The organism is Arthrobacter dokdonellae (assembly GCF_003268655.1).
GTDB lineage: Bacteria > Actinomycetota > Actinomycetes > Actinomycetales > Micrococcaceae > Specibacter > Specibacter dokdonellae.
The window spans coordinates 1,313,117-1,370,787 of sequence record NZ_CP029642.1 but is presented as its reverse complement, the minus strand read 5'-3'; the positions used below and the strand labels follow the sequence as shown (position 1 = coordinate 1,370,787).

General features: G+C 63.3%; 48 protein-coding genes and 5 pseudogenes (2 of these 53 running past the window's edge). 30 read left to right on the top strand and 23 right to left on the bottom strand.

The genetic code is table 11. From position 1 onward, the window contains the following. Window positions 1–838: the 5' portion of a cation:dicarboxylate symporter family transporter gene (locus DMB86_RS06095; RefSeq protein ID WP_227878621.1), read on the bottom strand. Its footprint begins 461 nt before the window's first position; only the first 838 of its 1,299 coding nucleotides appear in the window; the start codon lies at window positions 836–838; the stop codon falls past the left edge of the window. 194 nt (window positions 839–1,032) lie between these two features. Then, window positions 1,033–1,803, bottom strand: coding sequence for a GntR family transcriptional regulator (locus tag DMB86_RS06090; protein WP_113716999.1), 771 nt, complete (start codon window positions 1,801–1,803; stop codon window positions 1,033–1,035). Between the two features lie 384 nt (window positions 1,804–2,187). Between DMB86_RS06090 and DMB86_RS06085 the strand changes: the two genes are divergently transcribed. From DMB86_RS06085 to DMB86_RS06070, 4 genes are all read left to right on the top strand, one after another. Beyond that, entirely contained in the window at window positions 2,188–3,546 is a 1,359-nt protein-coding gene (locus DMB86_RS06085) for an MFS transporter (RefSeq protein WP_227878620.1), read from the top strand. 86 nt (window positions 3,547–3,632) lie between these two features. Next, window positions 3,633–4,298, top strand: coding sequence for a response regulator transcription factor (locus DMB86_RS06080; RefSeq protein WP_113716997.1), 666 nt, complete (start codon window positions 3,633–3,635; stop codon window positions 4,296–4,298). Further along, window positions 4,295–5,767 (top strand): HAMP domain-containing sensor histidine kinase, encoded by a 1,473-nt coding sequence (locus DMB86_RS06075; protein WP_113716996.1) that lies wholly within the window; start codon window positions 4,295–4,297, stop codon window positions 5,765–5,767. Before DMB86_RS06080 ends, DMB86_RS06075 begins: the two co-directional genes overlap by 4 nt. Then, window positions 5,764–6,744: a TAXI family TRAP transporter solute-binding subunit gene (locus tag DMB86_RS06070; RefSeq protein WP_113716995.1), complete on the top strand. Its 981-nt coding sequence runs from the start codon at window positions 5,764–5,766 to the stop codon at window positions 6,742–6,744. Before DMB86_RS06075 ends, DMB86_RS06070 begins: the two co-directional genes overlap by 4 nt. Before the next feature lie 154 nt (window positions 6,745–6,898). Here DMB86_RS06070 and DMB86_RS06065 read toward each other — a convergent pair whose 3' ends face one another. Then, a complete protein-coding gene (locus tag DMB86_RS06065) occupies window positions 6,899–7,723 on the bottom strand; it encodes a pullulanase X25 domain-containing protein (RefSeq protein ID WP_335645031.1) in 825 nt (274 codons plus the stop codon). 327 nt (window positions 7,724–8,050) lie between these two features. Here DMB86_RS06065 and dcm point away from each other — a divergent pair, with 327 nt between their 5' ends. The 11 genes and pseudogenes from dcm to DMB86_RS06000 all read left to right on the top strand — a co-directional run bounded on the left by dcm (window position 8,051) and on the right by DMB86_RS06000 (window position 24,389). Then, complete coding sequence (gene dcm, locus DMB86_RS06060) at window positions 8,051–9,364, top strand: DNA (cytosine-5-)-methyltransferase (protein ID WP_269467412.1); 1,314 nt, start codon at window positions 8,051–8,053, stop codon at window positions 9,362–9,364. A 275-nt stretch (window positions 9,365–9,639) separates the two neighbouring features. Next, complete coding sequence (locus tag DMB86_RS06055; RefSeq protein ID WP_113716993.1) at window positions 9,640–11,877, top strand: putative transposase; 2,238 nt, start codon at window positions 9,640–9,642, stop codon at window positions 11,875–11,877. A gap of 554 nt (window positions 11,878–12,431) precedes the next feature. Then, window positions 12,432–12,920, top strand: coding sequence for a transposase (locus DMB86_RS06045; RefSeq protein WP_171814391.1), 489 nt, complete (start codon window positions 12,432–12,434; stop codon window positions 12,918–12,920). Between the two features lie 681 nt (window positions 12,921–13,601). Then, window positions 13,602–14,654, top strand: a complete 1,053-nt coding sequence (locus DMB86_RS06040) for an ISL3 family transposase (RefSeq protein ID WP_171814390.1) — start codon at window positions 13,602–13,604, stop codon at window positions 14,652–14,654. A 69-nt stretch (window positions 14,655–14,723) separates the two neighbouring features. After that, window positions 14,724–16,154, top strand: a complete 1,431-nt coding sequence (locus tag DMB86_RS06035) for an integrase core domain-containing protein (RefSeq protein ID WP_113716836.1) — start codon at window positions 14,724–14,726, stop codon at window positions 16,152–16,154. 107 nt (window positions 16,155–16,261) lie between these two features. Then, a pseudogene (locus DMB86_RS06030) lies at window positions 16,262–16,586 on the top strand (ISL3 family transposase); the annotation flags it as partial. Between the two features lie 563 nt (window positions 16,587–17,149). Further along, on the top strand, window positions 17,150–18,970 hold the full coding sequence (locus DMB86_RS06025; RefSeq protein WP_129545478.1) for a DEAD/DEAH box helicase: 1,821 nt from the start codon (window positions 17,150–17,152) through the stop codon (window positions 18,968–18,970). Continuing rightward, window positions 18,967–19,422, top strand: coding sequence for an EcoRII N-terminal effector-binding domain-containing protein (locus DMB86_RS06020; RefSeq protein WP_171814389.1), 456 nt, complete (start codon window positions 18,967–18,969; stop codon window positions 19,420–19,422). The genes DMB86_RS06025 and DMB86_RS06020 overlap by 4 nt, the downstream gene beginning before the upstream one ends. Then, window positions 19,419–20,999 (top strand): ATP-binding protein, encoded by a 1,581-nt coding sequence (locus tag DMB86_RS06015; RefSeq protein ID WP_171814388.1) that lies wholly within the window; start codon window positions 19,419–19,421, stop codon window positions 20,997–20,999. The genes DMB86_RS06020 and DMB86_RS06015 overlap by 4 nt, the downstream gene beginning before the upstream one ends. Window positions 21,000–22,059: 1,060 nt before the next feature. Further along, the gene (locus DMB86_RS06005; RefSeq protein ID WP_113716985.1) at window positions 22,060–23,724 is read left to right on the top strand and encodes an NERD domain-containing protein; all 1,665 of its coding nucleotides are present in this window, start codon (window positions 22,060–22,062) and stop codon (window positions 23,722–23,724) included. Window positions 23,725–23,906: 182 nt separating this feature from the next. Continuing rightward, window positions 23,907–24,389: a DUF6941 family protein gene (locus DMB86_RS06000; protein ID WP_113716984.1), complete on the top strand. Its 483-nt coding sequence runs from the start codon at window positions 23,907–23,909 to the stop codon at window positions 24,387–24,389. 51 nt (window positions 24,390–24,440) lie between these two features. On the opposite strand, the gene DMB86_RS05995 is transcribed toward DMB86_RS06000, so the two are convergent. Continuing rightward, window positions 24,441–25,649 (bottom strand): Fic family protein, encoded by a 1,209-nt coding sequence (locus DMB86_RS05995; RefSeq protein ID WP_227878619.1) that lies wholly within the window; start codon window positions 25,647–25,649, stop codon window positions 24,441–24,443. 344 nt (window positions 25,650–25,993) lie between these two features. Here DMB86_RS05995 and DMB86_RS05990 point away from each other — a divergent pair, with 344 nt between their 5' ends. Further along, a complete protein-coding gene (locus DMB86_RS05990) occupies window positions 25,994–26,644 on the top strand; it encodes a transmembrane-type terpene cyclase (protein WP_113716982.1) in 651 nt (216 codons plus the stop codon). Window positions 26,645–26,688: 44 nt separating this feature from the next. On the opposite strand, the gene DMB86_RS05985 is transcribed toward DMB86_RS05990, so the two are convergent. The 4 genes from DMB86_RS05985 to DMB86_RS05970 all read right to left on the bottom strand — a co-directional run bounded on the left by DMB86_RS05985 (window position 26,689) and on the right by DMB86_RS05970 (window position 29,287). Continuing rightward, window positions 26,689–26,946, bottom strand: coding sequence for a Txe/YoeB family addiction module toxin (locus DMB86_RS05985; protein WP_113716981.1), 258 nt, complete (start codon window positions 26,944–26,946; stop codon window positions 26,689–26,691). Then, on the bottom strand, window positions 26,943–27,194 hold the full coding sequence (locus tag DMB86_RS05980; protein ID WP_113716980.1) for a type II toxin-antitoxin system Phd/YefM family antitoxin: 252 nt from the start codon (window positions 27,192–27,194) through the stop codon (window positions 26,943–26,945). Before DMB86_RS05980 ends, DMB86_RS05985 begins: the two co-directional genes overlap by 4 nt. A gap of 102 nt (window positions 27,195–27,296) precedes the next feature. Next, window positions 27,297–27,734, bottom strand: coding sequence for a VOC family protein (locus DMB86_RS05975; protein WP_113716979.1), 438 nt, complete (start codon window positions 27,732–27,734; stop codon window positions 27,297–27,299). 86 nt (window positions 27,735–27,820) lie between these two features. Further along, the gene (locus tag DMB86_RS05970; RefSeq protein WP_113716978.1) at window positions 27,821–29,287 is read right to left on the bottom strand and encodes a family 20 glycosylhydrolase; all 1,467 of its coding nucleotides are present in this window, start codon (window positions 29,285–29,287) and stop codon (window positions 27,821–27,823) included. 877 nt (window positions 29,288–30,164) lie between these two features. On the opposite strand from DMB86_RS05970, the gene DMB86_RS05965 reads away from it, so the two are divergent. The 6 genes from DMB86_RS05965 to DMB86_RS05940 all read left to right on the top strand — a co-directional run bounded on the left by DMB86_RS05965 (window position 30,165) and on the right by DMB86_RS05940 (window position 35,696). Next, window positions 30,165–30,548 carry a hypothetical protein gene (locus tag DMB86_RS05965; RefSeq protein ID WP_113716977.1) on the top strand — a complete coding sequence of 128 codons (384 nt, stop codon included), beginning with the start codon at window positions 30,165–30,167 and terminating at the stop codon, window positions 30,546–30,548. Window positions 30,549–30,831: 283 nt separating this feature from the next. Continuing rightward, a complete protein-coding gene (locus DMB86_RS05960; RefSeq protein ID WP_193926266.1) occupies window positions 30,832–31,029 on the top strand; it encodes a hypothetical protein in 198 nt (65 codons plus the stop codon). Window positions 31,030–31,565: 536 nt separating this feature from the next. Next, window positions 31,566–32,621 (top strand): alpha/beta fold hydrolase, encoded by a 1,056-nt coding sequence (locus tag DMB86_RS05955; protein WP_113719365.1) that lies wholly within the window; start codon window positions 31,566–31,568, stop codon window positions 32,619–32,621. Between the two features lie 247 nt (window positions 32,622–32,868). After that, entirely contained in the window at window positions 32,869–33,978 is a 1,110-nt protein-coding gene (locus tag DMB86_RS05950; protein WP_113716976.1) for a pyridoxal-phosphate-dependent aminotransferase family protein, read from the top strand. A gap of 414 nt (window positions 33,979–34,392) precedes the next feature. Continuing rightward, entirely contained in the window at window positions 34,393–35,079 is a 687-nt protein-coding gene (locus tag DMB86_RS05945; RefSeq protein WP_113716975.1) for a hypothetical protein, read from the top strand. Then, window positions 35,073–35,696 (top strand): RES family NAD+ phosphorylase, encoded by a 624-nt coding sequence (locus DMB86_RS05940; protein WP_113716974.1) that lies wholly within the window; start codon window positions 35,073–35,075, stop codon window positions 35,694–35,696. The genes DMB86_RS05945 and DMB86_RS05940 overlap by 7 nt, the downstream gene beginning before the upstream one ends. A 114-nt stretch (window positions 35,697–35,810) precedes the next feature. On the opposite strand, the pseudogene DMB86_RS20875 reads toward DMB86_RS05940, so the two are convergent. Then, window positions 35,811–35,954, bottom strand: a pseudogene (locus DMB86_RS20875) (IS630 family transposase); the annotation flags it as partial. Between the two features lie 143 nt (window positions 35,955–36,097). Here DMB86_RS20875 and DMB86_RS20520 point away from each other — a divergent pair. After that, entirely contained in the window at window positions 36,098–36,265 is a 168-nt protein-coding gene (locus DMB86_RS20520) for a hypothetical protein (RefSeq protein WP_171814386.1), read from the top strand. A 32-nt stretch (window positions 36,266–36,297) separates the two neighbouring features. Here the strand turns inward: DMB86_RS20520 and DMB86_RS05935 are convergent, their stop codons facing one another. After that, window positions 36,298–36,765: a hypothetical protein gene (locus DMB86_RS05935; RefSeq protein WP_129545477.1), complete on the bottom strand. Its 468-nt coding sequence runs from the start codon at window positions 36,763–36,765 to the stop codon at window positions 36,298–36,300. A gap of 174 nt (window positions 36,766–36,939) precedes the next feature. On the opposite strand from DMB86_RS05935, the pseudogene DMB86_RS21605 reads away from it, so the two are divergent. The 4 genes and pseudogenes from DMB86_RS21605 to idi form a co-directional block, all read left to right on the top strand. Next, window positions 36,940–38,181 (top strand): annotated as a pseudogene (locus DMB86_RS21605) (DEAD/DEAH box helicase); the annotation flags it as partial. A 387-nt stretch (window positions 38,182–38,568) separates the two neighbouring features. Beyond that, window positions 38,569–39,483 (top strand): annotated as a pseudogene (locus DMB86_RS21600) (sigma-70 family RNA polymerase sigma factor); the annotation flags it as partial. Window positions 39,484–40,163: 680 nt separating this feature from the next. After that, entirely contained in the window at window positions 40,164–42,035 is a 1,872-nt protein-coding gene (locus tag DMB86_RS05925; protein WP_113716971.1) for a S1 domain-containing protein, read from the top strand. Window positions 42,036–42,079: 44 nt separating this feature from the next. Beyond that, window positions 42,080–42,622, top strand: a complete 543-nt coding sequence (idi, locus tag DMB86_RS05920) for an isopentenyl-diphosphate Delta-isomerase (protein ID WP_113716970.1) — start codon at window positions 42,080–42,082, stop codon at window positions 42,620–42,622. On the opposite strand, the gene DMB86_RS05915 is transcribed toward idi, so the two are convergent. The 4 genes from DMB86_RS05915 to DMB86_RS05900 form a co-directional block, all read right to left on the bottom strand. Then, the gene (locus DMB86_RS05915) at window positions 42,619–43,437 is read right to left on the bottom strand and encodes an SDR family NAD(P)-dependent oxidoreductase (RefSeq protein ID WP_113716969.1); all 819 of its coding nucleotides are present in this window, start codon (window positions 43,435–43,437) and stop codon (window positions 42,619–42,621) included. The genes idi and DMB86_RS05915 overlap by 4 nt on opposite strands. A 97-nt stretch (window positions 43,438–43,534) precedes the next feature. Next, window positions 43,535–44,236, bottom strand: a complete 702-nt coding sequence (locus DMB86_RS05910) for a hypothetical protein (RefSeq protein ID WP_113716968.1) — start codon at window positions 44,234–44,236, stop codon at window positions 43,535–43,537. A 91-nt stretch (window positions 44,237–44,327) separates the two neighbouring features. Next, on the bottom strand, window positions 44,328–44,525 hold the full coding sequence (locus DMB86_RS05905; protein ID WP_113716967.1) for a DUF6186 family protein: 198 nt from the start codon (window positions 44,523–44,525) through the stop codon (window positions 44,328–44,330). Beyond that, on the bottom strand, window positions 44,522–45,229 hold the full coding sequence (locus tag DMB86_RS05900; protein ID WP_113716966.1) for a hypothetical protein: 708 nt from the start codon (window positions 45,227–45,229) through the stop codon (window positions 44,522–44,524). Before DMB86_RS05900 ends, DMB86_RS05905 begins: the two co-directional genes overlap by 4 nt. 431 nt (window positions 45,230–45,660) lie before the next feature. On the opposite strand from DMB86_RS05900, the pseudogene DMB86_RS05895 reads away from it, so the two are divergent. After that, window positions 45,661–46,230, top strand: a pseudogene (locus tag DMB86_RS05895) (NADPH-dependent FMN reductase). On the opposite strand, the gene DMB86_RS05890 reads toward DMB86_RS05895, so the two are convergent. Next, entirely contained in the window at window positions 46,220–46,930 is a 711-nt protein-coding gene (locus tag DMB86_RS05890; protein WP_113719364.1) for a FadR/GntR family transcriptional regulator, read from the bottom strand. The pseudogene DMB86_RS05895 and the gene DMB86_RS05890 sit on opposite strands and share 11 nt — an antisense overlap. A gap of 157 nt (window positions 46,931–47,087) precedes the next feature. Here DMB86_RS05890 and DMB86_RS05885 point away from each other — a divergent pair, with 157 nt between their 5' ends. Both DMB86_RS05885 and DMB86_RS05880 read left to right on the top strand, forming a co-directional pair. Next, window positions 47,088–48,554 (top strand): four-carbon acid sugar kinase family protein, encoded by a 1,467-nt coding sequence (locus tag DMB86_RS05885; RefSeq protein ID WP_113716965.1) that lies wholly within the window; start codon window positions 47,088–47,090, stop codon window positions 48,552–48,554. A gap of 33 nt (window positions 48,555–48,587) precedes the next feature. After that, window positions 48,588–49,490, top strand: a complete 903-nt coding sequence (locus tag DMB86_RS05880; protein ID WP_113716964.1) for an NAD(P)-dependent oxidoreductase — start codon at window positions 48,588–48,590, stop codon at window positions 49,488–49,490. A gap of 47 nt (window positions 49,491–49,537) precedes the next feature. Here DMB86_RS05880 and DMB86_RS05875 read toward each other — a convergent pair whose 3' ends face one another. The 8 genes from DMB86_RS05875 to dhaL all read right to left on the bottom strand — a co-directional run. After that, window positions 49,538–50,299 carry a triose-phosphate isomerase family protein gene (locus DMB86_RS05875; protein WP_113716963.1) on the bottom strand — a complete coding sequence of 254 codons (762 nt, stop codon included), beginning with the start codon at window positions 50,297–50,299 and terminating at the stop codon, window positions 49,538–49,540. A gap of 21 nt (window positions 50,300–50,320) precedes the next feature. Further along, window positions 50,321–51,670: an MFS transporter gene (locus DMB86_RS05870; protein WP_113716962.1), complete on the bottom strand. Its 1,350-nt coding sequence runs from the start codon at window positions 51,668–51,670 to the stop codon at window positions 50,321–50,323. A 223-nt stretch (window positions 51,671–51,893) separates the two neighbouring features. Next, complete coding sequence (locus DMB86_RS05865; RefSeq protein WP_113716961.1) at window positions 51,894–52,946, bottom strand: 2-hydroxyacid dehydrogenase; 1,053 nt, start codon at window positions 52,944–52,946, stop codon at window positions 51,894–51,896. Between the two features lie 43 nt (window positions 52,947–52,989). Then, on the bottom strand, window positions 52,990–54,312 hold the full coding sequence (locus DMB86_RS05860) for an MFS transporter (RefSeq protein WP_113716960.1): 1,323 nt from the start codon (window positions 54,310–54,312) through the stop codon (window positions 52,990–52,992). Between the two features lie 129 nt (window positions 54,313–54,441). Then, window positions 54,442–55,221 (bottom strand): SDR family NAD(P)-dependent oxidoreductase, encoded by a 780-nt coding sequence (locus DMB86_RS05855; protein ID WP_113716959.1) that lies wholly within the window; start codon window positions 55,219–55,221, stop codon window positions 54,442–54,444. A 34-nt stretch (window positions 55,222–55,255) separates the two neighbouring features. Beyond that, entirely contained in the window at window positions 55,256–56,227 is a 972-nt protein-coding gene (locus tag DMB86_RS05850; protein WP_113716958.1) for a 3-hydroxyacyl-CoA dehydrogenase family protein, read from the bottom strand. Between the two features lie 3 nt (window positions 56,228–56,230). Then, on the bottom strand, window positions 56,231–56,713 hold the full coding sequence (locus DMB86_RS05845; protein ID WP_113719363.1) for a ribose-5-phosphate isomerase: 483 nt from the start codon (window positions 56,711–56,713) through the stop codon (window positions 56,231–56,233). Further along, window positions 56,713–57,671 carry the 3' portion of a dihydroxyacetone kinase subunit DhaL gene (gene dhaL / locus DMB86_RS05840; RefSeq protein WP_113716957.1) on the bottom strand. 784 nt of this gene lie beyond the right edge of the window, so only the last 959 of its 1,743 coding nucleotides appear in the window; the start codon falls outside the window, past its right edge; the stop codon is at window positions 56,713–56,715. The genes DMB86_RS05845 and dhaL overlap by 1 nt, the downstream gene beginning before the upstream one ends.

Genomic DNA, 57,671 nt, shown 5'->3' with positions numbered 1-57,671 from the left:
TGGAGGCGGTGCCCAGGACCAGGGACATCTCGATGCGCACGTACCGCAGGATGCGGAAGATGTTGAAGCCGGAGAGCAGGCACACCAGCCCGAGCACGCCGAAAACGAAGAACGCAATCACGGCCCAGTACTGGAGCACGAGTTCGGCCAGGGCAAGCAGCATGGCGCTGCCGTTCGTGCCCACGGCATAGGCGATGGCGCCGAAGGCTCCGATGGGCGCGAGCTTCATGATGACGTTGATGAAGCCGAACATGGCCTCGGAGATGGTTTCCAGCCCGCCGGTGACCTTGGCGCGCATGTGCGGTTTGAGGGTGAGCAGTCCGGCGCCGAAGATGATGGCGAGGATGAGCACCTGCAGCAGTTGGCCTGAACTGAAGGCGCCGATGAAGTTGTCCGGGAAGATGCCCTTGAGGAAGGCCGTGAAACCGGGCTCGCCGGCGCCAGCCGGGGCGGCCCCGGCGCTGGACTGCAGGGCGTGGGCGCCCTTGCCAACGCCGAAGAGGTTTCCAGCCACGAGCCCGAGGAGCAGGGCGACGGTGGAGAGCACCTCGAAGTAGATCAGGGCGAAGAACCCGATGCGGCTCGCCTTTTTCAGGTCGCCCGCGGCGCCGATGCCGAGCACCACCGTCAGGAACACGAGCGGGGCCACGCCGGCCTTGATGAGAGAGAGGAAGAGGTCGCCGACGATCTTGAACTGGCTCGCGACGCCGGGAAGGGCGAACCCAAACACGATACCCACGGCCATGGCGATCATCACCTGGGCACCGAGTCCGCGGTACCACTTCTTCCGGGCTGCAGACGCGCTCGGCGCTGAGCTCAGCTGCTGGAGAGTTTTCATTTTGCCTCTTACCTGTCTAGACAACTTATCTGTCTAGACAAATATGAGACATGGCTCACGGAATGTCAAGGGGCCCGGTGAAAGTAGCCGGCGGCGACGGCGGGCAGGGAGCGGCGTGGTAGCCCGCCACCGTGCGTCGAAGTGCCGCGCGAAGGCACGGAACTTTTGGATTTGGAGGGTTTTGCGAAGCCGCGTCAGCGGGGCTCGAGAATGGTTTCGTAAACGAATGTGTCGCCGGGGTGCAGGCTGACCACAACGACGAAGAGGCCGTCGTTGCGGTCCATGTATTGGCGGGTGAATTCCAGCGCCAGCGCGCCGATGGGACGGTCGAGGGCCGCCGCGGCGTCGGCCGGCACGGTCGTGGCGCGGACGCGCTGGACTACACGGTCAATCGTGCGGTCAGTCTTGGCGCAGATGAGGTCCGCGACGAGGCGTTCGCTTCCCTGGATCTCGTCTTTAATGAGCACCCAATCTTCGGTGGACACGTAGACGCGCGACCACGATTCAACCCGCATGGCGTCTATTTCGCTTTGCCGGGTGGTGGTGACCCTGATGAAAACGGCGCCGGCAGGCAGGCCCGTGAGCCGGGCGGTTTGGGCGTCCAGGTTGACTTCCTCCACGCGCAGGACGCTGCGCACGGCGGTCTGGCCGTAGCTGACCAGGTCATCGATGGAGGCCAGCCGTGAGGAGAACTCGGTGACGGGCGTGGGGCGGATGACGCGGGTCCCCTGCCCCTTGCGCCGGCCGACCAATCCCTGGGCCTCGACCTGCCGCAGCGCGCTGCGCAGCGTTTCCCGGGAGACGCCGTACGCGGCGGCCAGGTCCGGTTCCGAAGGCAGGAAACCGCCCACCAGCCACTCGCCGGCCGCGATGCGGCGCGCCAGGTCGGCGGCGATGACCTGGTACCGGGCCTGGCCCCGTGGCGGCTCGGTCGTCTGCAGTTGTTGCCGGCTAAGTGGTCCCATGGTGGTTCCATTGTTCCATCAGTTACCTCGATCCGGCGGTAGGGCAATTCCGAAGGGCACCTGTTCTTAGGCCGGCCGAAACTAGGGCCTCCGCCCGCGCGGCCGTCGGGGCGGAAGAACCGCTTTGGCCCAGGATGCCGAAACGGAGAAATGATCCTGATTTAGCAGCCTCAATAGTCCGTTTCGGCATCCGCGGCCATAGGAAGGACCGAATGGGTGGTCCACATTCTCAACCCGCTTCCCAACAGAGAGGCGGCCAGCTCCCGCAATCCTAAGAAACCGTTAGGAAAACCCGCCCAGCCTTTGATGTGCCCTGAATCACGAATAGCTTGGCTTGTGCCCCCGCAACACCAAGGGGCGAATCCCAAACTTGAAGGAGCAGCCGTGGACAAGGCAAAGGCCGGTGAGCGCGCAACGTCGCGACGCATCACGGGCAACATATTCAAGGGTTCAGTGGGGAACCTCATCGAGTGGTACGACTGGTACGTGTACGCAGCCTTTGCCGTGTACTTTTCATCCGCGTTCTTCCCGTCGGGCGACCCCACCTCGCGGCTGCTGAACACGGCGGCCATCTTCGCCGTCGGCTTCCTGATGCGCCCGCTGGGCAGCCTGATCCTGGGCCGGTACGCGGACCGCCACGGCCGCCGCGCCGCGCTGACACTGTCCATCACGGTCATGGCCGCCGGCTCGCTGATCATTGCGTGCACCCCCGGCTATGACACCATCGGCGTGTGGGCGCCCATCATCCTCGTGGTCGCACGCCTGGTCCAGGGCCTTTCCCTCGGCGGCGAGTACGGCACCTCGGCCACGTATCTGTCGGAAATGGCCAGCAGCGGCCGCCGCGGCTTCTACTCCAGCTTCCAGTACGTCACGCTCATCGCCGGGCAGCTGATCGCGCTGGGCGTCCAGATCGTCTTGCAACAGGTCCTCAGCGAGGCGGACATGAAGTCCTGGGGCTGGCGGATCCCGTTCGTGCTGGGTGCCATCTTCGCCCTGACCGTCCTGTGGCTGCGCCGCACCATGGACGAATCGGAGCAGTTCACCAAGTTGAGCCAGGAATCGAGCGCCAAGGCCGGCACCCTCCGGATCCTGATGCAGCACCCCAAGGCGGTCATGACCGTCGTCGGGCTCACCATGGGCGGCACCGTCGCGTTCTACACGTACACCACGTACATGCAGAAGTTCATGGTGAACACCGTGGGCATCGAAAAGTCCACGGTCAGCTGGATCAACTTCTTCGCGCTGCTGGCGTTCGTGGTCCTGCAGCCCGTGGCCGGCGGGCGTTCGGACAGGGTGGGCCGCCGCCCGCTGCTGCTGGGCTTCGGCATCCTCGGCACCCTTCTGACGGTCCCGCTGTTCCTGCTCATGCAGGGGATGAAGAATCCCGTGGGCGCGTTCCTGCTCATGATGGTGGGGCTGGTCATCGTCACCGGTTACACGTCCATCAACGCCATCGTGAAGGCCGAGCTCTTCCCGACGGAAATCCGCGCCCTTGGCGTGGGCCTGCCGTACTCGCTCACCGTGGCGGTCTTTGGCGGCACCGCCGAGTTCATTGCCCTAGGCCTGAAGAACATCGGGCTCGAGCAGGTCTTCTACTACTACGTGGCCGCCTGCATCGCCGTCAGCTTCATCGTCTACTGGCGCATGGGCGAGTCCTCCAAGACCTCCCACATCGAGGCCGAACTGCTGGATTCCACGGACGACGCCGGCACCCCCGCCCTGGACGACGTCGCCTCCCGGTAACCTGTAAATAGTTCGAAACGGGCGCCTGTCGTACGCAGACAGGCCCCCGTCACCGCCCCCGGGGCACTGCCGAAGAGGACCGTAGCGTGGACTTGCTCATCGTTGAAGACGACGACGCCGTTGCTTCGGCCCTGCTGGCGGCCGTCAGTTCCGCCGGGCACCGGGCGTCCCGGGTGTTCCGCGGCAGCGACGCCCTGCTGCAGCACCGCGGGGCGGAGATGGTCCTGCTGGATTTGGGCCTGCCGGACATGGACGGCCTGGACGTGCTGCGCAAGCTGCGCCAGGTGACCCTGGCCCCCGTCATCATCCTCACGGCCCGGGACGATGAACGCAGCGTGGTCCGCGGCCTGCGGCTGGGCGCGGACGACTACCTGGTCAAGCCGGTCAAGCTCACGGAGCTGCTGGCCCGGATCGAGGCCGTCGGGCGGCGGATCGGGCGCGCGGCACCCAAAACCAGCCAGCTGACGGCGGGGCCGGTGGCCATCAACCTGGACCGCCGCACGGCCGAACTGGAAGGCAAACCCCTCGGCTTGACGCCGACCGAGTTTGACCTGCTGGCCCTGCTGGTCCAGCACGGCGGGTCCATCGCCACGCGCGAACAGATTATGGACGTCCTTTGGGGCGACGCGTTCGTGGCCGCCTCCCGTTCGCTCGACGTCCACCTGACCGGCCTGCGCGCCAAGCTGGACCGCCCCGGCTACATCGTCAACGTCCGCGGCGTGGGTTACCGCTTCGAAGCGAACCCGGAGTGAGGGTTCGTGTCCTGGGCGTGCTTGGACTGCTGTCCGTGTTGCTTGTTCTGGGCCTGGCGTTTTCCATCCTGAGCGCCGGCAGCCGGGCCCTGACCCAGGACCTGGAGATCAACCGGGTGGCCTCGCTCAACCGCTTTTCGCAGGTGGCGGCGGACGCGGCGTCGAGCAACGACTGGGAGGGGCTGCAGACGGCCATGGACGCATACTCCGGCCTGTACGGCGAGGGCGTCCTGGTCCGCGCCCGGGACCGCACGCTGGTGTCCGGCCGGCTGGATCCGAACAGCGCGGAGGTCAAGGACGCCCTGTTCAACGCCAGCCTGAACCTGAGCCTGACCAAGCTGGCGCCGCTGCGCCCCTTCGGCCCGAACGCCATGCTCGTGGCCCGGTCGTTCGGCAGCGCCAACCAGGTCATGGGTGAGGTGGTCCTGGAGACCGACGCCGGCACGGCGCAGGGCAAGCTGCGGGCACTGTGGCTGGGGGTGCTGGCGGCCGCCACAGTTCTTGAGGTGGCCCTGCTGTTCGGCGCGGCCAGGTTGACCCGGTGGGTGCTGCGGCCCATCCACCGGCTCAATTCGGCGGTGGTCGAGCTGGAGGAAACCGGCTCCATGCGGCGCCTGCCCCAGGACGGCCCGCCGGAGCTGCGTGAGCTCAGCCGCTCGCTGACCACCATGGCCGCGGCGGTCCAGGGCAGCCTGGACCAGCAGCGCCAGCTGATCGCGGACACCTCCCACCAGTTGCGCAATCCCGTGGCCGCCCTGCGGCTGCGGGTGGACCTTTTGCAGCTCCAGCTCAAGGATTCCTCGGATCCTGGCACCATCTCCGCCGTCACGGCCGAGCTGGACCGCGTGGAGGAACTGCTGGACGACGTGCTGATGCTGGCCACGGCGGAAAACCGGGCCTTTGAGGGTGCGGCCAGGAAGGCCGTGGGGCCGGCCGGCGGACCTGACCACGGACGCGCCAACCTGTACCTCGCCGTCCAGGAGGAACTGGAGCGCGCCTCGGCCGCTGCCGGCCGCAACGGGACCGCACTGGCGCTCGGCCCACCGCCGGAGGCCGACGTTTATGTGGACTGCAGCCCCTTCGAACTGTCCCAAATGGTAGGCGAGCTGCTGGAGAACGCCATCAAGTACGCTGCCGGCGGCCACGTCCAAGTCTCCGTGACAGACCATGCCGGCACCGTTGACATTGACGTGTCCGACGACGGCCCGGGCATGTCCCCCGAGGAACTCACCTTGAGCACCACGCGGTTTTGGCGGTCCCCCGACCACCGTGACATCCGGGGCACCGGCCTCGGGCTGACCATTGTGGACACGCTGGCCGAGGCAAACGGCGGACGGCTCCTGCTGGGCACCCGCGAGCCGCACGGCCTGCGGGCCACCCTGGTGTTCCCGCTGGTCGAGCCTGTCGGCACCCAACCGGTGGTCCAGCAGGGAGCCCCGCGAGCGCGTCGAGACCCAGGCGCCCGATGACCGACCCAGAGTCCCGGGCGCCCACCCGCCGCCAGCTCTTCAAATTCGCCGCCGGCGCCGGCCTGTCCACAGCGCTCCTCCCGGTGCTCTCGGCGTGCGCCCCCCGACCACCGCTGGATCACGCCGTCGTGGCTGGCGGCGAACCCGGCGGTTTCTATCTTGAATTTGCCGCGCTGTTGGCCGCATCCCTGCAGCGCAACGGCGTGGCACGAACGGCCACCACCCTGTCCACGGGCGGCAGCGCGGACAACTTCCAGCGCATCCTCTCCGGGGCGGCAACGCTGGGTCCCGTCCTGGCCGACACCGCCGCGGAACTTATGAATGCGAGCCCCGGGCGCGTCCTCGCCGTCGGCAAGGTCTACGAGAACTACCTGCACTGCATCGTGCGCAAGGACAGCCGCATCCGCAGGGTCGCGGACCTGGCCGGCAAAACTGTGGGGACGGGCGCCGTCGGCTCCGGTACAGCGCTCACGGCAGGCCGTGTCCTCGCCACCGCCGGTCTTGGACCGGATTCAAGGAATCCCGCAGGGCAGCACGAGCTCGGGCTGAACGACGGCCTGGCTGCCCTTCTGCGGGGCGCCATTGATGCGCTGATGTGGTCGGGCGGGCTGCCCACGGCGGCCATCACCGCCCCCAACCAGAAGGTGGGCCTGCGGTTCCTGGACCTGGCCGGACTCCTACCGCGGTTGGCAGCGAGCTATGGGGACTTCTACGAGCACGCGGTTATCCCGGAGAACAGCTACGCCGGGACTCCGTCCGTGAACACCATCGGGGTGGCGAACTTGTTGCTGTGCCGGGCGGACCTGAACGCGAACATGGTCCGGCAGACCGTGCTGCTGCTGGTCGACCACGCCCGGGAGCTCATCCCGAAGTCCAGCCTGGGCATCCAGTTCCTGAGCCCCGAGACCCTGATCAACACGGCCGGCCTGCCGTTGCACCCCGCCGCGGCGGGTGCATACCGTGAGCTCCACGGGTGATCCGGTGGTCGACTGCCGAAACTCCGGTGGTCGAGCAGCGAGCTCTGCGAGCGCGTCGAGACCCCCGAGACCCATGCACCCCGCTGATTGAACTTGACGAAATCCGGCGACTGAGCTTGTCGAAATCCGGTCCCGCTGATTGAGCTTGTCGAAATCAGCCCCGGAGCACGTCCTTCGTGGCGTGGTCGTAGTGGAACGTGACTTCGCCGCCGGTGTGCTCGAACTCGTGGTTGGCCCCGTCCAGCAGGCCAAAAGCGCCGTAGTTCTCATCCCAGGAACCGTTCACGACGGCCTTGTAGCTGTACCTGCCGGCCGGCAGGTCCGCGGTCAGCTTCCAGGTGCCGCGTTTGGCGTCGAGTTTCATCTGCACGCTGTCGTGGCTGGGGTCCCAGTTCTCGAGGGCGCCGAGGATGGTCCCGAAGTCGCCGGCCAGTGCCACTGAGGCTGGCTGATCCTTACCCTCGACGGCGGCCGCCTTGGCGGGTACCTTGGCTGACGCCTTCGCCGGCGCAGCCTTGGCAGGAGCAGACTTCGCTGGCGCAGCCTTGGCGGGCGTCTTCTTGGCGGTTGCCGCAGTCTTGGTGGCGGCTTTCCTTGCTGGGGCCTTCTTGGCCACGGGCTTCGTGGGCAGGGGAGTGTCCGCTGGGACGGGCGTGCCAGTCGAGAGGGCGGCGGTCAGCGACTCCACTGTGTTGAAGACTACCGTCGCCCTGAGCCCGTCCTCGGTGATTTCCCAGCCGCTACGGCCCTTGGTAATCCACCCGGACTTGACCAGATCGGCCGTGGCCTTGGTGAGGTTTTTGTGACCGCGGGGAATGCCGCCGCTGAGCAGTTCGGACTCCTCTTTGGTGAACGGGATGCGGGCCACGGCCTCGGCCAGGACCTCTCCCCCGTTGGGCTTCTGGTCCTCCCACGACCCCGCGGCCATGATGTCCAGAACTTCCTTGAGCCGGCGGTTGGTGTTGTCTCGAACGGTCACAGCGGTCCTCCTGACGAAGCGGTATGCCACTACTGTGACAGGCAAGTTCGCTACTTGCCAGTACGTGACATTTTAAGCCGAGCTCGGACCGACTGGACGGCACAGCTGCCCCAGTTGATCGTATGAGACGTGCCGACGACTGGCAGCTATTGGGGCTGGCAAAAAGTCTTGCTCGTCCGGCCGTGTGAACTAACGCTACTTCGAGTAAACCCTATACGTGTCCCGAATTACACCAGCCACACGGCGCGCCTTCCAGCCCATCGCGACCTCATGGGGAATATTTAGAGACAGATTGACCCGTCAAATTCCCCAAGAATGGACCCGCTCGTGTCTCTGGCCCAAGTAGAACAAGCCGCAAGAACCCCCTTCGCTCTTCTGCGAGAACTGCGAGGCACCCACAGCCAAGCGAAACTGGCCACGACACTCGAGGTCTCCGTCAAAACCATCGCACGGTGGGAGACTGGGGAAACCGAGTGCCCCCCCTACCTTAGGGCGGCTTTAGAAGAGATTCTGAAAAAATGGTCTTTAGCTACGGTTCCGGCACCAGCCGGTGCATCGCCATTTAGATTCGTTGATCTATTTGCCGGAATTGGAGGTATTCGACTTGCCTTCGAATCGATTGGCGGCAATTGCGTCTTCACTTCCGAATGGAATAAGTACGCACAGCAGACATATGCGCGAAATTTTGGCCACTCGCTTCCGGGATTTGTCGAAGGATTTCACGAAGACCCCGAAGGACATCTGTTCGCAGGCGATATCACCCAAGTTCATGAGAAGACAATACCTGACCACGACGTCCTTCTCGCCGGGTTTCCATGCCAGCCATTCTCCATAGCTGGAGTGTCAAAGAAAAATTCGCTGGGACGCGAGCACGGATTTGCCGACGCAACGCAAGGTACGCTATTTTTCGATGTCGCTCGAATAATTGATGAAAAACAGCCTCAAGCGTTCTTGCTTGAAAATGTTAAGAATCTCTTGTCGCACGACATGGGGCGAACCTTCAGAGTCATTGAAAGGACGCTTCGCGAAGAACTCGGTTATGAAATCGATTATAAAGTGGTTAATGCAAATTCTTACGTACCGCAAGGTCGGCAGCGCATAATGATAGTCGGGTTTAAAGACGCATCTGCGTTTGAAGGAGTCGATGGATTTACCTTCGACAATTTGACGTCACAAGTAAACCGTCAAGGGAAATCCAAAATCATCCGCCCCACAATGGCTTCCATTTTGCACCCCGAGGACGGTACTGAAGTTGCCGAAGTGCCGTACACCGAGGGAGAGCTTGCCTCTGTTGGAGCCAAATACACACTGACACCGAATCTCTGGAAATACTTGAAAGATTATGCCGCAAAACACAGAGCTGCGGGAAACGGATTTGGCTACGGACTAGTAGGTCCCGAGTCTGTTGCTAGAACCCTCTCAGCACGCTACCACAAAGATGGATCCGAAATATTAGTATCGCGCGGCATTGGAGAGCGACCACGCCGGCTTACACCCCGTGAGTGCGCACGCCTCATGGGTTTCCCAGATTCATACGAAATACCTGTATCAGACACTCAGGCCTATCGCCAATTCGGTAATAGTGTAGTCGTACCTGCTGTCACTGCCGTCGCCGAGGAGATGCGGCGATTTATAAAATAGAGGAGTGATTAAATAGAGGAGTGATTAAAACGTGCAATAATAGGATTAATACTTTATAACACTACTGAACGATGACGTCCGTTCAGACTTGGTACCCATGAGCGGTACGTGAAAATTTGTGGGTTCAGGCCTCTGGACACGGCGATGAAGTGGTCTTCGTGGTTCGTTGAATTGACGCGGTTCTTACTGTGGCCCGGGCTGTTAATCCTGGCCATAGTGTGAGATAATAAAGGCGTGATGAATTCGTTGTGTGGGTGGGTGAAACAATGGTTTCAATGACCATCCAAACCGCCCTTCCTGTGCTGGCCGATCTCGGCGGAGTTCTCATGGGCGAGCATGCCGCCCTGCTGGAAAATGAGGTGGGCGGCAAGGTCTTCATCAACGGGCAGTTGGCCTATGTGTGGGGTGCCGGCCAGGACGGTCTGCGCCGTTTGGCGGCCTCGCAGCTGGTCGATACCGGTGCCGCCCAGGTGAACGAGGTCGCCGCCGGTTTTGGTGTGAACACGGAGTCGTTGCGGCGCTGGCGCAAATCCCTGGAAGGGGCAGGGCTGCTGGGTTTGGCGCCGGTGAAGAAGGGTCCCAAACGTCCTTCCCTGCTGACCGATGAGAAAGCAGCGCAGATACGTGCTGTTCGTGTCGGCGGGGTCAGCCTGCGGGCGACCGCTGAAGCGACGGGGGTTTCCACTGACACGGTCCGACGTGCCATGGCCATGACCACCGCAACAGAAGCAGCGACAGGTCCATCTGCCCGCGATGGCGTGGCACCCCTTGAAGCAGCTGAACAGCTTGCATTGCCGGTGCTGCCGGCCCCGGTGCCCCGTGATGGGGAGCGGGCAGCGGCACGGGCCGGGCTCCTTGACTGTGCGGCCCCGGTGTTTGCCCCGGCCGCCCACATTCGCCATGCCGGGCTGTTCCTGGCGTTGCCGGCACTGGAAACCACCGGACTGCTCTCCTGCGCGAAGGAGGTGTATGGTTCCTTGCCGGACGGGTTCTACGGACTGGAAACCATCCTGATCGATGCCGTATTGCGGGCGTTGGCCGGGGAGACCCGGGCCGAGGGCGCCACCCGCTTCAACCCTGTGGAACTGGGTCGGGTGCTGGGCATGGACCGAGCCCCGGAGGTAAAGACGATCCGCCGCCGGATCTCCCAACTCGCCGAGGCCGGCAAAGCCGAGGAGCTTATTGCCGCCCTGGCCAAACACCACCTGAACATGAGCGGTCCCGATGCTGAGGATCTGACCGCGATCCTCTATGTTGACGGGCATGTGCGCGCCTACCAGGGCACTAAGAAGATCGGAAAGATCTACTCCACCCGGCTCAAGTTCCCGGTCCCTGCAACCGAGGAAACCTGGGTCACCGACGCCCACGGCTCACCGGTGTTCGTCGTCATGGCCGAACCGGGTGCGTCCCTGGCCACCGAGCTGCGCAACCTCCTGCCAGAACTCCGCACGGCTGTGGGTGATGACCGGCGCGTGCTGGTCGGTTTTGACCGTGGAGGCTGGTCACCGGCGCTCTTTCAACACATGGCAGAAAAGGGTTTTGATGTGCTGACCTGGCGCAAAGGCGCCAGCAAAAACATCGACGAAGACCAGTTCGCCGAGGTATCCCACACCGGCGAGAATGCTCAGACACGGTCCTGGTCTGTTGCTGACACTCTCGTTGACCTGCCCCTGGCCGCCACGAAGACGACCGGGGAAGTGTTCACGATCCGGCAGGTCAGCCGGATCGTTCCAGCGACCGGTGGTGGCACCCGGCAAATCCACATCCTCACCACCGACAGGGACATGAGCGCTGGCGAGGTGGTGTACCGGATGGGTTCACGGTGGCGGCAGGAAAACCAGTTCCGCTATGCCCGCATGCACTTCGACCTCGACTCCCACGACTCCTATGCTTCCACCGGTGACGATGAGGACCGTTTGGTGCCGGAACCGGCAAAGAAGAAGGCCTACCAAAAGGTCGTTGCCGCCAGGAATGCGCATGCAGAGGCCGCCGCCGTGGCGGATGCGAACCTGCTGGCCCTGAAGACCCCGGCCGACGGTGCCGGTGAAGTCACGCTGACCAGTGCCATGCACAACCAGGTCATGGCACCGGTGGGGGAAGCAGAAAATGCCTTGGTCGCTGCCGAGAAAGTGCACAAGAGCATTCCGGCGAAGGTCCGGCTCGGGGACCTGAGCCCCGGACAGCAAGTCCTGAACACCGAGACCAAACTCATCCACCACGGCATCCGCATGGCCGCCTACAACACCGCGATGAGCATCGCGCGGGAAATCCGCACCAACACCGGCTACAAGCGCGCCACCCAGGAAGCCCACGCGCTCATGCGCCAAGCCTTCAACCAGGCCGGTGACATCGACCCCACCAAACCCGGATACCTCACGATCAGCCTCGACCCACTGCCGACCAAGGCAAAAACCGCGGCCATCGCCCAGCTATGCGAACACCTAAACAGCACCCAAACCCGCTACCCAGGCACCGGGCTCATCCTGCGCTACAAAATCAAGAGCAACGCCTAACAACCCACAGTCATTACCTCACCATGACCGGAGTCCTGGGGTTTCGTTGCTGCGTCAATCTTGTCAGATGCCTTCGTCGAGGGAGAGTCGTCTGCGAGGTCGTTTAGATGATAATTAGTCTCGCCATTTCATGGGCACATTTCATGGGGACGTGACCGAAGTGCGTCATTAAAGCTTGAAGAGCGCCTCCGACCAAAGGAAAATGTGGTTCCCACACAAACATTGCCTAGACACATCAGGAGCACCCTGTAGTTGAACTAGTACACCGGCCTTTATCCCTCTGTCCGAGTTGATGCTGTCGGGGATGGTGTGTTGGACCAGGCTGGCGGGGCCATCCTGACCTCGATGGTCAGGTGCTCGGGCTTTGGCGCGGGCCCCTCGGAAGCGCTGGGACCGTGGCGCAAGCCCTTCGCCCGGCACGACCTTGGGAAGATCCTCGCCGATCTGGCCTTGCCCCTGGCCACGGGTGGGGACGCCGTCTCAGATGTGGGCGGGCTCCGCAACAGCCGGAAACCTACGGGCTCGTCGCCTCCGATCCGACGATCAACCGGCTCTTGAAGGTCCTGGCAAGGGTCAAGCCTGCGAAAGTGTTGGCTGCGGTCAACACTGCCCGGGCCGCCGCCCGGACCCACGCCGGGCAAGATTCGCCGCTGCACGGTGCCATCGCTGAGAACCCGCTGGTCATCGACATCGATGTGTCTCTGCGGAATTCGAATTCCGAGAAGGAGGACGCCCGTCCAACATGGAAGAACGGCTTCGCCTTCCACCAGTTGTGTTCTATGGTTGACCACGGCATCCTGGGGACCGGCGAGCCGTTGGTGACACTGCTGCGACCCGGCAACGCCGGCTCGAACACCGCCGCCGACCAAATCCAAGTCGTCAAGGACTCCATCAAGCAGCTCCCGGAAGGGTACCGGGCAAGGGCGGATAATCATGATCCGCACCGACTCCGCAGGCACGTACGGCTTCCTGGCCCGGCTCACCGCCACGGACAGCAACTTCTTCTACTGCGTCGGGTTCCCGATCAACGACGCCATCGCTGACGTCCTGCTGATCCCGAAACAAGCGTGGACCGGGGCCCAGGACAGAGCCGTTTTGAACGCAACGGCGGCTAGGTTGGTGAAATCACCGGCATGCTGGATCTCTCGGCCTGACCGGCGGGGATGTGGGTCGTCGTCCGCTAGAAAGTCGCGCAAGTCGGGGCGCAGCCGCGGATCATCGACATCGACGGCCCCGTCACACGGCCATCGCGAAGAACCAGACCGGGGCCAGCTCGCCGTTCTAGAAGTCCGCCACGGGCTGCGGGCCTGCTGCGAGGACCGGATCCGCTTCGCCTTGGACAGCGGGTTCGCGAACCTGGCCTTCAAGTCCTTCGCTGCCAACGAGCTCTGATGCTTGAGTCGTCATGCTGGCTGCCGAGATCAAGACCTAGAACCAGATGGTCGCGTTCACCGGGACGAGAGCCAGTCGCTGGGAGCCGAAGAAGCTCCGGACCAGGTTGTTTGAGAACGGCGGGAAGATAGCCACGCCCGACGAACCAACCTCCATCTGGCCTCCACGCCACCAGACATGGCGCCTGCTCAAAGGGGCCCTTCGTCTCTAAGCGTGGTTGGCCCAGCTGAGTCTTGGATTTTTGGTGTGTCCGGCGTGGCGGAGGAAGGGAGGCGTCAGGGTCTCTTTGAATTGGTAGCGACCAAGCCCCCAACTTCATAAAAGACCCTGACGTGACTAACTTTACTTCCTGCGGGGACGGCGAATGGTGTGCCCTCGCTGATGCTCTTCTTGGCGTACGCGGGGTCCACATCACCGCTGTCGCCGAGACTTCCACCGCCCTGACCATCCATGTTGAAACCGACCAAACACTCACCGGCTGCCCTGACTGCGGCGTTGTTGCCAGCGGCCATGGCCGACGAGGGATCCGCCTGAACGACATCCCGTGCTTCGGCCGGCCCGTGCGGCTGATCTGGGCCAAACGCTTATGGCAATGCCGGGATGAACACTGCCCCACAAAGGTCTTCACCGAACAGCACCCCTTGGCCGGGCGACGGGCGATTTTGACCAACCGTGCCATCCGTTGGGCCACTGACGCGCTGGAACGTTACGACACTCCCGTCTCCGCCCTGGCCCATCAACTCGGAGTCTCCTGGCGAGCGTTGTGGAAAGGCGTCGAGGTCGAAGCGCGCCGCCGGATCGGCCGACCCGAACGCCTTACCGGCATTGATGCGCTCGGTGTGGACGAGCACGTCTGGACCCACACCGGATTCCCCGGTTCGGGCATGGTCACCGGCATCATTGACCACACCCGTGACGAACACGGCAACGTCCATGCACGGCCGCTGGATCTCGTCCCAGGCCGGTCGGGGAAAGCCTATGCGGACTGGCTCAAGGAACAAGGACCGACCTTTACGAACGCCATCAAGGTCGCCACCCTTGACCCGTTCCGCGGCTACGCCAACGCGATCCGGGACGAACTGCCCGAAGCCATCACCGTGGTGGATGCCTTCCACATTGTCCGTCTCGGAATGGCCATGATCGATGACGTTCGCCGCCGAGTGCAGCAAGACACCCTCGGGCACCGCGGACGCAAGGAAGACCCACTCTTCAACATTCGCCGAACCCTGCAGCAAGGCATCGAATCTTTGACGGAGAAACAAGTCACCAGGCTCGAGAAGAAGCTCAAAGCAGGCGACCCCAACCACGAAGTCGCCATTGCCTGGCAGTGCTACCAAAAGCTGCGATGTCCTGTCTCACCACATCGTGAACACACGATCTCATGACATCGGAGACACGCTGTCTCACCACATCGGAGACACTTTTACCGACGGGTTGGCGGTGATAGTCATTGGATGACTAACTCTCTTTCACCCCAAACTCGCGCCGCGATCATCAACTACGATCCGACCCAGCCTCATGCACTGTCAGTCATGGAGTTTTGCCGTTCGGTCAAGATTTCGCGTAGCGTTTTCTATAAGATCCGCGGCCGGGCTGTCCATGAATCCACGGCGGCCCTTCACCCCCGCTCCCGTGCACCAAAGACTCCGGCTCGCAAATATGGCCCCGCGGTTGTCAACGAGTTAGTGAAGATCCGCAAGCAACTCAAGGCCGATGGTTGGGATTACGGCCCACGCTCAATTTATTACGAAGCTAGCCAGCAAGAGAAGTTCCCCGGCGGGAAGGTTCCCTCGGTCGCGACGATAGCCCGCCTGCTATCCAGCGTCGGCCACGTTGACGCAGCCCCCAGAAAGCGCCCGAAATCCTCGTACATCCCGTTCGTGCGCGCCACCGTGATGTCGTTGTGGCAACTCGATGCTTTCGAGTACCGACTCGCCGGCGGACAGATCGTCACCGTGTACCAGCTGCTCGATGACGCTTCCCGCTTTGATGTGGGCACAGCAGCGTATTCCCGTTCCGAGAACAGTGCCGATGCCAAGGACGTCCTCGAACGAGCCATCACTGCCTACGGTCCGCCCAGGGAAGTGCTTTCCGATAACTCTTTGGCATTCAATCAGCTGCGGGCCGGACGGATTGGTTCCGTGGAGATCTTCCTCGCCTCCAAAGGCACCATGCCCATCAGCGGGCTGCCGGGCAAACCCACCACGCAGGGGAAGAACGAGCGCTCCCACCAAACCCTGCTGCGGTTCCTCGATGCGCATCAGCCAGCTACGCTCGAGCAGCTCCAGGGCAGGATTCACCGGTTTCGGGACCACTACAACAACCGCCGTCCGCACCAATCCCTGGACCATGCGACACCGCGCACGGCGTGGGATCTGCTGGAACATACACCGGCAACGGAGCCGATTCCTTTATCGGTCCTGGAAGCGAAAGCGTCGCACTACTCACAGGTCCGCGCCCGCCGTCAGGGAGACCTCGATCGGGCGACCCTGACGATCTCCAAGACCGGGGCCATTCTGCCCGACGACAACGCCCAGGATAAGGCCGCGGACCAGTCGCTGGTGGAGATCACCCGCGCGAACCGGCAGGTCTATTACCAAGGCTTCCACGTCTCTTTGCCCATGACCTACGCGGGCCGCCTGTTTTACCGGACCATCACCGACGACTCGTTCCTGCTCACCGATCCAGTCACCGGTGAGATCGTGTTCTCTTTCCCGCTGCCGATGGTTGCCCTGAACGTTCGGGGCCGCTATGTTGCTTCGTATTCCGTTCTAGGCGTTCAGGCGGCGTACTCGACAAAACAGTGGGACCGGAAGCGAGAGCACTACGCGGAGCAATTCGCTCACCGCCAAGAAGAACAGCCCGACGTGATGGCCACGCGATAGCCACTCACAGCTACCGGCCCGCCAGTGCCGGTAGCTGTGTACAAAGTATTGAGACCCGGTGTCCACGAAGAGGTGAGATTCACTGTCCACGATGTAGCGAGATTACACACCAAAAGCTGCGAAGCATCTACCACGCACGGCCCGAGAAAGGCCGCGAAGTGGCCACCGAAATCATCGCCAGCCTCCCCACGTGCCCGATCCGGCGAAGTCGCCCGACTCGGACGCAGCCTCCGCGCCTGGAAGGCCGCCATTCTTGCCTACTTCGATACCGGCGGCGCCTCGAACGGCCCCACCGAATCCATCAACGGAGTCATCGAAACCACCCGCAGGATCGCCCGCGGATTCCGCAACTTCGAGAACTACAGAATCAGAAACCTACTCGCCGCCGGCGGCCACCGCCCCTATCGAAAGAAACCAGCCAACCACGCTTAGAGACGAAGAGCCCTCAAAGGGATGAAGCGCCTCGCGGCACTGAGCCCATCATAGGCGCCAACGCCAACCGTCCGCCGAACATCCAGGAAACCAAAACTTCGACACTGTGGAAGGTGTGGAGCCCGTCACCGGCAACCGCCACGGCAGCGGCCACATTGTCACACCCACATGCCAAAATCAGACCGCCAGGCAGACAATCGGCCCCGAACCAGGAGAAACCCCGCTTCATGAAAGATCGAAGTTAGGGAGCGAACAAGAACACGAACCCTAATGCGATCGCACCTTGCCCTCAAGCCCTGTCGGACAACGCCTTCCAGCGACCACGTTCAGTGAAACGCAGATCTCGCCCAACCGCGACTGTCAGCAACATGAAAGCGTCGTCTCGTCCTCCGGTTTATAGAACACGCAAAATAGACATAGTATGACCATATCGTCAGCGCTAATGACATCGCTGTCTGGACCGAGGCCCCGTTGAGACTAAAGGCCACGTGACTCCAGCCAGCACCATGAAGCGTCAACTAGGCTAATGCGGGGGAAGTAACTTGGCTTCAGGGACATGGATCTTGGATCCACACACCAGGCAAATCATGCTGCTCGAAAATTCGGAAGACAACCCTCGCGCTATCGACGCTAGGCTCATATGGCAGGCAGAGTTCGACGAAGTGAAGAACATCGATGACGTCCAAGTACCAGCGCCCAGCAACGTCATTCCGGAACTCCGTTTTGCATCTTCAATGGGCGAATTAGAACTCAGCCTACGAAACAGTCCTACAGGCCACATTATTCTCACGCTAAATTTGGCACAAAATGATCACACCGCACTCGAAGACTTTCCATTTAGTGACCAAATCATTGTCGATGATACTTGGTATTGCCTGGATACATTGGCAGTCAAAGCCCTGTTTGATCAATTTGGATCATTGAAAATCAATCTCAACAAGCCATTAACGGCAGCAGAGGTACTCACTCTGCAATGGAAGGAATCGATCACTAGCAGAATAGACTATTCTGCTAAGATTGAGTATTTAAATAAAGGACTCGAGTCTCTGGGAAGTCTGGTCCACGCGCATCTCTATCCGTACCAAGAAAGCGGAGCCAGTCGACTGATCGGACTTTCAAAATCTGGACTCGGCGGACTATTGGCCGATGAAATGGGCCTCGGTAAAACCCTACAAATCATTACGGTGTTAGCAAGCTACGGCAGCGAGGGACGATCGCTTGTTGTTTGTCCGGCATCGGTCGTTTCCAACTGGCACAAGGAAATCACAAAATTCGCCCCGCATCTAACTGTACACAAGCATCAAGGGCCAAAAAGGGCTGGATCATCACTGCTGCTTTCCAATTTCAACGTCGTGATTACATCATATGAAACAATGATTCAGGATATCCATTTTCTAAAAGGAATAAATTGGACATCTCTTTCCTTCGACGAGGCACAGTATCTCAAAAACCCGACGACTAAACGATACAAGAATGTTGGGATAATTCCCCGGAAAACAACCTTTGCAATTAGCGGCACTCCAATCGAGAATTCGCTGCGCGACCTTTGGTCGATCGTCCAACTAATCGCGCCGAATTTTCTGCCGGATTTAGACACCTTCATCTCATCGTATCCTGATGAAAGCTGGGCTGCGAGTGCGCTGGGGCATAGAATATCACCACTTGTTATCAGACGAACAATAGAAGAGGTGGCCTCCTCACTTCCTGAAAGGATTGACTCCTTTATTCCAGTTGAAATGAGTCGCGTCCACGCTTTGACCTACGATAAAGTCTTGTCCTCGGATATGCCTGCGCTCGCCAAATTGACCACCCTCCGAACGTGCTCGTCAGACCTAGATCCGCAGGTCAATAATTTAAAGCATCAGTACCTATTAGAACTTTGCTCGGATATTTTCTCCATGAATCGAAAAGCATTGATCTTCGCCTCGTTTTCACAAACTATCGATATTATCTCGAAGTCATTGAAAGAATATGGGCCGGGCTTGCATGTGTCGATAATCGACGGACGTACACCGGTCTCAGACCGTCAAGATATGATAGACGCTTTCAGCGCATACAACGGTCCAGCAGTCTTGGTGCTCAACCCCCGCGCCGCCGGTGTAGGCCTGAATATTCAAGCGGCCAGTTACGTCATACATTTCAATCCTGAATGGAATCCTGCGGTTGTCGACCAAGCGTCCGCAAGATCATATCGCACGGGACAAGATAAGACCGTATTCGTATACTATTTGTATTTTGAAAATACCATTGAACAAATTATGATCGAACGACTAGAAAAAAAGCGACAAATACAGTCCGTAGGAATGGACGCAGCAAGTATTCAACCAAGTCCCTTGGAACTTGATCGAATCCTGAAATTATCGCCGATAGAGGAGGTAACGTGAGCGAGCGAGAAGAGTCAGTTACCAAAGTCCTAACAGCAAACGACCTAGGGCTGACAGGTAGCCATCAAGCTGGAATAGTAGTGCCTAAGAATGAGGTAATGCTCAATTTCTTTCCATCGCTTGATTCAAATTTGATTAATCCACGCACAACATTAAGTGCTATCGATTTCCACACACGGGAACTTATAAGTTTGCCATACATCTACTACAACGGCAATCTTCATGGCACGAGCACACGTAACGAATATCGCATAACCGGGCTAACGGCATTCTTTCGAGTATATGGCGCAGCACCAGGGGACGAGATTCATTTCACGAGAACGTCTTCACCATCATACGTAATTCAAATTCAAAGACCTGATCCACGAGGATTTGACGAGAATGCTCCGGAGAAAACGAGCAAAATCAGCCTTAGCGGAAAATGGTCGACATACAAAAGGATAGCCAAGTGACCCAACTATTTCTAGCAACTCCTGATCCTGTTCGAATTACGGAATCTTTGCGCGACACAGGGTATGTTCTCAACACTGCCGTGGCAGACATCGTTGACAATTCTATTGCAGCGCAGGCGTCTATCATTAGGATCGAGTTGGTCCATGATCCACTTGGGCGAGTACGCTTCAGCATAGTTGACAATGGAATCGGCATGGATTCTGAGGGTCTTGTGAACGCACTAAGATATGGATCTGATCATCGGGACGATCCAGCCAGCTTGGGAAAATTTGGCCTTGGGTTGAAAACTGCATCGACTGCTTTTGCCCGAAGAATCCGCCTAACTTCCCGGCAGCAACCAGGTCCATTGACCTCAGCAATTTGGGATTTGGACCGTGTCTCCGAGATCGGTTGGAACGTTGAAGTAACGGATCAAATTATCCCCGGAGACCGGGCGATCCTTGATGCAGTTTCAACTACATCGGGAACAATGGTTCGTTGGGAGACGATCGATCGTGTTATTAAGGAATACAAGGATCCGACGGGGGCACGCGCGAAGACGGCACTGAAGAAGGCTGTCCAGTCACTTACCGATCATTTGGCCATGGTTTTTCAACGTTTTCTGGATCCAGTTGACGATCGCGCAAATACAGTAGAAATATTCCTGAATTCACAGAGGGTCGAAGCATGGAATCCATTTGGACATAACGCGGAATGTCTTCTGGACGACGAACAGATTGTGGACACCCAATACGGAGATGCTACTTTCCACGTCAAGGCATTCGTCATGCCTCGACGCGCTGAAATTCTGGCAAGTCTAGGTGACAGGGCTGATGTTACGGCACGGTTGTATAACCCCTACCAAGGTATATACGTATACCGCGAAAATCGTCTTATCCATGGCCCTGACTGGCTAGGCTTTTGGGCCCAAGAACCCCACTTCACACTGGCGCGCGTAGAGTTGTCATTTGGATATGAACTCGACGATGCATTTCAAATTGATCTTAAGAAATCTCGTATCTCGCTTGATACGAGTCTGAGCGAGTATTTGAACAAAGCATTGTCGGGGCCTCGTCGTGAAGCCGAAATGCGTTACCGTGACGGCCAGCGTAGCAAGCTGAAGTCTTTGGACGAAAAGGACGTACACGCACCGTCTAACGCGACAATAGAAGACAAGTCAAAGACTCTTTCGAAACCAACATTGGTTTATACTGATGATGCTACGGGCAAAGCGGAAATAGTCAACGAGAATGGAACGGTCTTGGTAGATTATGTTCCATCGACGGACCAGCGTCTATTCCTTGAGACGGTTGGATCTTTGGATGAAGGATTGCTTTATCGCCCCGCATACATCGGAAAGAATCCTGGGGTGCAAATAAGTAAGTCACACGCATTCTATGAAAAGGTCTACCTTCCTCACCGTCAGGCAGGAGCGACTATTCAGGCACTTGACTCGTTGCTTTGGGCTTTGGCCGCCGCGGAGTTCAAAGTTACAGATGAACCAACTTTGAAAGTCTTCGAAGACATTAGATACGACGTTAGTCGAACGCTCCGAAAACTAGTAGAGGACCTCCCCACACCCGATATGGACAACTAGCATGTCGGCTAGCCCACTTGAAAAGTCCTTGGAAGAGCTGCTAGGACTGCGAATCAGCCTTGAGACCCTAGTCCCGGGACGGCATATTTCTGTTCGAGTGCCAGGCTTCGAGCGTCCTAATGGGTTTCGAGTCGATGTCCGGAGGCACTTGTCTTGGATTGAAGCAAGATTTTATTTTGATAATTTGGCTTCCGAACTTCAATCTCTGCTTCAGGAAAGGGTCGAACAACAATCCTCCGTCTTTGAAGCTTCGCTGGCCAGTCTGCAGACAACTGGCGTCGAATATGACTTCAGTCTTAGCGAATCTGAATTCAGCCAGTCCTTCGAATGGCGTGAATTCTCAAGTCGTATACTCCTAGGCGAAAATGTGCCAATTTGGGATGCCCAAAGATTGGCAGTAATGTCAATTTTGCTTCCGGTATTGCAATTGGTCCGTCCATATACTGGAGAGGAATCCGCTATTGATACCTCGCAATCACGTGAAGAAGCCGTACCATCGGAATTTGACGTCGAAGGTCGGATTATTTACCGCCTTTCCCGCAGCTATGAACGAAGTCGCACAAACCGAGCTCTTGCAATCGAACTACATGGGAGGACGTGTTTCGTGTGCAGGTTTAGTTTTAGTAGCGTCTATGGCGATATTGCTGAAAATTACGTGGAAATTCATCATCTTGTGCCAGTCAGTATGATGGATTCCCCTGGCGTGGTTGACCCGCGCACAGATTTGGTCCCGTTGTGTGCTAACTGCCATCGAGTGGTCCACCGGCAATGGCCCCCAATCCCGCCTTTCGAGTTGAAGGACATTGTCGCAAAGAGGTCGCTGACACGGTCCTCACGTAATTGAAAGATAACGCTTTGACCACAAAATTATGTCGACATTCCCATTGAATGAGCATTGTCTTTGATTGACGCATTCATACATGCTTGTTCTTCCGCCGTTCTTGCTTTGAATACGATGGCTTTGAATTGCTATTAGACCAATCGATACGTGGGTTATGGAGAGTGTCTACAATCTCTATCAACTACATCCGAGGCCTGATAATTTCTGAGAGGAACACCGTTGCGCCTCATCCCGCCAGACCCGGATTTCAGCGAGGGCCAACTTGCCGAGAAGGCGGTCTGGGACCTCCTGCGGGCCGAGCTGCCGGACGACGTCGTGCTGGCGCACTCGGTGCAAGTCCGCAATGGCCGGGCGGAACACGAGATCGACATTTTGGTCCTGTGGCCCGGCGTCGGACTGGCAGCCATCGAGGTCAAGGGCGGGCTTGTCACCAACGCGGGCGGGCAGTGGTTTCAGTCCGGCGGTCCCGACGGGAAGCGGAAGCTGCCGGACCCACTCGCCCAGTCCCAAGGGTCCATGCACGCCTTCAAGGAATGGCTCCAAGACCAACTCGGCTCGCACCTAACCAGCCGCTTTGTCTACATGGCCGCCCTCCCTTACTCCGCGGTGCCACAGGACTGGGTGAGGGCCGGCAACCCCCGCGTCCTCATTCTTGACCAGGACGACTGCAGGAACCCTGCCGAGCTGATCCGCCATGCGATTGAGTCCGAAGGCGGAGGGACCGGACCTTTGGCGCCGTCGTTCCTGGAACGCATCGTGCCCAGGCTCGAGGGAAATCTCGACCAGCCCGACGCGAACGCGGCCGGACAGGGCGAACTGGAGGACCAGCAGGACCAGCTGACGGAGCGGCAGGCGGTATTGCTGGCTGCGACGCGGTCGCTCACCCGGGTCAGGTTCACCGGTGGCGCCGGAAGCGGCAAGACGTGGCTCGCGCTGCAAAAGGCAAGACAATTGTGCAAGGACGGCAAGCGGGTGGGACTGTTCTGCTACAACAAGGGGCTGGGCATGTACTTCCAGCTTCAGGTGGCCGGATGGAAGAGCGCCAGGCCCGCCTTCATCGGCGAATTCCACGAATATGTGGTCTCGTTGGGCGTGCCCGAAGGAACCGGCCAGGACTATTTCGACGTCGAAATGCCACGGCTGCTCAAGGAACTGGCCCAGGGCATGCCGCTGGGCGACAAATTTGACGCGATCATCGTGGACGAGGCCCAGGACTTCGCGCCGAGCTGGTGGGACGCCTTGCGGGCCTGCCTCAAGGAGCCGGACGCGTCGGAAATCTACGCCTTCATGGACGACGGGCAGGATGTGTACCGGCGCTGGGATTCCACAGCGGCCCTGCCGGACCTGGTCCCGATCCACGTTGACGACAACCTGCGCAACACGAGGAAGATCGCCGAGACGTTCAAGGGCTTCGCTGGGGACAAGTTCATGCCCCGGGGCAGCACCGGCCTGGCCGTCCGGCGCGTGGAGTGCTCCCCCGACGACGCCATGGAGGTGGCCGGCGACTGCGTTGACGTCCTGATCGAGGACGGCTGGGCCAACAACCAGATCGCCCTCCTGACCACCAATTCGCGCCACCCGATCCACCAGGAGCACTTCGACAACGGCACCCTCAACGAGTATTGGCGCGAATTCCATGCCAACGAAGCCGAGTTCTACGGCCACGTCCTCGGGTTCAAGGGCTTGGAGCGATCCGTCGTGATCCTCTGTGTGGACGGCTTCCGCGACATTGAGCGCGCCGCCGAACGTCTGTACGTGGGACTCTCGAGGGCCCGGTGCCTGCTGGTGGTGGTCGGCGACTCCGAACGGCTTCGGCAGGCCGGAGGGAACCAGCTGGACCTGGCGTTGGGCCGGGCGCAGCGGTGGAGTCCCTGCGCCGACTGACGACAGCGCCCTGCGCGCCACGGCGGGCCTGGCACCTTGGTCCGTTCAGGACACGCCGCGAATGGGCCCAACAGCGCAAGGCAACGCGGCCGGCGTCATACTTCAAGGCAATGCCCGGCCTAGAGTTGGGGGAAGGGCCGCCGGGCAACGCCGGACTTGCAGAGAGCTAGGGAGGCTTCCGCGTGACAGAGACTTCAAGCGCCGCCGGCGCAACCGCGCTGATCGCGGACTTTGTGAATGTCGACGCCGCGGGCAAGGTCAACATTGTTGGCGGCGGCATCCAGTTCCTGGGATTCGATCCCGCAACCGGAATGACCGCGCCGTTCTACGTTTTCGTCAACATCACCATGAGCATTCCAACGGTGGAGGCCACCCAGTCGGCCGTTGAGGTGATCCTGATCGACGCCGACGGGCAGCCGGTGACGCTCAACGGGCCCGAGGGGCAGAACACCGTCCTGTTCCGCCAGGACGTGGACTTCCGGCACAAGGACGTCCCGAACCAGCAGCGGCCGCCCATGGGCTTTCCGGGCACCACAAACTTTGTGCTGGGGTTTCCGGGCGGGCTGCCGCTGACGGTCGGTTCAAGCTATGAGTGGGTGGTGCTGCTGGACGGCACGCGACTCGCCGCCACCACGATCTTTGTGCCGGGACCGGTAGCGGGATAGGGGCGCGTGTCCACAAGTCATTCTCTCGCCACCAACTTCGCAAATTCAGCCTCAGGACTTTTCGCGCCTGCCAGCCCGTTTGGCAAACTCGTCGATGGCTTCCAAAATTTCGTCGCTGCGCCAGAACGGCCCGAGCTTGTGCTCCGCCTTGGAATTCAGGATTCCAGCGTCAACCAAGGCTTTAAGCGGAGGGTACACGTTGGGTTGCTTCACTCCGAGTTCCAGCGCTGTCGTGGCCGAGTCGATTACTGGGCGCTGGGCAATGAGATCCAGAACCCGCCAAGCATTGCTATTTTTGCGCGCGGTGAGCCGCCGGTTCCATGAGCCTTGGATGGCCTCGATCTCCTCGACCAATTGGCGAGTATTGGACACAGCCCTCAAGGCGGCGTTCGCGAACGCGCGGACGATAGGCGTGACGTCCCCGGCCCGGTACGCCGTGAGCGCATCGTGGTAGCCCTCGATGTCGGCCAGCAGTCCAGCGGACACCGGGATGGCCACGTTTCTGGTGACACCACGGAATCGGAGGACTGATTGGGCCAGGGCACGCCCTGTTCGACCATTGCCGTCGGTAAACGGGTGGACAGTCTCAAACTGAGCGTGACTCACCGCCACCGAGACGAGCGCTGGCACATCAAGGCGGGACGCGAAGGTGACAACGTCGTCCACAAGTCCAGGCACCCTGCTGTGGTGCGGGGCGACGAAGTCGGCGCCAACGGGAGTATCGCTGCGTGTGCCGATCCACACTGGCTCATCACGCCACTGACCTGCTTCGTGTATGTGTTGGTTCTCCATGAGCACACCGTGCATCTTCAAGATGGAGTCTGACGAAATCTTCTGTGCCAGCTGCAGTGCCGCCGCCATTGCCCTGGTATTGGCGGCGATCAACTCGGCATTTCGGCTCTTCTTGAGTCCAAGCTCGGCACTGAATATAGCCCGCGCACTGGCCGTCAGGTTCTCGATCTGTGAGGACGAAGCAGACTCAGAGCGCAGCAATACGGGAGCAAACTTTGCTACCTTATGACCGAGTTCCGCATCAAACCTTGTCAGCTCGGTGGTGGCTTGGTCAGCGAGTTGACTTGCCTCGTCGTCAGGCGTCGGAGTTTGATCGGCAATCCAAGGTGGCACGGCCGACTTGTATCGGCTGGGCCGGTTCGGCTGGTACATTCCTTGTCCAGCGGTGGCCGGGATCCACGTCTGCTGTTCCCAACCGATGGTAGGCCATCGGGTTCCACCTTGGCTCTGGCTAGCATCGGTGCTCATAAGGCGATCATCCTGATTTTATGACTTTGGTAAGTTACACATAATAGTCGCACAAGGTTTTATGAGTAACCACCACTGGCAGGACTTGGCCACCGAAGAAGACGAAATCTGTCGCTTTCGGCCGACGCCGCACCACTGTTGTGCGGCGACGGGGGCAGGGGCGAAAACCGGGGCGGGCGCGGCGAGCGCGGTGGCGGGAGTAGGGCACGGCGGCGGGTGAGGGAGGCACGAACTGGCGGCCCGGCGTCGTACTTTTTGGGTGAGCACACCTTCGGCCCGCAAAACCATTGAGCTGGCGGGGTTATTGCAGTACATTCGTACGCACCTCGCCCTTAGGAGCAACGATGGACCTCTTCCTCACCCTCTTGAGCGGCCTCGCATGGACAATCGTCTACCTCGAGGCGATCCGCCTGGGATTCCGGCAAAGAACGTACGCGATTCCGGTTGCCGCCCTCGGCCTCAACATCGCGTGGGAGTGGATCTACGCCGTGTACGACCTCGCCCACGACCCGCAGGTACAGGCCTACGTGAACCTGGTCTGGGGCCTCGCCGACGCGGTGATCCTGTACACGTTCTTCCGGTTCGGCAGGAATGAGTTCCCGAAATTCGTGGCGCGGCCGCTCTTCACCGCCTGGGGCGTGGGGATCGTTGTGGCCTCCTTCCTCATCCAATGGCTGTTCATTGCCGAGTTCGGCATGCCCGGCATGAAGGCGGCCGAATACAGCGCCTTCCTCCAGAACCTGCTGATGTCCGGACTGTTCATCGCGATGTTCGTGGCGCGGCGCGGGTCCCGCGGGCAGAGCCTGGTGATCGCCGTGGCGAAATGGATCGGCACCCTCGCCCCCACCATCCTGTTCGGCTTCCTCGGCGGCTCCCTCTTTGTCACCGGCATCGGCCTGCTCTGCACCGTGTTCGATCTCGCCTACATCGGATTGCTGATCTGGGTGAAGCTGCGTCCGCGGATGTTCGCGGAGCAGGTTCCGGCGCTTGGATAGTCAGCGACGGCAGGCGCCTGTCCAACTGGCGGTGGCGCCCGAATTTATTCGTAGTGGTAGCGGCACTGGGCAATACGGACCTCATCGCCAGCAATCCGGTATATCAGCCGGTGTTCATCAGTTATGCGGCGCGACCAGTAGCCACTAAAACCGTGCTTGAGCGGCTCCGGCTTGCCGATGCCTTCGTTGCCGTTCCGCGTGATGTCTTTGAGCAAGTCATTGATCCTTTTGAGGATCCGCTTGTCGTCACGCTGCCATCCGACATATTCCTCCCAAGCCTGTTCGTCCCAAACAAGCTTCATGGAAGCAAGTCGTGCTCGACGCCGGCGCCGTTCTCCAAGCGATCAATTGCACTCAAGAGGCGGCGGGCGTTTGCCGGGCTTCGCAACAGATATGCCGTTTCCTTGAGCGACTGGTATTCAGCCAGCGACACGATGACCACAGGCTCCCGGCCGGCACGTGTAATGACCACTTCTTCGCTGTCATCGACGACGGCGTCAAGTGTGGCGGCATAGTGTGCCCGTGATTCTGAATAACTCATCGTTTTCATCTGCAGCTCCTCGCGTACAAATAATTGTACTTCAAACCGGACTACCGCGCCACGCACCGCTACGACGCGAAGACCGACCTCGGGAGGCATGCATCGTACAAATCACACCACGCAGAACTCGTTGCCTTCGGGGTCGTCGAGCAGGGTGTGGTCAAGCTCGCCGCGCACATGAAATTCCTGCACAACGCTCGCGCCGAGGTCGGTCAGCCGCTGCACCTCCCCGTTGATCCGCTTGTTTCGCAGGGCGGCCGCTTCTCCACGGCCCCCGCTCACCTTGATGTCCAGGTGCAGGCGGTTCTTGGTGAGCTTCGCCTCGGGGACCTTGAGCAGCGAGATCTGAGGGGCAGCTCCCGTAGGGTCAACGATGCTCGCCATGTCATCCCATTCGTTTTCCGGGACCTCGCACGCGATGTTCCAGTCGCGCCAGCTCGCGAACCCGCGCGGCGCCGGGGCGTCCACGTAATGGAGCGCGGCCTTCCAAAAGGCCGCGGCAACGGCAGGCGAGGTGCAGTCGATGGTCAGGGCCCAGGTGATCGTCATAGGGGGATCCTAGCCCGGCCATCCAATGAAGGCGTTCGTGCCCGACGCCGCTGACACGGCCTGCGAACTGACCGTGGCCCTGACAGTCAGTCCATAAAGGCCTTCCCCGGCCAGCTGGACACTGCCTTGCTCCGCGCGGTGAACTCCTCAAAGGAAAGCCACGGAACGGCACCGGCCCACATCTTCTGGGCCAGCACGCCGAACGCAGGCTTCACCAGTTCGTAGACGACGCGTTCGTTGTAGGCCAGCAGCACCAGGTCGTTCCACACGGCCGATGCCGCCCCCAGCAGCTGCGGATGCCCCGGCTGCAGGTCGTATCCGTCGCCAAAGACGTGTGGCTCCCAGTCCTCAAACAGTGCCCGGGCGTCCAGCCCATGGCCGTGGTAGTAGTCGGCAAACGGCACAATGTAGAGCAGCTCGTCGTCGGTGTTGATGACGCGGTAGCCGTCTGCCACTGCGGCCGGCCCGCTGTACCAGTCCTTGTTCCACGCGCACACCACCACGTCCCGGTCGTACCCTTCGGGCCCGGGCGCCCCGGCGCCGTCGGACATGACGGTCAGGCTCCCCCACGCTACGGGGTCCTTGCCCAGCGACCGGACGTGGGAACTGATGGCGTTGAAGAACGTCCGGTATTCCTCCGAATGCCCACGGGCATATTCGTCGGCGCCAAAGTGCACCGCCGGGCCGCGGAACCACGGCACGAACTCGTCGAAAACGGCCTTGACCAGCGCGGTGCTGTCCGGGTTTCCCAGGTCCAGCATGTCCGAGTCGCCGCCGTTGAGCCCCACCTCCGGACGCCACCGGGTGAACGAGCGCGAGTGGGCCGGAACATCAATCTCCGGCACCAGCCGCACATGCCGCCGCGCCGCCACGTCCTCAAAGGAATCCCAGTCCGCGCGGCTGTACGAACCGTCCTCAGCAGCCAATCCGGCCAACCAAGGAGAATCCGACGCCAGCCGGAAGGCCTGCTGCGCATGATCCCAAGGCCGTTTGGTGTCCTTGGTGATCTCATTGTCATTGAGGTGGACCATGAAGGTGTTCAGCTTGTGCCAGCTCATGAAACGGATCCAATCCCGCACCGCCTCCGGACGCGAGAACCTGCGCCCCACGTCCAGCATGAACCCGCGCACCGGGTAGTTAGGCCAGTCGACGGCGGTCCCGACCGGCAGCGTGGCCGACGCGGCGAGCATCTGCAGCAGGCTCCGCGTGCCCCAGTAGACGCCGGTGGCCGTCCGGGCGGTGACCTGCACGCCGCCGTCGACCGCCAGCACATACCCCTCCGCCGGCGCCGTGGCATTGTCCGTGGGGAACTCCAAATGCGGATCCAGGGCCAGCACGATATCGCCTTTGACGGCCCCGGACGCGGCGCTGCCGGAAAGCCCAGTCAGCTCCGCGATGTCCGCCAGCAAGGTGGCGGCAATGTCCGCCAGTTCCGGGGAATGTGCGACGGCGAATCCCCCACCCAGGCGCACGCCGCCAGCCCCAGCGCTCCACCGCTTGAGGGACGGGATGACGGCCGGGGCATCCGCCGGAGCGGTTTCTGGGACTGACATGTGCGGCCTTCCGCCCTTTCCGGGGACGATGGGTGCCAGCTGGCCTGCCGGCGCAGCCGAATCTACCACGTCGCGTTTCGACGCCCCTGCAGATCCGGGGGCTTGCGAAACGACGCTCCCGCAGATCCGGGGGCGTCCGCGCCGACGCTCCCGCGGTGTTGTCAGGGAGCACCCGCGCTTAACGACGGAACGGCACGGCCACCCCGACGGGCGGACCGCAACGTGAGGTGGGGGGTCCGGCGTCGTGCTTCCATCCGGCGTCCGCGATGTCAGAGCCTGCGCTTAGGATCGGGGCATGAACGCGACCAAGGCAATGTGCGACCATTGCGGCAGCGGCGGCCCGTTGGTGTCGCGTGTGGGGCGACGGGACGGAATTCACGTGTGAGCTCGTCCCCGAGGGGCTGGGTTCAAACACCCTGCCGCTGGACACCGGGTGTTTGCTGGAGACCGGCCGGTGGCAGCATGCTGAGCAATTGGTCTGCTGATGGCAGGAGTCCTTGAGTGTCCCATCAAAGGGGCTACGGGCGAGTCCTAGATGGGGAACAAAGAGCGCGCATTCACACGCTGATCATTGTTGGCCGCGGATTGGCCGCCCCCAAGCTGGCCTCCGGCGCAGAACACTCCTCAGTTTCACTCGACGAATTGCTGCGCGTCAGCGAGCCGATTTGCACGTTGGAGACGCCAACCACGCCCCCAGAATCTGCGCCAGCGAATCGGCGGCCTCACCGTCATCCTTGCAAGTTTCGATTTCCTGGACTCGCGAGCCCTGGAAAGCCCGGACCTTCGCACGACAGTGGTGGGATTTTAGTAGTTTTTTAGTAGCATTTTGAGCCACTCACCTCTAGAGTTGAATTGAAAGAATGGAGAATGGCGCATCATGAGTATTTCGATAAACATCGGAGCATCCCACAGCGGCACGGCCCGGCTGGGCATCCGCGAGATCGTACGTCAACTCAATAGTGCCCTTGGCGCGACACTAGTTGCCGCTCTGGCCGGAAGCAAGGATCCGAAGATAAGCTACCGCTGGGCCCGCGCCGACGGCGCCGAACCCCGCGCCGAGGCGCAGGCCAGACTGCAGTTGGCCCACCGGGCCTGGACCGCGGTTTCCAGTGTGGAAGGCGAACATGTCGCCCGGTTGTGGTTTGTTGGCGCGAACCCCTGGTTGGGCGAGATCTCCCCTATCGAAGCCATCAAGGACATGCGCGCCAAGGAGGTCATGGCAGCAGCGACGGCCATGACCGAGGACGGGTTCTCCGGTTGACCAACGTTTGCGCCAATACGGGGCTCGCCTATATTGACGGCCCGGTCATCGGGTTCCGAATCGCAAAGTCCTCCTACGGGCCTTTGAGCCCCCTGCCGCGGCCGGGGGGTCCCACCGAAAAAACTGCCTGGTCGCGCTTCGACACGCCGGGATCAACCGTGTATCTTGCCGACAACAAGAAGACTGCCTACGCGGAGACACTCTCCATGGCGAGAGTAGGCAATCAGTTCCGCACTGCTGTCGTCTTTGCCGCCAGCCAATTCGGGATCTCCTTGAACAAATCTTGGACAACGGTGACTTTGCCGCCGGCGTCCGTGCACATTCCAAATATGGCGGAGGTGCATGTTGGGCCTACTGGCTACGCCGCCGGGACGACAACCTAGGGGCAGATCCCGTGGAGATCCTTGGAGAGGCTGAGATCCTCAGCACCGATCCGGACCTTCAGTACGTGCTGGCCCTGTACGGACTGGAATGCCGATGAAGAACGCCTTGCCAATTCGAGGTCCAGGTTTGCATAGGACCCACTCGGGCGAATCGCGGCGTCCGGAAGCCTGTAGGGCGGACCGCTCCGACTCGGTGGGACTGCCACAGGTTGTGGCGACGCCGGAGCGATCTCGAATTTCAGCGAGTCGGGGACGCTCCCTGGCCATGATCTTGCTGGCCGCGGTTTGCCCGTTCCCCCGGCGTCCGTCCGGCGTCCGACGCAGGACGAACCACCGTTTCCACGCAGCGCTTCCCGGCCCCATCAACGGGTCAAATTGTTTTCCGCGACGCCGGCCAAGTCCAGGTCCGTCGGGATCTGTGCGAGCGGATCTGCAATCTCGTCCTTGTGTCGGGACCTTCCAAGGTCCTGCATGGGTGACGCGCGGCGTTCCGCATGCCGGCAGCGGCAGGCGAGCGTCCGGCGTCGTACATCCGGGTTGAGCCCTCGATTATCCGGACCGCCGTTGATAGCGTGAGTGCCACATCACACTTCTTTGCATTGAACCAGGAATTGAACCAGGAAAGGTGCTTGCCATGGACGGGTTTCCGATGGATTACGACATGTTCGACCTCGGTGATTTCAGGCTCCAGGGGGGTGCAACGCTTCGGGGCGCGCGCCTGGCTTATAAGACCTACGGGACGCTCAATGCCGACCGGAGCAATGCGGTTGTCTACCCGACCTGGTACTCCGGACGCCACTGGGACAATGAGTGGCTGATCGGGGAAGGCAAGGCACTGGATCCAAACAAGTACTTCATCATTGTCCCGAACATGATCGGCAACGGCCTTTCAAGTTCCCCCAGCAACACCCCGGCGCCCTACAACGCCGGCCGCTTCCCCAACATCACGTTCTACGACCAGGTGGAGGCCCAGCACCAGCTCGTGACCGAGAAGTTTGGCATTGAAACCCTGGCCCTGGTCACCGGCTGGTCCATGGGAGCCGGGCAGACATACCAATGGGCCGTCAGCTACCCCGACATGGTCCAGCGGGCATTGCCATTCTGCGGCTCTTCCAAAACGAGCGAGCACAACTTCGTCTTCCTCGAAGGCGTCAAGGCGGCGCTTCAGGCCGACTCCGCCTTCCACGACGGCTTTTACACGGAACAGCCCACCAAGGGGCTGCGGGCGGTGGGGCGCGTTTATGCCGGATGGGGCTTTTCGCAGGCGTTCTATTGGGATCGCGTCTACGAAAAGATGGGATTCTCCGCGCGGCTCGGCGTGGACCTTGCCTACTCCTCACTTGAGGACTTCCTGGTCGGCTACTGGGAGGGCCACTTCCTGGGCCAGCGCGACGCCAACGACCTGCTCACGCAATTGTGGACCTGGCAGCACGGGGACGTCGGGGCAACCCCCGGCTTCGACGGCGACTGGATCAAGGCGCTGCGGTCCATCAAGGCCAAGCTGATCGCACTGCCGGCCAAGAAGGACCTCTATTTCTGTCCTGAAGACGAAGAGTACGCATCCCAGTACATTCCCAACGGCGAGGTCCGGGTCATCCCCGGGGTGTGGGGCCACTTTGCCGGCAGCGGCGACAATCCGGTGGATGCCGCGTACATCGACAGCGTTGCCAAGGAGCTGCTGGCCAGCTGAGTTCGCGGGGCGCAACAGGCACCGACGGCCGCGAGTGTCATTGGTGCCAGCCCACCCGGCAGGCGAGGGAGGCACGTACTGGCGGGCCGGCGTCGTACTTCAGGGTCCTGGCGGGCCTGCGGGGTCTCGACAGGCTCGACCACCGGCGACAGGCCGACCACCGGCACAGGCTCGACCACCGGCACAGGCTCGACCACCGGGCGCATATGCTGTGAAGGAACCTTCCGCCGTGCCAAAGGAGCTTCCCATGACCGAGACCCTCACGTACCGCCATCTGTTCGGGCCCGGCCCCAGCAACTGCTATCCGGAGGCCATCGCCGCGCTGGGCCATCCGGTCCTGGGACACCTTGACCCGCTGTTCATCGAGATCCTGGACCGCGCGTGCGAGGGACTCCGCGAGGTCTGGGGCACCAAAAACGCGCGCACGCTGCCGCTGAGCGGCACCGGCTCGGCCGGCATGGAGGCCGCGTTCGTGAACACGGTCGGAAAGGGCGACGTCGCCGTCGTCGCGGTGAACGGAATGTTTGGCGAGCGCATGTGCGAGGTGGCCCGCCGCGCCGGCGCCGAGGTGGTGCGCGTGGACCACGAATGGGGCCAGCCGATCGATCCCGAGCGCGTCGCCTCCGCCCACCCGAGCCCCACGGTGATCGCCGCCGTCCACGCCGAAACGTCCACCGGCGTGCGCTCCGACATTGCCGCGCTGGGCAAGCTCAAGGGCGACGCCCTGCTCATCACCGACGCCGTCACCTCCATCGGCGGCCTGGAACTGCTCGCGGACGACTGGGGCATCGACGTCGGCTACGCCGGCACGCAAAAGTGCCTCGGCGTGGCCCCGGGGCTGGCCCCCTTCACCATTTCCGACGCCGCATTTGAGCGCCGCATCAAGGACCCGCAGTCCTGGTACCTGGACCTGGGCCTGCTGGGCGGCTACGTCGGCGCGGCCAGCGGCAGCAAGCGCACCTACCACCACACGGCCCCGGTCGTGATGATCGCCAGCCTCGAGGCCGGCCTGGGCCATGTCCTCAATGAAGGGCTCGACGCCGTCCAGGCACGGCACGGCGCCGCCGGCCTTGCGCTTCAAAACGGCCTGCAGGAGATGGGCCTGGAGCTGTTTGCGGCCGAGGGCTCCCGCCTGCCGAGCCTGACCACGGTGCGTGTGCCCGACGGCGTCGATTCCGCCGCCGTGCGTGCGTATTTGCTGGACAATTTCAGCCTGGAGATCGGCGCCGGTGCCGGGGAGTTCGCCTCCACGGTGTGGCGCATCGGCATGATGGGTCCCAACGCCAACCCCGGATCGGTGGTGCTGGTGCTCGGCGCGCTGAAGGAAGCCATCGCGAAGGCGCCCAGGACCTCGTGATGTGTCTCAGTTTTGCTTGATGGCTTGATGGCTTGGAGTGCGACGAGGCCGCGGGCTTTTCCAAGATGGAGTCCGCGGTCGCGACCCAGACACCCGTTCCCAGTCGCCACCTCCAGCGCTGAGTGGCACCCTCCGGCTTGGAAAACAGCGTCAATTCCACGATCTCACTGGGACTTCGACAAAGCCTCCAAAACAGGACGCTCAGCCTCTGACAACGACAACGCAGCAGCTGGTCTCGACATAAGACCAGGTCAAACCCACACTCATTGCTTATTTTGGAGACACGCCACTAGGGTAGTTCCCCCTGCGGCCACACCATCAGTTGCCAGACGTCTTGGCCACACTGTTGCCAGGCCTTCCGACTGACGCAGCTAACAGGTAGAGTTGGCTGTAGGAATCGTAAGGGATATTCACATGAGCCAGCCCAGTCATCTCCAAGAAGCAACCGCCGTGTTCACCGAAGCCCTGAAAAAGGGGCGAGTGGCACCGGACCCGGAATTGTTAGAAGCGATTGTGAGACGGTTTATGTTCGGCGCCCACGTTCTTGATGCTAAATACGACCCCGACCGGGCCGGGGACACGGTTGTCATGGGCGACACTCACTTTCCTTCGTCGATCGTCGTTGCCGCCGTGAATATGCAGCGAAGCGTTGATGCGCTCGGCCCTGCCCTCAGCGAGGTCGGACATCCCGTCTCGCCGCAGCTTGCCCGCAGCCTTCAGGCAACAGAGGTCGCCTGGAAGGACATGGAAGCGGAATTCGGCCTCCTCTCCAGCATCGAGGTCTCCAAGCGAGTGGGGTCCCGGTCGCCAAACCGCAGTTATGCGTCCGAGCAGCGGGCGAAAGGAAATCTCCTCGCCGTCAAGCGGCCGGGCGGGTTTCGATATCCTGGCTATCAGATTGACCCGCACGAACGCATGATTCGGCCGGTCATGCACGAGCTGATCGAAACTGCCACGGCGGCCGGGGCCACGGAACCTGACCTTGCTCTGTGGCTGTGCGTCCCTACCGGCTACCTTGATGGGGATCGCCCTGTTGACAGGCTCCATGAACCGGCGGTCGTCGCCGAAGCTGCCCGGCAGTCCTTTAGCGTTCAATGGTGAAGCTGGTCCCGCCGGCGCCTTTCAGGCCGCACGCATACACGCTTGCCGCTGGCACGCCGTTGTTCCGGGTTTTCGGCAACACCCGGACTGTCACGGAATTCAATCCCGGTCAAGGGAGCCGAACCAGGTTTGCGTTCTTCGGCGACCCCGTCGTTCCGGTGTTGTACGCCGCGGAGACCGAGGAAGCCGCCGTCTGCGAGTCGCTTCTGCACGATGTACCTCCAGGTCCGGGGAAGCTCCTGTACCGGCAAGCGGCTGACCGGGTCTGTGCGCCACTGGAGCCGACCCGCGATCTTCGTCTGGCTTCGCTGATGGGTGATGGGCTGCGTGCCCTCGGAACTGAAGCCAAGCATGTGACAGCAACGATGGCCTCCCAATATGGGCGCACCGTCCGCTGGGCCGAAGCGGTGCACTCAACAGGGTTCGACGGCCTGGCCTGGATGAGCAACCGCCGGAACACTGACCGAGCCTACGTTTTCTTCGGCGACCGGGTGGCGGTCGACGACTTGTCGGCCGTCCCATCAGGAGGGCGAATCTTTGCGGCCGGGGATGGCTTCGACTGGCTGGTGGACTACCTGACCGGACTGAAGATTGAAATCATCAATCCCGGCTTCTGACGGGTGTCAGCGAGGAAGACGGTTCAGCCCGAGCATGCAGGCGCGACGAAGTCCTGGTCCCAAGGGGGTTCACGGCAGATCCTTTCCCGGGACGCGCTCGAGAGGGTTTCTCCTACATGCACAAGTCGATCGCGTTCGCGGGTCCAGGTACAGTCCGCACACATCGATGAGCGTCTCATCAAAGTGCGGGTCCGTGGAGAGCTTGAATGTCTCCACCCGGTGCGGCTTCAAGCCGCGTGCCGCCCAAATCCTTTCGACCTGAGCCGGGGACCTTGGCAATCCACTCATTGGGAAAACCACTAAATACCGGCAAGACGGGTCTCGTCGTGGGCCTCCCGGCCCGGGAGCGCAGCGCCGCAGGGGGCCTTCATCCCACGCCGCGGCCGGGCTATGGTGTGGGTATGGACAAACAACAACCAGAACGCGATGATGTCGCATTGACCCGCAACGAGCCCGAGTCGGACCCCTTGGGCGAGGTTTATTCCGAGATGGTGACACCTGACATCGCGAAAATGAATGAGCATGCAGAGCGCTTGGCCAAGGAAGCCGCGCCGGAGCCTGACCTCTAAGCACTGCCGCGCCGCCGAGCAAACCGCGACGCCTAATTGCCTTCGTACGGCTTGTCCAGGTTCGCATTGTCGAAGGCACGCACCGAAGCTTGGCCGGTGAACCGGTCCCAAATGTCCACGGCACCCTCCGTCACATGGATGACCCCGGCCACCGGCGGGTCGACGGGCACCTGGGCAACCCAGCCGCCGTCGTGCCTGAACTCCACGGTGCCCAGGACCGAATCATGCCGGGCCAGGCTGACGGCGTAGCCGCGCGCCGCGGTCAGAAAGTATTCAACCGGCCCGGGCACGTAATCCTCGCGCGGGTCCCAGCAGAAATACGGTTCGTCGTCGAGCTTGTCCAGCGAGTGGGCCAGCAAGTCGGGATCGCTCAGGTGGTCAATCGAGGACATCTCATATGGGGTCAGCTCCATCTCCGCCCTGATGCTGCGCAGATCGCCCCAGGTGGTTCCCCTCAACATCATGGCAGTCCCCGTCTTCGTGATTGGTGCCCGGCTCATGATTGCTGCCCGGTTCGTTGCCGAGAATCAGACCACCTGCGCGGCATCCGGTCAACTTGGCGCAAAAAGTTTTGTAACTCCGGGCTTGTCAAGGGGCGGCTGTCGAAAGTTTTGTAACTCCCCCGCTGTCCAATCGGGCCCCGGAAATTTTTGTAACCCGGCCCCGTCCGCTCAATGTCGGACCGTCGCCCTAGCCTGAGACCACCATCACATGCCGATGGAAAATCAGCGGGAAAAGGGGACACCATGACTCAGGTAACGGACTCGCCCACGGCGGGCACCGCCGTCAAACCTCACCCGGCGGGCACCGCAGCGCCGCCGTGCATCCCCGCCGCGGAGGACTATGCCTTCCTCTACCCATGGCAGCAGGAAGCCCTCGACGCCTGGCACAACAACGCCCGGCGCGGCGTCATCGAGGCCGTCACCGGTTCCGGCAAGACCCGTCTGGGAGTGGCCGCCGCGCACGAGGCCGTGAGGCAGGGCGTGAAGGTGCTCGTCCTGGTGCCCACCGCGGAACTGCAGTCCCAGTGGCGGGCCACGTTCCGGCGCGACTTCCCGTCCGCGGTCACCGGGGCGCTGGGCAACGGGCGCACCGATTCGCTCGATGACGTGGATGTGCTGGTCGCGATTGTGCACTCGGCCGCCACCCGCGACACCCTGCGCGAGCACAAGGCGGGGCTCCTCATCGCCGACGAATGCCACCGCTACGCCGCTCCTCTTTTCTCGGCCGCACTGGGCCACGGCTACAACTGGCGCCTTGGCCTGACGGCCACGTATGAAAGGAACGACGGCGGCCATGTGGAAACACTGTCACCGTACTTCGGCGGCGTGGTCTTCACCCTCTGGTACGACCGCGCGCTGCGGGACGGCGTGATCGCCCCCTTCGACATTGCCCTGGTCGGGGTGGAGTTGACCGCGGCCGAACGCGCGCGGTACGACGAGCTGTCCGTGACCATGGCCGATGCGGCCCGCTACCTGAAGCAATACGCCGGGGTGGCGTGTTCGCCGTTTCCGGCGTTCATCGCCGCCGTTGCCGCCCTGGCCAGCTCCGTCTCCCTGACTGCGGAATCCGGCCTGGCCCGCAAATACATGAAGGCGATGTCCTCCCGGCTTTCACTGCTGGCCGAAACACGGACCAAGGGCTGGGCGCTGGCGGCTCTTCGAAACGCCGTGTCTTCCTCAGGCGGGACGCTGATTTTCACCCAGACGCAGGCCTCTGCCAGATCCGCGCAGGGCATCTTCCGCGCCCTGGGCTGCACCGCCAACGCCATCTACAGCGGGATGAGTTCCAGCGAACGCCGGCAGGGGCTCGCCGGCTTCGCCACGCGCGACGCCCAGGTGCTGGCGGCGCCGCGGATCCTGGACGAGGGCGTGGACGTCCCCGAGGCGGATCTGGGCATCATCGTCGCGGCCAACCGGAGCCAGCGGCAGCTGGTGCAGCGCCTGGGCCGGGTGATCCGCAGGAAGGCGGACGGCCGGGCCGGGCGGCTGGTGGTCCTGTACGCCAAGGGGACCGTGGAGGATCCTGCCGTCCAGGGCGAGGAATTCCTGGGCCGGGTGCTCCCCTTTGCCCGCCGACACGCCAGCTTCGACATCGCCACGGACATTGCCGCCATCGAAGACTTCCTCCGGTACCCAAACTCTCACGTCGCCTTGGCGGGCGGCGCCTTGGTGGGTCGAACCGCTGCGGGCGAAACGCGCGGGCCTGATGGTCCGGCGTCGTCCGTCCCGGCTGAACCGCTTTTTGGCCTCCCGGAGTACGACGACGACGGGGAACCCTGCGAGGTTCTCTCCCCTTTCGACGGGCTCACCGGCGACATTGTCACGGACTACCTCAAGCGGATCGGCAGCTTCCCGCTGCTCACCGCCGCCGAGGAGGTGGACCTGGCGCAAGAGATTGAAGCCGGTCTGCTGGCCGAGCACAAGATCGCCGCCCGGCTCGTCGCTTCCCGCCGTGAGCTGCGCGAACATGAGGCCGTGTCGCGGGCGGGGCGGGCGGCGATGGAGACGTTCCTCAACTGCAACCTCAGGCTGGTGGTGTCGATCGCCAAGAGGCACCAGGGGCAGGGGATGGATTTCATCGACCTCATCGCGGAGGGGAACCAGGGCCTGCTGCGCGCCGTCCAGAAGTTTGACTACACGAAGGGCTTCAAGTTCTCCACCTACGCCACATGGTGGATCAGGCAGGCAACCATGAGGGCACTGGCGGACCAGGCGCGGACCATCCGGCTGCCCGTCCACTTTGTGGACGAGGTCAACAAGCTGCAGGCAGCCTCCGCCGAGCTGGCCGTGCGACTGGACCGCGACCCCACCACTGTGGAACTGGCGGCCGAACTGGGCACGGACGTTGTTGGGGTGCGCAAGATCCTGCGCCTTTCGCAGTATGTGTTCTCGCTCGACGTGGAGGTTCCGGACGGGCGGGGCGGCACAGAAACGCTGGGCGAGCAGCTTTACGATCCGGCGGATCCGTCGCCGTGCGACGTCGTTTCGGTCCGAAGCCGCGCTTCGGCCATTCATGCAGTCCTGGACACGCTGTCTGAACGGGAAGCCGGCGTCCTGGCCATGCGCTTTGGCCTGACGGACGGCGAGCCAAAGACGCTCGAAGAGATCGGCCTCGTGTATGGCGTCACGCGGGAACGGATTCGCCAGATTGAAAGCAAGACGCTGGCCAAGCTGCGGCACCCTTCACGGTCATTTGTGCTCCGGTCATTCCATGATGCCCCCATTGAAAACGACGACTGCCTCACCGACGACGAAAAGGCCATCCGAGACGCTGCCCCTGCGGAGCAGCTCCGGACCGGGGTTACGCCGGGCAGGGGACCCGCGTAGGGTGAAGACACGAAGGCCGCAGACGCACCGCCAACTGGAAGCAGCCACAGCGGCCGCCTAGTGAGGAAGGACGCGAAATCATGGACGATCAGAGCACTTCATCGATTCCGGACCCCGAACCGCCGGTGCCCGGCCAGCCGGCGCCTGGGCAGCCCCCGATCCCCCCGGACCCCACGCAGCCGATCGACCCGAACCGGCCGGATCCCACCGAACCCACTCACCCGCCAACCCCTCCCGATCCGCTGGACCCGCCGCATCCCGGCGCGCCGGAGCCCCCCATGCCGCCTGACTCACCGTTCGGCACGCCGGGCAGGGTCATCTAAGCGGTACCCGGCTGCACTCCCGAAGAACATCCCAACGCTCCCACGGAGCCGTTGAGGTTGGAGATAATGACCAACCTCAACCGACTGCGCCTGCCGGATCGCGATCGGCCGCTCCAGTGCGACTTCGTCTCTCGCCGCGTGCTCGCGCGCTCTGCCGGGTAATCGCGGCCCGCCGGGGTAATGGCGGCCTGCCGGGGTAATGTGGCTGGCACGGCGGTCCGGTGGCCATCGGCGAGAGGAGTCGGGATGCCTTCACAGCGAAAGCGGCACAAGAGCCGTCCCGCCCCTGCCGCAGAAGCCCCCGCCGTCCACGCGGCCGTCCAGCACCTTCCCGGTGCCACGCTGGCACAACATCTGGCAAGTGAATCGCGGACCCTCGGAGCCGTCGTCGTCTCCTACAAGGCCGATTCCGGTTCCAGGCGCATTGACGCCGACGCCCTCGCGCAGCTGTTGGATGGCGTGGCGGACGTGTATGAGCTGGAAAACGGCATTGAAACACGACGCCTGCAGGACGGGCTTCCGGACGGCCTGGAAATCTACGGCACCGGCGCGCGGTTTTATCCGGCGGGACCTGCCTGGGCGCAGGCAACGCCCGAACCGCGGCTGGTCCACCGGTTCACGAACCTGACGCGGCTCACCGAGGACCTGGCCTCGGAAGCACGCGCCGGCGGCGTCCGCTCCACCGACGCCGCCGTCGTCACCCGCCCAGCGGCGTCCCCGACGCCGACTGCCACGCCGGCTGCCAGCACCGCCACCGCCACTGTCAGCGGCTTCGCCGGCGAGGACAGGAGCCGGGCGCTGGTCAAGCTTGCCACCACCGGCCGGCAGGCCATCATCCGCGCCGAGGACCTGCTGCCCGGCGTTCCCCTGGACTGGCTGCTCACGCGCGGCCAGCAGGTCACCGGCCTTCTGGACGCCGACGCGCACACCCTGGACATCCGCGGACTGCTGCTGCGGCCGGGGTCCCCCGTCACCGCCTACCGGCCCGGCGACGTTGCCCTGGCGCGCGTCAAGTCGGCCGGAGCCGGCGACGCGGTGGTGACCCTGTGGCCAGGCGCGGACTTCCGGATCGGGATCGGGCGCATCTCCTCGAACGAGCTCGACGCCGCCGAGGACCTGCTCACCGAGGGCGAGGTGGTGCGCGTGCGGGTGCTGTACGAAAACGGCGCCGTGGTGCTCTCCATGCTGGACGTGGACGACGACGACCCACAGGTCCCAGCCCCATCCCTGATCGCGGGCGGCCCTCCCTGGCTGGACCCGGACCGGCCCTATGCGAGCATCTTTGGCGCGCCCGGCGCGGCCGGATCACCAACCTCGGCGTGTCCCGGAGGCAGGGACGGCGGCACGGCAGAAGCCCACGTGGGGGACGCGTCCGGCGTCGAACCCCGGGAAGCGGAGCCCGCGCTGACCCCTCCGGAGCGGCGGAGCGCGCTGAAGTCCACCCAGATGGAGCTGGAGGCGGCCCGGCACGCGATAGCCGAGCTGCTGGTCGAGACCACCAGGCGGGGCGCCACCGACAAGATCGCGCGGATCTGGCAGGACAAGTACGATTCGGAGCGGCGCAAGGCCGACGACGAGGCCCGGCTCCGCGCCGACGCCGTCCGGCAGCTGGAGACCTTAAAGGCGGAGCTGTCCAGGACGCAGGCCAAGCTGGTGGGGGCCAAGAAACTGAGGCGGTCGGTATCCTCCAAGTCGGAAGGCGCCCTGCCCGCGCTGTTCAGCGACCCCGTGGAGCAGTTCCGTTTTGAGCTGTACAACGAGTGGGCGCGGGCGGTGCCGGCCGTGGACAAGTCCGGCGAACCATTGGGCGACTACACCGTGGGCCCGTACTTCCTGGCGTCCCTTTCGGTATTGCCGGCGCCGCAACGGTCCAAGGCCCTGCGGGCGGTGGTGGACCTGGTGGCCGACCGGACCGGGCCGCTGCGCAACCGCAAACCGCATGTGCTGCGGGAAAACGAGGGCGCGCATGCGCCGGCCCGCATGCGCGGCGAGGATGTGTGCATGCGGCTGTACGTGGAGCAGGGCACCGCGGCCGCCCTGCGGCTCCATTACTGGAAGCTGAAGTCGGGCGGCTTCGAGCTCCATGAGGTTGTGCCGCACGACGCCGTCAAGCCATAAGCTGGTTGGACAGTCCCAGCCGCACCCACTGAAAGGCGCCCGCCATGTCCCCACCCCTTGAGCTGGTCCGGCTGCTGGACGACGACGGCACCGAGATCGGCACGGCCGACAAGTCGCTGGTTCATGGCGACAACACGCCGCTGCATCTGGCCTTCTCCTGCCACCTGGTGGACGCCGCCGGCCGCACCCTGCTCACCCGCCGGGCACTCTCAAAACAGGCTTGGCCGGGCGTCTGGACCAACTCGTTTTGCGGGCACCCGGCCCCCGGCGAAACGTTTGAGGACGCCGTGAGGCGGCGCGCCGCCGTCGAACTTAACCTCGAAGTGAGCGACGTCCGGCCGGCCCTGCCGGATTTCCGATACCGCGCCGTGGACCCCTCGGGCATCGTGGAGAACGAGATCTGCCCCGTCTTCACCGCGGCCTACACGGGCGACGGCGTCATCTCGCCGAATCCCGACGAGGTCTGCGACTGGGCGTGGGCGGACATCGTGGACGTGGAGGACGCCGTGGCCGCGGCACCGTTCGCGTTCAGCCCCTGGCTGGTGCGCCAGCTCGAGGCAGCGATCTACAGCGGCGGGCGCGCCTAGACGGCCACCATCGCCGCGCTTTTCTCCCAGAGGCTCTCGGCCAGTTCGGGGCGGTACGCCCGCGGGTTCGCCTTGGCAACCTTGCGCTTCGCGTAGTACTCGCCCGGGGTCCAGTCCTGGCCGGGCACGGTGGTGGCCAGCCAGACCAGCGTGTCCGCCCCCTGCGCTGGCGAAATCATGAACCGCCGCGCCAGGACGCCGTACGCCAGCTTGTTGATCTTGTTGGATTCGGCCGAAAATCCGCTCGCCACCACGCCCGGGTGGAACGCCGCGGCGGAGACGCCGTGGTCGCCGTACCGGCGCTGCAGCTCCCGGGTGAACAGGATGTTCGCCAGCTTCGCGTTGCCGTAGGCGGAGTTGGCGGAATACTTCTTCTCGGCGTCGAGGTCGTCAATGTCGAATTTCGCCATGATCCGGTTGGCATTGCTGGAGGTGTTGATGACCGTGGCCCGGCTCGCGACCAGGCCGTCTATCAGCAGCGTGGTGAGCAGGAACGGGGCCAGATGGTTCACCTGAAAGGTTTTTTCGTGGCCGTCCACGGTGAGCTCGCGCCCGGCCATGATTCCGCCGGCGTTGTTGGCCAGCACGTCAATGCGCGGATACCGTTCAGCCAATGCCGCCGCCAGTTCGCGGACCTGGGACAGGTCGGCGAAGTCGGCGATGAAGGGCTCGGCCTCAAGTCCGTCCGCAATCGCCTTCGTCTTCTGCGGCGACCGGCCCACCACCACCAGCTGGTCCCCTGGGTACGCCAGCATCTTGGCGGCGGCTGCCCCGATGCCGTCGCTGGCGCCGGTGATTACGATTGTGCGTGCCATGGCCCGTCCTTAGAAAGTTGCTTCAGCATACCGCCGCGGGCCCGGTTTCAGCCGCAACCCCATCCGCGGCGCCCCTTCCGCGGGGCGTGCGGCGGCGCTAGCTTGAGCGGTTGATCATCCTCGCCACTTTTTGCTCGAGCGCCGCCAGCGTCACGTCCGGCAGCACGATGATGCCGTCCAGTTCCTTGCGGGCCCGCCTGAAGGCCGACTGACGCTCGGCCGGGCTGGCGGCCTCATTTTCGGCGATGTTGACCAGCTTGCGGGCCGTGCCCAGGCGTTGGCGCTCCGGCTCGCTGAAGGACGTGTCCTTCACACGCCGGGCCTCCTTTTCCGCCACGTCGAACGCCACGTCATAGGCGTTGACGGCATTGCGGTAGTCATCCCAGCGGGACTTGGACGTGACCTCGGCGGCGGCCACGGGACGCAACGCGTCGGCGTCGCGCTTAGCGCGCAGGAAGGCCACGGTGAGCGGCTGGCGGACGTCGGTCATCATGGGGAAGTCGATGAGCTTGCCGACGTCGAGCTCGTAGTCGAGCCAACGGCGGTTGACAGCGTCGTGCGCCTCCATCAGCTTGGCGACGTCGCCCTCGGTAAAGGCATCGGGATCCTTGGCGAGGGAGGTTTGCGGGACCGGCGGCAGCCCCGCGGCCTCAGGGTGCCGGAGCTTGTACAATTCGACCCGGCGCCGGTGCCGCCGCTCCGACGCCTTGGAGAGGCCGCGACCCCAGCCGCCGATGATTCCCGCCAACGGAAACGCCAACCACCAGTAACTGCCGGCGAACTGCCAAAAATCGTGCATGAGTCAATCGTGCCACCCGTCACACGTGCAGGCTAATCCCATCCCTCGATGGGGCAGTTTCAGCCCATATGGGCTTTCCGCGCGCCACGGGTCACCCCACGAGGAAATGCCAGCCAAGCCACCACACAAACAGCAACAGGGTGATCCGGGCGGCCCGCGTCACAAACACACGGCCCAGCAGTTCACCCAGGCCGGCGAGCGCTGCCGGCCGCACGTGCGTGACCACAACCAGCGCAATGCCCGCCACCGGAACCAGCGCATACCCGGCCACCACCATCACATGGATCACGGGCGCCGCACCACCCGCAGCAGCGTTCCGCACGCCACCAGCCACAAAGCCGTCATGAACCATCGGCTCGAATCACTGTCGAACAGGGGCTGCAGCAGGTCGGTCAGCGGCGGAAACACGGCTTCCCCGCCCGGGGAAAACCTGTCGATGAAATACGTGCCCAGCTCCCAAATGCACAGGAAAAGTACGACGCCGGCCCACCAGTACGCGGCCCGCCTCACCCGGGGTGCGGGGCGCCCGGGCGGGCGGGGAGGGTTGGGCCAGGCGACGAGCAGCATGGCAGCCCCCACCAGACCCACGACGGCCGGAATCCCCGTGCTGCTCGCGGGCGCGAGGACCACCACGGCCAGGGACAGTGCGCCGACAGCGGCGGCAACGGCGGCCCAAAACCAGCGCGGCACCGCACGCGGAGCGCGCACAACCTGGGCCGGGACCGCGGCCGGGGGGCGTGCCGGGACGGGTGCCGGGAGTTCCGCCGACGAACCCGTCCGCACAGCATCCGTCCGCTCCCCCTCGGCCTCGGCACGATCCGCCGGCTTGTGCTCCCCCTCTTCATGCGCGGCCGGCTTGTGCCGACCGGCACGCGCGGCGTGCCGCACGGCGGTGTCGATGGCCAGGGCCGCACCCACGGACAAGAAGACCAGCGCGTCCACGGGCACCCCGCGGTACAGGTGGAACACGCCGGTGATGAATAGGATCACCACCCAAGGAACCGACAGCCACAGGGACGGTCGGGCATCCGCGCCGGACGCGGGCCGTGAAGCGCGGGCCGGCGTCACGCCCGGCCGGCCGCCCGGTCCGCCCGCCTGCGTCGCCCCCGGCTGCCCGCCCGGCTGGCCGCCCGTCGAGGCCGCACCCGGCCCACGCCTGGGATTCCGGGCAGCGCCTGAGCCGCCCGGATGCCGACCCTCCGGTGGCCCGGCCGCGTCCGAGGACTTGCCCGGGTGCACGCTTCCAGCCATGTGCCCAGTCCACCACCAGCGCGCTCCCAGCGCCAGTGGCAGGCAGTGCTGCCGCCCCGGCCGGGCACCCGGCGTCGTGCCTTCATGCACGGATGGCGGGCCGTGGACGCCTAATTGGACGCGGGCATACAGTGGGACCGGCCACCCATTTCCGACGGACAAGGAGAGAGAACATGAGCTACAAGGTCGGCGTTTTTGTTGGCAGCCTGGCCTCCAATTCCATCAACCGCAAACTGGCGCGGGCCCTGAAAAAACTGGCGCCGCCGGAACTTGAGCTGGTGGAGATCCCCATCGGCGACCTGCCCCTGTAAAGCCGCGACTACGACGCCGACTACCCGCTGGCCGGGCGCGCCTTCAAGGACGCCGTGGCCGCCGTGGATGCCCTGCTGTTCGTGACGCCGGAGTACAACCGAAGCGTGCCCGGCGTGCTGAAGAATGCCATCGACTGGGGGTCCCGTCCCTGGGGCACCAACTCGTTTGCGAAGAAGCCCTCGGCGGTGACGGGGGCGTCGCCCGGGCTGATCAGCACGGCCGTGGCGCAGCAGCACCTGCGCTCCATCCTGTCCTTCGTCAACTCCCCGGAACTGGCCAACCCGGAGTGCTACATCCACTTCACCGATGGGCTCATTGACAACGACGGCAACGTCTCCGTGCCGGGCACGGCGGAGTTCCTGCGCAGCTGGCTGCAGGAATTTCACATCTTCATCGTGAAGGTGGTTGGGGCGCAGCGGATCACGATTTAGGGGCCCGGAGCACGTATTTCTGCAGGTCCTCCCGGGTCTGGGTCATGTGGTTGTCCATGGCCACCCGGGCCGGCTCGGGTTCCCGCGCTGCGAGCGCTTCGAGGATGGCCTCGTGCATGGCAATCGCGTTCGCCTGGATCTCTGGGACCCGGGACGTTTCCGCGCGGCGGCTTTCCAGGATGCGATGCAGCGGCTCGAACAGGACTGCCACAAATATGTTGCCCGAGGCGTGCAGGATGATGTCGTGAAAGGCCAGGTCCGATTCCACGAAGGCGGTCACGTCTTTGGCCGTGTGGGCCGCCCGCATCCGCTCGACCTGGTCGGCCAGCAGGTCAAGGTCCGTCTCGGAGATGCGGGTGGCCGCCAGTTCGCACGCGCCCGTCTCGAGCATGCGCCGCAGCTCGATGAGTTGGATGGCCACGGCGTCGTCGTCCTCGCCCTCGGAGACGGCGCGGAGCACCGCATGCAGTGAGCCCCAGCTGCGCAATGGGTTAACGAACGTGCCCCGGCCGCGCTCCACCCGGAGGATGCGCTGGGCCTCAAGGGTCTTCATCGCCTCGCGGACCGTCATGCGGCTCACTTCATGCTGGGAACTCAGTTCCAGCTCACCAGGAACGAGTGCATCGGGAGGGAACTCGCCGGCAACAATCCGGTCCAGCAGGTCGTCCGCCACCACTTCGGTCAGCGACTTGCGCGCCATGTCTCCCCCCTCCGCCTTCATGTTGCTCCAGTTTAGGAGCCTTCAAGCCATGAATGCCTTCCGCTTGCACACCCCGTGATCCTTGTGCCACAATAACAGTCAAATATTATATGTCAGACATCTTACAAAAGCGAGTCCCAAGAAGAGGCGTGAAGAAATGACCGTGGAATCCAAGCTTCTGCCCGACTACCCCGCCGAGGTCGCTGTGCCCGCCGGCCTGGTGGCCGCCCAGGTCGCCGCCTCGAACCGGGTGCTCATTGTCCTCGACGACGACCCCACCGGAACGCAGTCCGTGTCCGACCTCCCCGTCCTGACCCGCTGGGAAGTGTCGGACTTCGACTGGGTTTTCGGGCACCGGATCGACGGCGTGGCGGCCAGGGCCGTCTACGTCCTGACCAACACCCGCAGCTTGGAACCAGCCGAGGCGGAGGCCCGCAACCGGGATGTTGTGGTCAACGCCCTCGCCGCAGCCCGCACCGCCGGCATTTCTGTGGGATTCGTCAGCCGCAGTGACTCCACCCTCCGCGGACACTTCCCCCTGGAGCCGGACACCATTGCGGCAACGCTGGCCGCGGAGGCCGGTGAGATAGTGGACGGGGTGGTCATCGTCCCGGCCTTCCCCGACGCCGGCCGCATCACCGTGGGCGGCATCCACTACGCCCGCGGCGGCGACGGAACGCTCATTCCGGTGGCCGAGACCGAGTTCGCCCGGGACGCCAGCTTCGGCTTCACCCATTCGTCGCTGGCGGACTACGTGGAGGAGAAGTCCGGCGGCCGCGTGCCCGCCTCCAGGGTCATCACCGTGGACCTCCAGCTGATCCGCCGCGGCACGCCGGAAGCCGGCGCGACGGCCATCGCAGACGCCCTCGACGGCGCCACCGGTTCCACGCCCATCGTGGTGGACGCCGCCACCGAAAACGACCTGCGCATACTCGCCCTGGGCTTGGAAGAGTCCGAGCGTCGAGGAAAGACCCTGGTCTACCGTGTGGGACCGCCGTTTGTGCGCGCGCGGATCGGCCAGGAAATCCGCGAACCGCTCGAGTCCGCGGACATCTTCCCCGAGGATCGAACCCACACCGGTCCCTCCCGCGGCGGACTGATCGTGGTCGGCTCACACGTCGGCGTCACCACCCGCCAGCTCAAGGCCCTCACGGAAGCGCACCGCTCGGCGTGCATCGTCGCGATCGACGTGGAAGTGCTGCTGGCCGACGACGGCCGCACCCACATCTCCGACGTCGTCGCTGAGATCGCCGCGGCCCTGGCGACGGGCGACGTCATCGTCCATACCAGCCGCCTGCTCATCAAGACCGACGACCCCGCAGCCAGCCTGAAAATTGCCCGCACCGTCTCGGCTGCCGTTGTCGAGGTGGTCAACAGGGTCCTCAAGACCGCGCCCCCGCGCTTCGTCATCGCCAAGGGTGGAATCACTTCCTCTGACGTGGCCGCGCATGGACTGGAAATCCGCCACGCCATGGTGCGCGGCCCCATGCTCCCCGGGATTGTGTCCCTGTGGGAGCCGGTGGACGGGCCGGCCAAGGGCATCCCGTACGTCGTCTTTGCCGGCAATGTGGGCGACGACCAGTCGCTGGCCGACGTCACCCGCAAGCTCAGCGGCACGTTCTAAACGACTTACCCCAGTGCCCTGAAGGAGACCACCATGACCACCAAATACACCGTCACCGTCCTAGGACTCGGTGCCATGGGACTGCCCATGGCGACGCGCCTGGCGTCACAGCTGACCGTCCACGGCTTCGACATCGCCGAGCCCCGGCTGAAGCTGGCTGCAGAAGCCGGAATCACCACCTTCAACTCCGCTCAAGCGGCGGCGAAGGGCGCCGACGCCATCCTGCTGGCCGTGCGAAACGGCCAACAGCTCACCGAGGTGCTCTTCGGGGAAAGCGGCGTGGCCCGCGTCCTGAACCAAGGATCGGTGGTCATCCTCACCAGCACGGTAGGCACCGAGGCCATTCCGGCAACGGTGGAGCGGCTGGCCGAATACGGCGTCGAACTCGTGGATGCGCCACTGTCCGGCGGCCCCGTCCGGGCCGGCGAAGGCGACCTGCTGATCGTGGTGGGAGCCACCCCTTCCGCGCGGGAACAGGCGGCCCCCGTCCTTGACCTGCTGGCCTCCACCCTCTCGGTCGTGGGTGACAAGCCAGGCGACGGCCAGGCCCTCAAGACCGTGAACCAGCTGCTGTGCGGCGTCCACATTGCCGCCGCCGCCGAAGCCCTGGCCCTGGCCGACGCCCTGGGACTCGACCAGGCCAAGACCCTGTCAGCCCTCGAGGCGGGGGCGGCTGGCTCGTTCATGCTCTCCAACCGCGGCCCCCGCATCCTCGAGGCCTACACCACCAGCGGCGCCGACGTCCTTAGCCGCTTGGACATCTTCGTCAAGGATATGGGGATCGTGGGCAAGGCGGCGCGTGCTGCTGGCCTGGCCGCACCCGTTGCCGCCGCTGCCGAGCAGCTTTACCTGCTGGGCCAGGCGCAGGGACTGGCCGCCGCCGACGACTCCGCCGTGATCAAGGTCGTCGCCCCCACGCGCAGGCACGCCGGCTGACGCCGCCCGGATTGAAACGGCCCGACAGGCTGCCCGGGAGCGTCAATTCACTGACGAGCCAGCGCCTCGTCCAGGACGCGGCCAAAGTTCGCGGCCTCGTGGGCGAACCGGCCCAAAAAGAGCCCCGAGACTCCGTTCAGCTGCGGCAGCAGGCCCGGCTTCGCCGAACCGCCGTAGATGATCGGCAGCTCCCCCGCGCCGTGCGGCTCCAGCCGCCGCCTGATCTCACGGACGACGGCGGTGACGTACCCCGCGTTGGCGGGCTCGGCCGCGCCGATGGCCCAGACGGGCTCGTAGGCCACCAGCGTGCGTTCGATGCCGTCCCAGTTGCCTGACAGGGCCGCCTCAAGCTGGCCAACCACGTGTTCCGCCGCCTCCGAGGCCGTGCCGCGGCGCTCCTCCCCCACGCAAAGCAGCGCGGTGAGCCCGGCGGAACGGGACTGGGCCACCTTCGCCGCGACCACGCCGTCGTCCTCGCCAAAATGCCGGCGACGCTCGGCATGGCCGAGCTCCACCATCCCCACGCCGAGTTCCGCGAGCATGGCTGCGGAGATCTCGCCCGTCCAGGGGCCGGGCGCCGGGCTGCAGTTCTGGGCCCCCAGCACCGCCGCGGACCCGGACATGATCTCCGCGGCCGCGGGCAGCACAGGAAAGGACGGGATGATGAACGGGACAACCCGCCCGGCAGCAAGTGCCGGGCGGGCGTCCAGTTCGGCACGCACTTCTTCCAACCACCGCAGGCTGTCCTGATAGCCCAGGTACATTTTGGTGCTGACGCCCACATACGTGGTCGATCCAGTGTGTGTCATGTGGTGCAGTGTTCCGTTCCGTCAGCTGTCCAGCAACTCGTCGGCCTTGTTCTTGAACCGGCGGGTGCCCCACATCATGAGGGCTGCCACGAACGGCAGCACGCCGAGGGCGTAGATGCCCATGGCACCGGATGCGGAGGAGAACGTTTCGTTGATGCTGGTGCGAAGGATCGGTGCGACGAATCCGCCCAGGTTTCCGAGGGAGTTGATCAGCCCGATGCCCGCGGCAGCGGCGGTGCCGGTGAGGAACGCCGTCGGGTAGGACCAGGCAATGGGGCCGATGGACAGGAAGCTGCACACGGCCAGGGTGATGAAGATGATGCCGAGTGCCGGGAGCCCGTTGGCGCCTGCCCATGCGGAGCCGAAGATGCACAGGCCCGTGGAGACGAACAGCCAGGTGCCCAGGACGCGGCGGCGGATGATGGTGGAGGCGTACTTGCCGATGAAGTAGCAGGCAAACATGCCGAAGAACCACGGCACGGCTGCCAGCAGCCCGACGGTGAACCCGACCTTTTGGCCGGTCAGCTGGGCCACCTGCTGCGGCAGGTAGAACGTGACGCCGTACACGGCGATCTGCAGGCAGAAGTAAATGATGGTGAAGTACCAGACCTTGCCGTTGGCCATCGCAGCGAAGACGCCGGACGGACCGGATTCCTTCCGGAGCGCGTCCTCCTGGGCCATGGCCGCCGTCAATGCGTCCTTTTCCTCCTGGGAGAGGAACTTTGCCTTGGACGGGCCGTTGATCAGCAGGAAGAACGCCGCGACGCCAGCAATGACTGCGAGCAGGCCCTCGATGAAGAACATGACCTGCCAGCCGTGCACGCCGGGAACCTTGTCACCGATGTTGATCAGTCCGCCGGACATCGGGGAGCCGATGAGCTGGGAGAAGGGCTGGGCCAGGTAGAAGATGGCGAACATCTTCACGCGGTGCTTGTTGGGGAACCATTCGGCCAGGTACATGATGATGCCGGGGAAGAGCCCGGCTTCCGTGACGCCGAGCAGGAAGCGCAGGGCAACGAAGGAATTCTCGCCCTGGACAAAGGCGAAGCTGGCCGCGACGATGCCCCAGGTGATGCCGATGCGGGCCAGCCATATCTTGGCGCCCACCTTCTTGAGCATCAGGTTGCTGGGGATTTCAAAGATCGCGTAGCCGATGAAGAAGATTCCGGCGCCCAGCGCGTAGGCGCCTGCGGAGACTCCCTTGTCGGTTTGGAGGGCAGCCTCGGCAAAGCCGACATTGGTGCGGTCCAGGAAGGCAACCACGTAGAGAATGACGAGCATTGGCATCAGGCGGAAAGTGGCCTTGTGGACGGCCGATTTCAACGCCGGGGATTCCAACAGCTCCTTACTGGTACTGGTCAGGTTAGTCATGCAGACTCCTCATTGAACGGTGATGCTTTGGTCAGAGCTTGGGATTCGGGTTGCGTGTCAGCGCGGGAAGGCCATGAGAAGGACGGCGCCGACGCAGGCGATGATGCCGACCAGCAGGTACAGCTTGCGGGCGGTGCTCCAGGCACCGGGGGTTTGTGGTTCCATGGGTTGCTCCTTAGTCGGCGGCAGTGGGCGCCGGGCAGGTGGACGATTGAGCGACGAGTCACGCGTGTTGCGCGTCGGCGAGTTTCAGTGATGCTCCGCGCCAAGTGGAAGCGTTCACCAGTCCGCGGCTCAACGCCGCATCGGGGACGTTGCCGTGGGACGCCTGGATCACGGACGCGATGACACTGGCAGAGACATCGCGAGTGAAGTCGGCCGTCCAGCATAGGGCGTGCGGCGAGAGGATGACGTTGTCGAGTGCGAACAGCGGATCACCCTTGGACGGTGGTTCCGGGTCGAACACGTCGAGGGCCGCTCCTGCAATCGTGCCGTCGACCAGGGCCCGGGTCAGAGCGGCCTGATCCACCAGGCCGCCCCTGGCAATGTTGACGAAGTGGCCGGTGCGCTTCATGGCAGCGAAAAAGTCCGCGTCCACCATTCCCCGGGTCTCGCTGGTCAGTGCGGCCGTAACCACAACGAAGTCAGAGCGGCTGGCAAGTTCCAGGAGCGGAAAGCCCGCGATGCCGTGTTCGGCGGCCCGGCTGGAGTTGCGGTCGGTGGTGATGACCACAACTCCCAGGTGCCGCAGGTATTCCGCAAGCTGTGTGCCGACGCTCCCAAAGCCGATAATGCCGACGGTCCGCCCATCAATGCCCTGCCCCCGGTGCCCGCCGCGACCGGTCTCCCAGAGCCCGTTCGCGGTCACTCGGTGGTTTTCGACCAGGCGGTGGGCGGCAGCTAGTATGAGCGTCAGCCCGCTGAGTGCGAGTGGTTTGCGGACCTCGGCGGGCGTGGTCGTGACAATCACTCCCTCGGCGGCCAGTCCCTGCGGATCAATACCGTCGTAGCCGGCGCCGAAGCGCGCCACATGCTTGAGCCGAGGAGCATGGCGCACCAGCTCTGCATTGAAAGGCATGTGTCCGAATGACAGTACTGCGTCGAGCCCTGCCAGCGCTTCTGCATTGACAGGACCATGGGGCACGTCCGGCATCAGCCGCCAGGAGATGCCGGCCTGGTCCAATCTTTCCAGGCCCACATCACCGAAGATGGTTGATCCGTCCGGATGTGCCCCGTCGCGGGTCAGCCCGACGACGTAGCGGTCTTGGGAACTCAACGTTCATTCTCCTTGTGTGTCAGGGCCCAAGCCAGAGTGAATCTCATGCCGTTGCCTGCTCCGTCACATCGATGGGCTTGGAGACCATCAGCCCGAAGAACAGCGCGCCGAGAGCCGCGATAATGCCCGCCAGGATAAACGACGGCGTATAGGAGCCGGTCCTGTCGACGACGATTCCGGTGATGACCGGCGCGAGTGCGCCACCGAAGTAGCCGCCGAAGTTCATGATTGAGCCAAAGCGTGCGGCGTGGGTGTCCGGGACGATGTCGCTGGTCAGTGCCCATGACTGGGACTGGATGATGGCAATGAGCCCAAGTGCCAGGCACAGGACAACAATGGCCCCGGTGAGCGAGTGCATGAACGGAACGATGACCAGCAGGATTCCGGTGAGGACTGCGGCGACGACCAGTACCAGCCGCTTGGACCCCATTGCGGACTTTCCGCCGCGGCGAACCAGCATAAGAGTGATACGTCCGCCGTAGATTCCTGCTATTGCCGCCGCGAGGTAGGGGATTGCCGCGACCCAGCCGGTTTTTCCGATCGACACCCCGAGTGTGTCCTGCAGAAAGAGCGGGAGGAAGGTGATGAAGATGTTCCAGATCCAGATCGATGTGAAGAATCCCAGCATCATGCCCCAGGTCTGGCGGTACTTGAAGAACGACAGCCAGGGAATGTCTGCTGCCGGGACATCAGTTTTATCGCGCCCGGCCAGGATGTGCCGGTACTCCTCCTCGGAAAGGTTCTTGGCTTCTTCCGGCGCCTTGTAGAACATATAGAACGCGATGGCCACGATAAGGCCCAAAATGCCAATGACAATAAACATTCCGCGCCACCCGAAAGCGAGCATCAGCAGCGTCAGGACTGGCGGGGCAACGGCCGAGCCCCATTTGGAGCCGCTGTCCCAGATCCCACTTGCCTGGCCGCGTTCTTCGCGCGGAAACCACTGGGTGGTGATCTTCGAGCTGTTGGGCGAATTCGGAGACTCCCCTATGCCCAGCAGGACCCTGAACGCCACAAAATGCACCATCGAGTGCCCGAAGGCCATCAATGAGCTGGCTACGCTCCAGACTGCCACCGCGATGAAATACATCTTCTTCGGGCCGAACTTGTCAATGAGGTAACCGGCCGGGAGCTGGAAAAAGGCGTAGGTCCAGGAAAACACGGTTCCCAGCAGGCCGATGTCCGTCTTGGTCAGGCCCAGTTGTTTGATCATCTCCGGCGCCGCGATCGAAACGGCGGACCGGTCCAGGTAGTTCAGCAGCCCCGCGACCAGCAGCCAGCCGAGGACCAAATATCGAAGGTTCTTGACCTTCTTGTGGTCCTTGCTGCGCTGCCTGTCCCTGACGCTTTCCGTTGACTGACTCATGACACTTCCTTGTGTGTAGATTCAAAATCGATTGCACCGTCGGTGGTGCTAAAGGAACTACCCGGCAGACCCGCCACCGGCATTGCGCATGATGTGCCGACAAAGATGGGCACTGGAAAGGCCTCCCTTTTAGTGCATGTAGAGCCCGCCATCCACGTTCAACGTCTGGCCCGAGACGTATCCGGAGTCCTCGCCGATGAAGTAGTGGATGGCTGCGGCGATGTCGCGGGTGTTGCCGACACGGTTGACCACCAGGTCCTTGACCATGTCGTCCTTGCGTTCCTGGGTGAGGGTGCCGCCCATGATGTCGGTGTCGATGGGGCCGGGCGAGACGCAGTTGACGGTGATGTCGAACGGACCCAGCTCGCGGGCGGTGGCGCGGGTCAGGCCGATCACGCCGGCCTTCGCCACGGAGTACGGCGTCTTGGAGAACGTTCCGCCGCCGCGCTGGGCCGAGACGGAAGAGATGTTCACAATCCGTCCCATCCGGTTCTTGACCATGGACTCGGCAACCCGGCGGGTCGCGTAGTGGACGCCGTTGAGGTTGATGCCCAGGACCCGGTCCCATTCGGCCGGCTCCAGTTCCAGGTATGCGACGGGCGAGCTGACGCCGGCAATGTTTGCCAGGGCCACCACCTGCGGAAGCGCAGCCTCGATCTCATCGATGGCGGCCCGGACCGAGGACTCATCTGAGATGTTGGCGCCGACGCCGTGGGCCTTGACCCCGTAGGTGGCTGTCAGCTCGGCGGCGACGGCCTTGCAGGCGGCGTCGTCAAGGTCGACGACGCCGATGCTCCAGCCCCGCTCGGCCAGGTAGTTGGCCGTGGCGCGGCCGATGCCGCGTTCGGACACGGCTCCGGTGACGATGGCGGTGCGTTCAGCGGGGAAGGCTGCGGTGGTTTCGGACATGGATGTCTCCTGGTGGTCAGTGGTGGGGAACGAATTAGTTGATGGGCGCGGGGCCGAGGTCCTCGAGGAGCTGCTGCATGGCCACGTAGGCCTTGTTGCGGTAGGCAATCAGCGCCGGTGTCCGCTCGGCGGGGACGTTGAGGAAGCCAGCGCCCGTCTTGGTGCCCAGCTTTCCGGCGTCGACCAGCTCGGTGAGGATCTTGGGCGTGGCAAAGCGCTCCGGGAATCCGGTCTGCAGCGACTGGTAGCAGAAATTGTAGACATCCAGCCCGGCCATGTCCGCGATGGCAAACGGGCCAAAGAAGGGCAGCCGGAAGCCGAAGGTGGTGCGGACCAGCGTGTCGATGTCCTCGGCCGTGGCGATGTCCTGCTCCACAAGCTGCGCGGCTTCGTGGAACAGCGCGTACTGCAGGCGGTTGAGCACAAAGCCGGTAACGTCCTTCACCACGGCAGTCTGCTTCCCGGAGGAGTGGACCAGTTCCCGGATGGTGCCCACGGTGGCCGCCGACGTGCCGGCGTGCGGGATGACCTCGACGCCGGGGATGAACGGGGAGGGGTTGGAGAAGTGGACGCCGAGGAAGCGTTCCGGGTTCGCAACCGGCCCGGCCAGGTCGGCGATGGAAATGGTGGATGTGTTGGATCCGATCAGGGCATCCGGGCGGGCGGCGGCGCTGATCCGGGCCAGCGTCTCATGCTTGATGGCCAGGACTTCGGGGACGGCCTCCTCGATGAATTCGGCGTCGGCAACTGCTTCCTCGATGTCCTTCGCGGCCCACAGGTTCTCGCGCAGGATCTCGGTGGAGCCGGCCGGGAAAAGCCCGTCGGCCACGAACTGGTCCGATTCGGTGAGCAGGCGGTCGTAGTTGTTCTGCGCGACCTCGGCCGAGACGTCGGCCAGGGCCACGCGGGCGCCGCCGAGGGCCAGGACCTGGGCAATTCCGCCGCCCATGTAGCCGGAGCCGACAACGGCGAACTTCTTCTGGGCGGTGGTGTCAGTTGCAGTCATGGTTCAGGAAGCCTTCGTGTAGTCGGGTTCATAGGAGCAGATCGCGTCGACCTTTTCGGCCGAGGCGGAGTTTTCATCAAAGGTATAGGCAAGCCACTCGGTGACCAGCTTCTTGGCCAGTTCCAGGCCGATGACGCGCTGGCCCATGGTGAGTACCTGGGCGTTGTTGCTGAGCACCGAGCGTTCCACCGAATAGCTGTCATGGGCGGTGACGGCACGGATGCCGGGCACCTTGTTGGCCGCGATGGCCACCCCGAGCCCGGTGCCGCAGATCAGCAGCGCGCGGTCGGCGTCGCCTCCGGCCACCATTCGCGCCCCATCGACGGCCACATGCGGGTAGGCCCGGGAATCGTCGGGCCCCACGCCGATGTCAATGACGGTGGCAACCCGGGGGTCCCCTTCCAGCAGCGCCTTGAGCGCGTCTTTGTACTCCACACCGGCGGAGTCGTTGCCGACCACTATGCGAAATCCTGGCTTGTCCTGCATCATGCCTTGGCTCCTTGTCCGATGAATTCTGCATCAACGTGGCGGCCCAGCCGTTCGACGATGAGGCCGAACGACACCGCCCCCGGGTCCGGGTGGCCCAGGCTTTTCTCGGCGAGCGGCCGGGCCCGGCCCTTCAGGGGCCGCAATCCGGCGGTTTCGTCCGCAGCTGCGCCGGCTGCGGCCGCGGCCACTGCAAGCGCCCGGTCCAACGGTGCGCCGTCGGAAATTGCGGCCGTGAACGCGTCCCGGAACGGCAGCAGCGCATCCACCATGGTCTTGTCTCCGAGCTCAGCCTTGCCCAGCTCGGTGATGGCGGAGGCAAACGCTTCGACGGCGCCCGCCGCGTCCTGTCCCGTGTAGCTCTCCCTGTTGCCCAAGGCCGCGCCGGCCGCGATCACGGCCGTGCCCCACAGGGCACCGGAGGTCCCGCCGGCCTTTTCGCTCCAGGCCTCCCCCGCCGCGGCGAGGATGCGGCGAACTGAGGCCCCGCCGTCGGCTGCTTCAGTGGCCCTCGCCGCCGTAACGGCCGCCTCCACGCCCCGGCGCATGCCGATGCCGTGGTCGCCGTCGCCGGCAATCGCGTCCAGCCGGCCCAGTTCCTGCTCGTGTTCGACGACGACGTCCCGCACCGCCGCGATGGCAGACACTGCGTGCCTGCCCAGCGCGGCAGCGGCTGCCGTGGGCCGTTCGCTGTCCGTGTCCAGCCTGTCGGCAGCCGCGTTGACTTCACGGCGGGCGCGCTGCGCCACGGCGCCCTTCCGAAAGGCAGGCGTGTCCGCCGGAGCGGCCCACAGGCGTTCGAGTTCGTCATCGAGCCACAGCAGCGTCAGGGACAGCCCGGACATGTCCAGGCTGGTGACCAGTTCACCGCATTCTGGCTCCACCACGGTCAGTCCGGCGGCGGTGAGCAGCTTTTCCACCTTGCCAAAGAGCAGGAACAGCTCGTCGTACTTGACGG

Coding starts and splice junctions, on each gene's coding strand:
- DMB86_RS06090 (WP_113716999.1), bottom strand. CDS start 1,803: ATGGGACCACTTAGCCGGCAACAACTGCAGACGACCGAGCCGCCACGG.
- DMB86_RS06070 (WP_113716995.1), top strand. CDS start 5,764: ATGACCGACCCAGAGTCCCGGGCGCCCACCCGCCGCCAGCTCTTCAAA.
- DMB86_RS06055 (WP_113716993.1), top strand. CDS start 9,640: ATGACCATCCAAACCGCCCTTCCTGTGCTGGCCGATCTCGGCGGAGTT.
- DMB86_RS06035 (WP_113716836.1), top strand. CDS start 14,724: ATGACTAACTCTCTTTCACCCCAAACTCGCGCCGCGATCATCAACTAC.
- DMB86_RS05995 (WP_227878619.1), bottom strand. CDS start 25,649: ATGAGCACCGATGCTAGCCAGAGCCAAGGTGGAACCCGATGGCCTACC.
- DMB86_RS05990 (WP_113716982.1), top strand. CDS start 25,994: ATGGACCTCTTCCTCACCCTCTTGAGCGGCCTCGCATGGACAATCGTC.
- DMB86_RS05985 (WP_113716981.1), bottom strand. CDS start 26,946: ATGAAGCTTGTTTGGGACGAACAGGCTTGGGAGGAATATGTCGGATGG.
- DMB86_RS05980 (WP_113716980.1), bottom strand. CDS start 27,194: ATGAAAACGATGAGTTATTCAGAATCACGGGCACACTATGCCGCCACA.
- DMB86_RS05975 (WP_113716979.1), bottom strand. CDS start 27,734: ATGACGATCACCTGGGCCCTGACCATCGACTGCACCTCGCCTGCCGTT.
- DMB86_RS05970 (WP_113716978.1), bottom strand. CDS start 29,287: ATGTCAGTCCCAGAAACCGCTCCGGCGGATGCCCCGGCCGTCATCCCG.
- DMB86_RS05965 (WP_113716977.1), top strand. CDS start 30,165: ATGAGTATTTCGATAAACATCGGAGCATCCCACAGCGGCACGGCCCGG.
- DMB86_RS05955 (WP_113719365.1), top strand. CDS start 31,566: ATGGACGGGTTTCCGATGGATTACGACATGTTCGACCTCGGTGATTTC.
- DMB86_RS05950 (WP_113716976.1), top strand. CDS start 32,869: ATGACCGAGACCCTCACGTACCGCCATCTGTTCGGGCCCGGCCCCAGC.
- DMB86_RS05945 (WP_113716975.1), top strand. CDS start 34,393: ATGAGCCAGCCCAGTCATCTCCAAGAAGCAACCGCCGTGTTCACCGAA.
- DMB86_RS05940 (WP_113716974.1), top strand. CDS start 35,073: ATGGTGAAGCTGGTCCCGCCGGCGCCTTTCAGGCCGCACGCATACACG.
- DMB86_RS20520 (WP_171814386.1), top strand. CDS start 36,098: ATGGACAAACAACAACCAGAACGCGATGATGTCGCATTGACCCGCAAC.
- DMB86_RS05935 (WP_129545477.1), bottom strand. CDS start 36,765: ATGAGCCGGGCACCAATCACGAAGACGGGGACTGCCATGATGTTGAGG.
- DMB86_RS05925 (WP_113716971.1), top strand. CDS start 40,164: ATGCCTTCACAGCGAAAGCGGCACAAGAGCCGTCCCGCCCCTGCCGCA.
- idi (WP_113716970.1), top strand. CDS start 42,080: ATGTCCCCACCCCTTGAGCTGGTCCGGCTGCTGGACGACGACGGCACC.
- DMB86_RS05915 (WP_113716969.1), bottom strand. CDS start 43,437: ATGGCACGCACAATCGTAATCACCGGCGCCAGCGACGGCATCGGGGCA.
- DMB86_RS05910 (WP_113716968.1), bottom strand. CDS start 44,236: ATGCACGATTTTTGGCAGTTCGCCGGCAGTTACTGGTGGTTGGCGTTT.
- DMB86_RS05890 (WP_113719364.1), bottom strand. CDS start 46,930: ATGGCGCGCAAGTCGCTGACCGAAGTGGTGGCGGACGACCTGCTGGAC.
- DMB86_RS05885 (WP_113716965.1), top strand. CDS start 47,088: ATGACCGTGGAATCCAAGCTTCTGCCCGACTACCCCGCCGAGGTCGCT.
- DMB86_RS05880 (WP_113716964.1), top strand. CDS start 48,588: ATGACCACCAAATACACCGTCACCGTCCTAGGACTCGGTGCCATGGGA.
- DMB86_RS05875 (WP_113716963.1), bottom strand. CDS start 50,299: ATGACACACACTGGATCGACCACGTATGTGGGCGTCAGCACCAAAATG.
- DMB86_RS05870 (WP_113716962.1), bottom strand. CDS start 51,670: ATGACTAACCTGACCAGTACCAGTAAGGAGCTGTTGGAATCCCCGGCG.
- DMB86_RS05860 (WP_113716960.1), bottom strand. CDS start 54,312: ATGAGTCAGTCAACGGAAAGCGTCAGGGACAGGCAGCGCAGCAAGGAC.
- DMB86_RS05855 (WP_113716959.1), bottom strand. CDS start 55,221: ATGTCCGAAACCACCGCAGCCTTCCCCGCTGAACGCACCGCCATCGTC.
- DMB86_RS05850 (WP_113716958.1), bottom strand. CDS start 56,227: ATGACTGCAACTGACACCACCGCCCAGAAGAAGTTCGCCGTTGTCGGC.
- DMB86_RS05845 (WP_113719363.1), bottom strand. CDS start 56,713: ATGCAGGACAAGCCAGGATTTCGCATAGTGGTCGGCAACGACTCCGCC.